This window comes from Burkholderia crassaminum, assembly GCF_964265005.1.
Lineage (GTDB): Bacteria > Pseudomonadota > Gammaproteobacteria > Burkholderiales > Burkholderiaceae > Burkholderia.
The window spans coordinates 1,366,724-1,424,394 of sequence record NZ_OZ183800.1 but is presented as its reverse complement, the minus strand read 5'-3'; the positions used below and the strand labels follow the sequence as shown (position 1 = coordinate 1,424,394).

At 66.6% G+C, this 57,671-nt stretch carries 46 protein-coding genes and 1 pseudogene (2 of these 47 running past the window's edge); 20 read left to right on the top strand and 27 right to left on the bottom strand.

From position 1 onward, the window contains the following. The 6 genes and pseudogenes from ACPTTF_RS23435 to ACPTTF_RS23410 form a co-directional block, all read right to left on the bottom strand. Window positions 1-641, bottom strand: partial view of a hypothetical protein gene (locus ACPTTF_RS23435; protein WP_423368408.1) — the 5' portion only. It extends 628 nt beyond the left edge of the window; only the first 641 of its 1,269 coding nucleotides appear in the window; it begins with the start codon at window positions 639-641; its stop codon lies beyond the left edge, outside the window. Between the two features lie 20 nt (window positions 642-661). Then, window positions 662-3,334, bottom strand: a pseudogene (locus ACPTTF_RS23430) (type VI secretion system Vgr family protein); the annotation flags it as partial. Between the two features lie 126 nt (window positions 3,335-3,460). Continuing rightward, window positions 3,461-5,860 (bottom strand): T6SS phospholipase effector Tle1-like catalytic domain-containing protein, encoded by a 2,400-nt coding sequence (locus ACPTTF_RS23425; RefSeq protein ID WP_423368407.1) that lies wholly within the window; start codon window positions 5,858-5,860, stop codon window positions 3,461-3,463. Continuing rightward, complete coding sequence (locus tag ACPTTF_RS23420) at window positions 5,857-6,468, bottom strand: DUF3304 domain-containing protein (RefSeq protein WP_423368406.1); 612 nt, start codon at window positions 6,466-6,468, stop codon at window positions 5,857-5,859. The genes ACPTTF_RS23425 and ACPTTF_RS23420 overlap by 4 nt, the downstream gene beginning before the upstream one ends. Before the next feature lie 81 nt (window positions 6,469-6,549). Next, on the bottom strand, window positions 6,550-7,377 hold the full coding sequence (locus ACPTTF_RS23415; protein ID WP_243771521.1) for a DUF4123 domain-containing protein: 828 nt from the start codon (window positions 7,375-7,377) through the stop codon (window positions 6,550-6,552). A gap of 8 nt (window positions 7,378-7,385) precedes the next feature. Continuing rightward, on the bottom strand, window positions 7,386-10,190 hold the full coding sequence (locus ACPTTF_RS23410; RefSeq protein WP_423369859.1) for a type VI secretion system Vgr family protein: 2,805 nt from the start codon (window positions 10,188-10,190) through the stop codon (window positions 7,386-7,388). Window positions 10,191-10,576: 386 nt separating this feature from the next. Between ACPTTF_RS23410 and ACPTTF_RS23405 the strand changes: the two genes are divergently transcribed. Further along, window positions 10,577-10,837: a PAAR domain-containing protein gene (locus tag ACPTTF_RS23405; RefSeq protein WP_166951917.1), complete on the top strand. Its 261-nt coding sequence runs from the start codon at window positions 10,577-10,579 to the stop codon at window positions 10,835-10,837. A gap of 2 nt (window positions 10,838-10,839) precedes the next feature. Next, on the top strand, window positions 10,840-12,261 hold the full coding sequence (locus ACPTTF_RS23400) for a hypothetical protein (RefSeq protein WP_423368405.1): 1,422 nt from the start codon (window positions 10,840-10,842) through the stop codon (window positions 12,259-12,261). A gap of 32 nt (window positions 12,262-12,293) precedes the next feature. On the opposite strand, the gene tssF is transcribed toward ACPTTF_RS23400, so the two are convergent. The 3 genes from tssF to ACPTTF_RS23385 form a co-directional block, all read right to left on the bottom strand. Further along, window positions 12,294-14,147 carry a type VI secretion system baseplate subunit TssF gene (gene tssF, locus ACPTTF_RS23395; RefSeq protein WP_423368404.1) on the bottom strand — a complete coding sequence of 618 codons (1,854 nt, stop codon included), beginning with the start codon at window positions 14,145-14,147 and terminating at the stop codon, window positions 12,294-12,296. 415 nt (window positions 14,148-14,562) lie between these two features. Continuing rightward, the gene (locus ACPTTF_RS23390) at window positions 14,563-14,784 is read right to left on the bottom strand and encodes a hypothetical protein (RefSeq protein ID WP_423368403.1); all 222 of its coding nucleotides are present in this window, start codon (window positions 14,782-14,784) and stop codon (window positions 14,563-14,565) included. Window positions 14,785-15,001: 217 nt separating this feature from the next. Next, window positions 15,002-16,474 (bottom strand): PLP-dependent aminotransferase family protein, encoded by a 1,473-nt coding sequence (locus ACPTTF_RS23385; RefSeq protein WP_423368402.1) that lies wholly within the window; start codon window positions 16,472-16,474, stop codon window positions 15,002-15,004. Between the two features lie 230 nt (window positions 16,475-16,704). On the opposite strand from ACPTTF_RS23385, the gene ACPTTF_RS23380 reads away from it, so the two are divergent. Continuing rightward, complete coding sequence (locus ACPTTF_RS23380) at window positions 16,705-17,907, top strand: GNAT family N-acetyltransferase (protein ID WP_423368401.1); 1,203 nt, start codon at window positions 16,705-16,707, stop codon at window positions 17,905-17,907. Between the two features lie 24 nt (window positions 17,908-17,931). On the opposite strand, the gene ACPTTF_RS23375 is transcribed toward ACPTTF_RS23380, so the two are convergent. Together ACPTTF_RS23375 and ACPTTF_RS23370 are read right to left on the bottom strand one after the other, a co-directional pair. Next, window positions 17,932-18,411: a DUF3331 domain-containing protein gene (locus tag ACPTTF_RS23375; RefSeq protein WP_423368400.1), complete on the bottom strand. Its 480-nt coding sequence runs from the start codon at window positions 18,409-18,411 to the stop codon at window positions 17,932-17,934. Window positions 18,412-18,449: 38 nt separating this feature from the next. Continuing rightward, window positions 18,450-19,661: a CynX/NimT family MFS transporter gene (locus ACPTTF_RS23370; RefSeq protein ID WP_423368399.1), complete on the bottom strand. Its 1,212-nt coding sequence runs from the start codon at window positions 19,659-19,661 to the stop codon at window positions 18,450-18,452. A 221-nt stretch (window positions 19,662-19,882) separates the two neighbouring features. Here ACPTTF_RS23370 and ACPTTF_RS23365 point away from each other — a divergent pair, with 221 nt between their 5' ends. From ACPTTF_RS23365 to ACPTTF_RS23340, 6 genes are all read left to right on the top strand, one after another. Further along, on the top strand, window positions 19,883-20,623 hold the full coding sequence (locus ACPTTF_RS23365) for a GNAT family N-acetyltransferase (protein ID WP_423368398.1): 741 nt from the start codon (window positions 19,883-19,885) through the stop codon (window positions 20,621-20,623). A gap of 347 nt (window positions 20,624-20,970) precedes the next feature. Then, window positions 20,971-22,035, top strand: a complete 1,065-nt coding sequence (locus tag ACPTTF_RS23360) for a 2,3-butanediol dehydrogenase (RefSeq protein ID WP_166954070.1) — start codon at window positions 20,971-20,973, stop codon at window positions 22,033-22,035. A 444-nt stretch (window positions 22,036-22,479) separates the two neighbouring features. Continuing rightward, window positions 22,480-24,417 (top strand): ATP-binding protein, encoded by a 1,938-nt coding sequence (locus tag ACPTTF_RS23355; RefSeq protein WP_423368397.1) that lies wholly within the window; start codon window positions 22,480-22,482, stop codon window positions 24,415-24,417. Continuing rightward, window positions 24,414-24,599, top strand: a complete 186-nt coding sequence (locus tag ACPTTF_RS23350) for a hypothetical protein (RefSeq protein ID WP_423391179.1) — start codon at window positions 24,414-24,416, stop codon at window positions 24,597-24,599. The genes ACPTTF_RS23355 and ACPTTF_RS23350 overlap by 4 nt, the downstream gene beginning before the upstream one ends. A 77-nt stretch (window positions 24,600-24,676) precedes the next feature. After that, window positions 24,677-25,333, top strand: a complete 657-nt coding sequence (locus ACPTTF_RS23345; protein WP_423368395.1) for a VC0807 family protein — start codon at window positions 24,677-24,679, stop codon at window positions 25,331-25,333. Between the two features lie 74 nt (window positions 25,334-25,407). Further along, window positions 25,408-26,274: a lysostaphin resistance A-like protein gene (locus ACPTTF_RS23340; RefSeq protein WP_423368394.1), complete on the top strand. Its 867-nt coding sequence runs from the start codon at window positions 25,408-25,410 to the stop codon at window positions 26,272-26,274. A 22-nt stretch (window positions 26,275-26,296) separates the two neighbouring features. Here the strand turns inward: ACPTTF_RS23340 and ACPTTF_RS23335 are convergent, their stop codons facing one another. The 5 genes from ACPTTF_RS23335 to ACPTTF_RS23315 form a co-directional block, all read right to left on the bottom strand. Further along, window positions 26,297-27,277, bottom strand: a complete 981-nt coding sequence (locus ACPTTF_RS23335; RefSeq protein WP_423368393.1) for an aldo/keto reductase — start codon at window positions 27,275-27,277, stop codon at window positions 26,297-26,299. Between the two features lie 196 nt (window positions 27,278-27,473). Then, window positions 27,474-28,145, bottom strand: a complete 672-nt coding sequence (locus ACPTTF_RS23330; RefSeq protein ID WP_166951878.1) for a MarC family protein — start codon at window positions 28,143-28,145, stop codon at window positions 27,474-27,476. A gap of 121 nt (window positions 28,146-28,266) precedes the next feature. Further along, entirely contained in the window at window positions 28,267-29,067 is an 801-nt protein-coding gene (locus ACPTTF_RS23325; protein WP_423368392.1) for an enoyl-CoA hydratase-related protein, read from the bottom strand. Between the two features lie 38 nt (window positions 29,068-29,105). Next, complete coding sequence (gene paaK, locus ACPTTF_RS23320) at window positions 29,106-30,428, bottom strand: phenylacetate--CoA ligase PaaK (RefSeq protein WP_166951871.1); 1,323 nt, start codon at window positions 30,426-30,428, stop codon at window positions 29,106-29,108. Between the two features lie 58 nt (window positions 30,429-30,486). Beyond that, window positions 30,487-32,043: a 3-hydroxyacyl-CoA dehydrogenase gene (locus ACPTTF_RS23315; RefSeq protein WP_423368391.1), complete on the bottom strand. Its 1,557-nt coding sequence runs from the start codon at window positions 32,041-32,043 to the stop codon at window positions 30,487-30,489. 550 nt (window positions 32,044-32,593) lie between these two features. On the opposite strand from ACPTTF_RS23315, the gene ACPTTF_RS23310 reads away from it, so the two are divergent. Continuing rightward, window positions 32,594-33,682, top strand: a complete 1,089-nt coding sequence (locus ACPTTF_RS23310) for a calcium:proton antiporter (RefSeq protein WP_423368390.1) — start codon at window positions 32,594-32,596, stop codon at window positions 33,680-33,682. A gap of 90 nt (window positions 33,683-33,772) precedes the next feature. Here the strand turns inward: ACPTTF_RS23310 and ACPTTF_RS23305 are convergent, their stop codons facing one another. The 3 genes from ACPTTF_RS23305 to ACPTTF_RS23295 all read right to left on the bottom strand — a co-directional run bounded on the left by ACPTTF_RS23305 (window position 33,773) and on the right by ACPTTF_RS23295 (window position 37,276). Then, window positions 33,773-34,906 carry a transporter substrate-binding and LysM peptidoglycan-binding domain-containing protein gene (locus ACPTTF_RS23305; RefSeq protein WP_423368389.1) on the bottom strand — a complete coding sequence of 378 codons (1,134 nt, stop codon included), beginning with the start codon at window positions 34,904-34,906 and terminating at the stop codon, window positions 33,773-33,775. A gap of 20 nt (window positions 34,907-34,926) precedes the next feature. After that, entirely contained in the window at window positions 34,927-35,700 is a 774-nt protein-coding gene (locus ACPTTF_RS23300; RefSeq protein ID WP_166951859.1) for a hypothetical protein, read from the bottom strand. A gap of 667 nt (window positions 35,701-36,367) precedes the next feature. Then, window positions 36,368-37,276, bottom strand: coding sequence for a LysR substrate-binding domain-containing protein (locus tag ACPTTF_RS23295; protein ID WP_423368388.1), 909 nt, complete (start codon window positions 37,274-37,276; stop codon window positions 36,368-36,370). A gap of 113 nt (window positions 37,277-37,389) precedes the next feature. Here ACPTTF_RS23295 and ACPTTF_RS23290 point away from each other — a divergent pair, with 113 nt between their 5' ends. Both ACPTTF_RS23290 and ACPTTF_RS23285 read left to right on the top strand, forming a co-directional pair. Beyond that, window positions 37,390-38,328: a 2-hydroxyacid dehydrogenase gene (locus ACPTTF_RS23290; protein WP_423368387.1), complete on the top strand. Its 939-nt coding sequence runs from the start codon at window positions 37,390-37,392 to the stop codon at window positions 38,326-38,328. A gap of 74 nt (window positions 38,329-38,402) precedes the next feature. Further along, window positions 38,403-39,767, top strand: a complete 1,365-nt coding sequence (locus ACPTTF_RS23285) for an MFS transporter (protein ID WP_423368386.1) — start codon at window positions 38,403-38,405, stop codon at window positions 39,765-39,767. A gap of 49 nt (window positions 39,768-39,816) precedes the next feature. Here the strand turns inward: ACPTTF_RS23285 and ACPTTF_RS23280 are convergent, their stop codons facing one another. Next, window positions 39,817-40,791, bottom strand: coding sequence for a LysR family transcriptional regulator (locus ACPTTF_RS23280; RefSeq protein WP_423368385.1), 975 nt, complete (start codon window positions 40,789-40,791; stop codon window positions 39,817-39,819). 364 nt (window positions 40,792-41,155) lie between these two features. On the opposite strand from ACPTTF_RS23280, the gene ACPTTF_RS23275 reads away from it, so the two are divergent. The 4 genes from ACPTTF_RS23275 to ACPTTF_RS23260 all read left to right on the top strand — a co-directional run bounded on the left by ACPTTF_RS23275 (window position 41,156) and on the right by ACPTTF_RS23260 (window position 45,501). Next, complete coding sequence (locus ACPTTF_RS23275; protein WP_423368384.1) at window positions 41,156-42,331, top strand: HPP family protein; 1,176 nt, start codon at window positions 41,156-41,158, stop codon at window positions 42,329-42,331. 132 nt (window positions 42,332-42,463) lie between these two features. Then, entirely contained in the window at window positions 42,464-42,877 is a 414-nt protein-coding gene (locus ACPTTF_RS23270) for a MarR family winged helix-turn-helix transcriptional regulator (RefSeq protein WP_085037382.1), read from the top strand. Between the two features lie 20 nt (window positions 42,878-42,897). Beyond that, entirely contained in the window at window positions 42,898-44,685 is a 1,788-nt protein-coding gene (locus ACPTTF_RS23265; protein WP_423368383.1) for a chloride channel protein, read from the top strand. A gap of 480 nt (window positions 44,686-45,165) precedes the next feature. Beyond that, window positions 45,166-45,501: a hypothetical protein gene (locus ACPTTF_RS23260; RefSeq protein WP_081436670.1), complete on the top strand. Its 336-nt coding sequence runs from the start codon at window positions 45,166-45,168 to the stop codon at window positions 45,499-45,501. A gap of 90 nt (window positions 45,502-45,591) precedes the next feature. Here ACPTTF_RS23260 and ACPTTF_RS23255 read toward each other — a convergent pair whose 3' ends face one another. Both ACPTTF_RS23255 and ACPTTF_RS23250 read right to left on the bottom strand, forming a co-directional pair. After that, window positions 45,592-45,912 (bottom strand): pyrimidine/purine nucleoside phosphorylase, encoded by a 321-nt coding sequence (locus ACPTTF_RS23255; protein WP_006478890.1) that lies wholly within the window; start codon window positions 45,910-45,912, stop codon window positions 45,592-45,594. A 209-nt stretch (window positions 45,913-46,121) separates the two neighbouring features. Next, entirely contained in the window at window positions 46,122-47,024 is a 903-nt protein-coding gene (locus tag ACPTTF_RS23250) for a LysR substrate-binding domain-containing protein (RefSeq protein ID WP_423368382.1), read from the bottom strand. 182 nt (window positions 47,025-47,206) lie between these two features. Between ACPTTF_RS23250 and ACPTTF_RS23245 the strand changes: the two genes are divergently transcribed. From ACPTTF_RS23245 to ACPTTF_RS23235, 3 genes are all read left to right on the top strand, one after another. Continuing rightward, window positions 47,207-48,391, top strand: a complete 1,185-nt coding sequence (locus tag ACPTTF_RS23245; protein WP_423368381.1) for a M20 aminoacylase family protein — start codon at window positions 47,207-47,209, stop codon at window positions 48,389-48,391. 44 nt (window positions 48,392-48,435) lie between these two features. Beyond that, window positions 48,436-49,755 (top strand): MFS transporter, encoded by a 1,320-nt coding sequence (locus ACPTTF_RS23240; protein WP_423368380.1) that lies wholly within the window; start codon window positions 48,436-48,438, stop codon window positions 49,753-49,755. Window positions 49,756-49,984: 229 nt separating this feature from the next. Further along, complete coding sequence (locus ACPTTF_RS23235; protein ID WP_423368379.1) at window positions 49,985-50,527, top strand: cysteine hydrolase family protein; 543 nt, start codon at window positions 49,985-49,987, stop codon at window positions 50,525-50,527. Between the two features lie 88 nt (window positions 50,528-50,615). Here the strand turns inward: ACPTTF_RS23235 and ACPTTF_RS23230 are convergent, their stop codons facing one another. From ACPTTF_RS23230 to ACPTTF_RS23210, 5 genes are all read right to left on the bottom strand, one after another. After that, entirely contained in the window at window positions 50,616-51,722 is a 1,107-nt protein-coding gene (locus ACPTTF_RS23230) for a porin (RefSeq protein WP_423368378.1), read from the bottom strand. Window positions 51,723-51,785: 63 nt separating this feature from the next. Further along, entirely contained in the window at window positions 51,786-52,205 is a 420-nt protein-coding gene (locus tag ACPTTF_RS23225; protein WP_166951836.1) for a DoxX family protein, read from the bottom strand. Between the two features lie 185 nt (window positions 52,206-52,390). Beyond that, entirely contained in the window at window positions 52,391-53,668 is a 1,278-nt protein-coding gene (locus ACPTTF_RS23220) for a c-type cytochrome (RefSeq protein WP_166951833.1), read from the bottom strand. Between the two features lie 2 nt (window positions 53,669-53,670). Beyond that, window positions 53,671-55,290: a GMC family oxidoreductase gene (locus ACPTTF_RS23215; RefSeq protein WP_166951831.1), complete on the bottom strand. Its 1,620-nt coding sequence runs from the start codon at window positions 55,288-55,290 to the stop codon at window positions 53,671-53,673. Further along, window positions 55,290-55,796 carry a sugar dehydrogenase complex small subunit gene (locus tag ACPTTF_RS23210; protein WP_166951829.1) on the bottom strand — a complete coding sequence of 169 codons (507 nt, stop codon included), beginning with the start codon at window positions 55,794-55,796 and terminating at the stop codon, window positions 55,290-55,292. Before ACPTTF_RS23210 ends, ACPTTF_RS23215 begins: the two co-directional genes overlap by 1 nt. 304 nt (window positions 55,797-56,100) lie before the next feature. On the opposite strand from ACPTTF_RS23210, the gene ACPTTF_RS23205 reads away from it, so the two are divergent. After that, on the top strand, window positions 56,101-57,671 hold the 5' portion of the coding sequence (locus ACPTTF_RS23205; RefSeq protein ID WP_423368377.1) for an alpha-2-macroglobulin family protein. The gene runs 4,477 nt beyond the window's last position; only the first 1,571 of its 6,048 coding nucleotides appear in the window; its start codon is at window positions 56,101-56,103; its stop codon lies off the right edge, out of view.

The following is a 57,671-nucleotide window of genomic DNA, read 5'->3' as shown; positions in this document are numbered from 1 at the left end:
TTGGCGGTCGCCGCTCCGGCAACCGATGCGCGCTTGAAGAGAAACCGCAGCGCTTCGGCCCACACGCCGGCGCCGAATGGCGTGCCCGGCCGATCGAGCAACACGAACACTTCGAGTCGGGTCGCCGGCGTCACGGCGGCACTGAGGCCGGTCGCGGCATCGTTCAGTTTCCACGACGCATCGCCGTAATAGTAGGCAAGCGTGTCCGGCAAGTTCGTGACGGTCGCGGTGACCTGATGTTCGCCGAGCGCAGTCGGACAATCTCCCTCGATCGTCAGCCCGTGCAACGTCCCTGTCAGCTTCATCGTGGCAGGCGCATTCGGTTTCGTCTTGGTGACGCGCAACTTGATGCCGACCTTGTTGTTCGCGCCCGCCTTGGACTTGACGAGATAAGCGCCCGGACGCTGCGAGCCGCTTGCATGGCAAAACTCGTCGGGCTGCTCGATCTCGACGACGTTCGCATCACTCGTCCAGTGAGGCGCCGCGACCGCGGACTGCTTGCGCGTGACGGTTACGCCGCCCTGCCAGCTGATCTCCAGCAACTGCGCCTCGACTACACGCCCGGAAACCAGCACCGTCTTGCGCTGCGTGCGCGAGACCGGACTCGTGGCGGACGACGATTTAACGGGAATATCCGGCATGCGTCCTCTCAGCGATCGATCTCGATGGACAGCGGCTCGGCGTCGGCCGAGGTCACCAGATGCGTGTGTCCGGTCGCATCGGTTACACCGTGTTCGACTGCACCGTTCGCACGGATGATGCGGTAAGCGCGCCCCGCAATCGGCTCGCCCGTCTGCTCGTCCTTGAGCACGAATGCCTCGTCGAACATCGGCGTACGGGAATCCGGCAACCCGGGTAGTGCCGGCGCGGCAGCCAGCGGCCCCGGAAAGGGATGCGATCCGGCCTTGACGGTGAACTGGCCCGGTGTCTCGATCGTGATGTCACCGCCCTTCAGCGTGATACGGCTCGGCCCTTGCTGGAGGACGATCGCATCCTTCGCCAGTACATCGACACGACTGTCCGTCGACGTGATCCGTACCGACTGGTCCGCCAGTATCTCCATCGCGCCCGTATGCGCCTCGACGCTCACCGGCCCGTGATTCGCGATGATCTTCACCCCGCCCTGCACACCGTACAGGCTCAGCGACTCGCCCGACACGCCGGCGATCGTGGCACGCGCCGCGAAATGGGCGTCGCCCTGCGCCGTCAGATGTACATGCTCGGCCGCGTATGAGATCGCGGTCTTCGGTGTCACCAGCGCCACGTTTTCAGGAGACTCCATCACGATCGCCGGCACCGCGAAGCGCTCGACCGGGTCACCGCCCTCACGCTGCGTTCCGCTCGCCTTGGTCGACGCTTGGCCGTTGACCGCACCCGTGTACTTGCCGTCCTGCTGCGGGTCGATCGCCTTGAGGAAATCCGCCTGCGCGGCGTTTGCGCCGAGGCCTTCGGCCTTTGCATCGACGGCCGTCCCGTGGAGACTCCGGGCAGTCAGGACGGCCTGCTTCAGTTGTCCCACGCTTTCGGCCACGTCCATTTGCGTCGACGTCGCCTCGGAGCGAGCCGTGCTCGACAGCAGCACGCCTTCGCCCGCGCGCACGACATTCCAGCCAGCCGTCGTCAGCTCGAAGCCTTCGCCGCGATACATGCCGCGCGAGGCTCCGTCCTGCGCAATCAGATAGCCTTGCGCCAGCGCACTGTTCGCGACGGCATTGCCGACCTCGTGGCGAAGCTGCCCGGTTGCATCGTCCATCACCCAGCGCGTGCCGGGCTGCCCGTCCAGCGTGCGGGTCTGCACACCGGACAGCGTGCCGGCATGATTTGCATTGCTGCCCTCGCCGGCCGCGAATGGCGGCTGTACGCGCCCGCCGTAGACTTGCCCCAGGACCACCGGCATGTCGATATTTCCGGAATCGAAGCCGATCACGACTTCGGCGCCCACGCGCGGCGTGAAGCTGTGCCCGAAATTCGGTCCCGCCGTCTGCTCGGCGATGCGCGCCAGTACACCGGACCGATGATCGCCCGGCGCATGTCCGGCGGGATTCGAACGGCTCGCGGTATCCGTCAATCCGCCTGGAAGCGGCGCCGTCCCTCGCATCCAGGGAAATTGCACGCGAACCTGATGATCGCGCGTGCTGCTCACCGAACTGTCGGGCTCTCCGACCACGATCGCCGTTTGCACGCCATGCACGACCGGCCTGGCCCGATGGGCCGGCACGATCGGGGTATCGGGCGGGACGGCGACGAAGCGGTTGCGATACAGCCCGTTTTCCAGTTGCCCCTGGCCGAGCAATTGCGCGATCGCCGCACCGAGATTGTTGACGGCCTCGTGGTCGATGCAGAGCGGAACGAACCGGACCGTTTCGTCGAGGTAACCGTCAAGGGTGTACACGCTGCCGGCTTCGAGCGTTCGAATCGAACCGGCACCGCGATGAAGCACCTTGGGTAGCCGAAGGGCGTCGAGACGCTGGGCCGCGTACTGGTCGGCCTGGTCCGAACTGTCGAACCGCCCTGCGCGCTGGCCGTCATAGATCTCGCGGGCCGGCAGGACCGGTGTGTCCGCATCTGCCTGGCTTTGTGCACGGCCGGAAACGGCCACGAGTTGATCCGCCTTCCAGCTCGACACCACCACCCGGTCCGGAACCATCTGATGGCGCTCGGTGAAATAAGTCATCACGCCGTCTGGATCGCCGACGTCCTGAAGATTGTACGGAACGGTGCCCCCCGAGCGCGGCGCGGCATGCGAATCAAAGACGACGAGCGTGTGGTCGCCGGTGGGCGCTTTCCCCGCATCCTGCGCGTGCTCGAACCGGAACGACAGACCGGCCTCCGACAATAGCCGCAACGCGAATTCGTGATCGGTCTCCCGATACTGCCCACGCAGCTTGAACGTCCGCAGTTTCTCCGTCACGTCATAACGACGACGCGCTTCGACATAGTCGCCGAACACGCGCTCGCAAATGCCTTCCGTATCGAGATCCGCGAAGTACAGGCAATTTCGGCGCAAACGCAGGAATGCCAGCCACGACTCCAGCGTCAGCCGGTAGCGTGTCATGCCGCCGTCGCTGTCTGCGTACGCCGCATGCGTCACGTAGCCGTTCCAGCACCGCTCGCCACTGCCCGTCGCCAGACGCAGGCGAGCAGCGCTGCCGATCAGCGGCGCCAGGTCGAGAAACGGTTCGCTCGACAGCAGGTCGATCTCGAACCGGAACGATTCGTTGACGCCCTCCCGACCATGAAAGCGTTCGACCGCGAACTTGCCCGGCATCGCGGTATCGATCTGGATGTGACGGGTCGTCTGGTCGTATCCCGTCAATGCGGCGGTTAGATTCATGACAATGTCCGGTTCTGCTTGCGTCTCATTGGCGCCTTGCTCCACGACACGGCCGCGAACATCGATTCGGCCCATGACCGCCGGGCGAGCGGCAGCGTTCTGCTGTTCAATCGCGTCGTGCCCCGATCATCCGGGCCACGCGAACTTGGACGCGCGGAATTCGTTCAGCTTCAGTTCGCCTTCCCATTGCTCCTGCGGGGTCTCGACGTGCGGCGGCTCCCAGCGCTTGCCGTCCACATAGACCGTTCGCCAGCGCAGATAGCCCCATATGCAATAGGGTTCGCGACCGCCGGCCTGCTGCTGCAGCCCGTTGGTCACCTTCGGATCGGTCAGCACGGCGCTATCGGAAGGCGCCGTGGCGCTCTTGTCCGCACGCGCCTGCTGCGCCGCCTGCATCGCGGCGTCGTAGCGCTTGAGCACATCGCTCTCCTGCGCGGTGAGCGGTGACTGCGGCTCCGGCCCGGGGCTCATGCCGATTCCCGGCCCCAGCGCCAGCGTGTTCGGGTTCATCGTCCGCAAGCCCGGCAATGCACCGGGCAAGCCGGATTCCATCTGCGTTTTCCATACATCATGTGCGCGCGCGTAACCGGCCTGCTTGGCTTTCAGCGCCTGAATCTGCCGGTAGTTCCAGACGTCGTCGTCGTCACCCATCGGCTTGAACCACGCGCGCGAATCATGCATGTAGTTGTCGTATAGCGCGCTGATCGCGTCGGCGAGCGGCACGGTCGAGTTCCAGTCGTCGCGCACCTGCCGCCACTGGTCCCACTTGTCCTGCAGTTGCGCCTGCGCGACCTTCATCGCCCGCTTGCTGACTTCAGCCGTCAGCGGCACCCCGCCCGGTATGACGCCCAGGATCATGATGATTGGCGCGAGCGCCGCGGACGCGACAGCCGCGCCCTTCGGATTGTCGTGCAGCCAGTTCTCGCCATATTTGCCGAAGTAGTAGCGAAGGCTCGGCCCGCCATCCTTCTCGTTCTGCAGCAGATCGTCCCACTCCATCTGCAGTTCCTGATTCGCGCTGTCGAGGTCCGTCGCGTCCTGCGGATAGCCGGCCTGGGCCGCCTTGAAGCCTGGTTGAGCCCGCATGCTCTTGAGCCGCAGCTTCCGCCATCGCAAGTAGTACCCGTAGTGGGCACGCATCAGGCCAGGCGTACCGTGAGACGGATCGTGGTAGCAGCCGGCAGTCGCGTTCACATATGCCGCAAACGCCTGCTTCAGACCGGCGGATATCTTGAACGCATTCGCCGCTTCCGCGGAAACACCCGGCCCCTTGACGTCGAGCGGTACACCGGCTTTGCGTGCTTCGCGGTACATGTCGAGCAACGGAACCTGGGAAAGCTTGTCGGAATCGTCGCGCCCGCGCCCCTGTTCCGCGGGCGCATAGCCACCGCCGACATCGGAGTGCACGCCCGGATACACGATTTCGACGCGACCGTCAGCAGAACGATCGATCAGGTCCAACGGAAACGAACCGCGCGGCTCGTGCGCAGCCACCATGTGAACGCAGCGGCGTACATACGGCGGCACCGCCATCAACTGCCCGCGCCCCCAGCCGCCATGTCCGTCGAACAGCGTGGGCGCCGCGCCCTGCGCGATGCCCACGGACGCCACGGTATCGAAAATGCCGAGAAATTCGTATGAAACCGGCACGCCGCAGAGGTTGAAATTATCGAGCGCGTCCGGCAGCCAGTTGGAAAACGTACGTGCTTCCGCAGAGCCCCGGGAGAATCCGAATACGTACAGCCGGATAGTCCGCAGTGCCGGCTTGCCCTTCACGAGCTTGTCGCCAACGCGGTCCTTGAGTTGCGCCAGCCGCTCGTTCAACACCTTGCGGCGCATCGTGTCCCAGGCTTGCATCGCGGCGGTCCACTTCGACGAATCGACTTCGCTCTTGAGCTGGGCCCAGATCGAGTCGTGCTCCCACGTCAGCTCGTTGATACCGTTTTGCTCGGCGGCCATCAGCTTGAGCGCACCGGCACCCGTGCTGGAGCGGGCCTTGATATCGCCGAGACTGCCCGGCCCGGGTATCGCGCCGCCGGAATCGATGCCCTTGAAATTCATGTCGACACTCATGGACTTCACGAGGTCCTTGTCCTTCACGCCGAGCGCCTCGCTCAGGCCGACCTTGAACGCACATTCGTGCACGACGTTTTGGACCTGCAGCAACGCCCAGTTGATGCGGCCTTCCCCCGCCCATCCTGCGGCGGCGCCTGCCGCCGCCTGCAGCCCTACGCCATGGTCGCCGACCTCGACGACGAAAGGCGTGCCGACGCCCGCGACATAGATCGCCTTGTGATATTTATCCTGCGGGAATGCATCCCAGAGCCGCGCGACGTTGCTGTGCTTGTGCCCCGAACGATCCCGCTCGGCATTGTTGCGCGTGCCATCGAAGAAAATGCCGACGTGCAGCGTCTTGCAGCAGCTCATGCCATCGTCGTCATGAAGCCTGCGGAGAATCGCATCCTGCTCCTCGGGCGTCACGACACTGATATCGGGCCGCTCGGCGGCCGCAAAACGAACACTCATGGCGCAGTCCCCGCAATTCTCTTATCCGGCGCCGGGCAATCACGGCTGCTGTTCAACACCGTAAAGTGCCCCGGACAAGCGTCGCTCGGGGCCTGCAATCCATCCGGAAACGCCGGAGCACCCGGCAACCAGGGAGACGCATATGCCTTGATCCTGTCTCCCGGGAAAAACACGATCCACAGATAGCCGTCCGAGAAGGAACCATACTGCTCGATCGGCACGATCCGGCTTGCCACTGCATTCGGGTCGCGCTTGTACATCTCGTCGTTGCGCCATTCGACCTTGACCGTCAATCCCGGGTGCCACTTCTGCGGAACGGTCACGCAGCACGTGATGTGGCCGCCGGCGCTGCCGATACGGGCGGCCACGTTCCCGCCCCAGGCTCCGTCGACATAGAAGGTACCGATCGGCACGTCCGTGTAGTTCAGCGCATTCAGCTTCAGCCCGAGCCCGGTATCCTCGTCGCCGGGCTGCGCGGCCTCCGCCGCCGTACCGGCCTGCGCCACCGCGTGATCCGTCGCACGAGAACACCCTGCTCCCGTCACGAAGACGGCCAGAAAAACTGCCAGACGAACCACGGCCCTCACCGATCCAGCTCGCAAATTCATCACTCGATTCTCTTGTCAGGATCCCACCCAGCCATGCACGGCATCACGTCGTGCTCCTTTCCGGACCGATTCGCGTCGCGTTCACGCAGATATCGTTGCCGGTACCAGCCACCCGGCCGCCTTGAGTGCGTCCAGTGCCACGCGCGGCGTTTGTGCCGCCAAATCCTTCTTCTCCCACGCATCACGCACGCATGCGTATGCCTGGGACGGTGTCGCTTGCAGTTGCCCGAAAGTATCCGGACGCTGCCGGACATGGAAGAGCAACGTATCGATCTTCGCCGCTTGCCTGAGCGCCGCGACCTGATCCGTGTCGAGGCGGTACGGCGCGGGATCCGTGTCGACGGAATCGCCCCCGGCCATCCCGACGGTTTCGACGTCCAGCGCCATCAACGATCCGGCGCGATCGAATATCCACCACGCATCGATCCCGGCCAGGAAGCGTCGGCGCTGCGGCAACGTCAACACCTTGACCCAGGTCGGCAGGCAACGCGTATCGGCAAGTCTCACGAGGAAGGCCTCACCGTCATCGGCATTTGCTTCCATTTGCCTTCGCAGATGCGACGCGAGTGCATCGGTATCGATCGTCGTGCGCAGCAGGCTCAACATCGGATGCCCGGCGGTATGCCGCAGCAGGTCGGCGCATACGGCCGCCCGCGTTTCCGCGCCATCGGGCAACGACATCAGGCACGGCGAAATCGCCATCAACCCTTCGCCGTCATACACACCCTCGTACAGTGTGACGATCGAACACCCGGAGGACGGTGTGGACAAGCGATCGCGCAACGACGGCACGAAACTCGTGTCCAGCAACGCATGCCAGCGCGTCGACGCCGCAGACGCGTCGAGTACCTGCCGCATCTGCGACAGCGTATCCGTCGGATACGAATCGATCCAGTCACCGATATCCATCGATTTGCTCAGATCGCCTTGCCGGCAAGTGCGCTGCCCGATTGCATCGCGTGCAGCAAGCATTCGACGCAGACCTTCTCGGGAAACTGCGGCAGTTGCGTATCCAGTTGGTCGGGACCGACAAATCCATGCGTCGCAGCGTGCACGGTAAGCGATCCCGGACAACCGAACACGATGTTGCCTCCCTCGATCGTCAGATGTGCACCGCCGCTCACCGCGAGATGCACGGTCTTGCTGGCGGCCAGTTCGACGTTCGCGTTGGCCGACACGACCTTCAGATCCTTCTGCGCATGCAGCGTCATCTGATCGTGCTGCGCCTGAAGATCGAGACCGGACGCGCCGGAGATCACGCTCAGTCCCGCCCCCGATGCTTCGCGTGCGGCCGCGAGCCAGCCGATCCCCTGCCCGCTGTGCATTCGCACGACCTGATTCACCGCCATGTTGATGTCCTGTCCGCTACCGACGGCCAGCGTCTCCCCCGCGGCCCAGTGCAGCGCCTGCCCGGCGAAGATCCCGTGACCACCCTGAGCCGCCATCCCGATGACCGCATCGCCCGTGTGCGGCAACGACTGGCCTGAAGCGCGCTGCCGGGCATCGCTGGCCGCCTGGTCGAAGCCTTTGGCGCCGACGGTCGTCGAAAATGTCTTCGTGAGGGCGTCGACCGGTGCCGATCGATCGTCGAGCATCGATTGCCCCGTCTTTTGCACGCCACGCTGAACGGCAAACGGCACGGTACGATGCGTTTCCGCCGCCTGATCGAACAGGCGGGCGAGCGTTGCTTGCTGCGCGAGCAGCGATTGCAACGCCGACACGTCGCCCGCTGGTTGATCGGGCGTCGTCGCATAACTCGATACGAGCACCCCGCGTGTCCCGCGCACCGCGCCATAGGCATCCGTGCGCAACTCGACGCCTTGTCCGCGGAAACTGCCGAGATAGTTGTCAGCCTGATGACGCAGATGTCCGAGGTTCAATTCGGTCGCCGCATGCGTCGTCGCCATCTGCAGGCGGCCCATCGCATCGCTGTCGTCTGCAACGAGCTGGTTGCCTCCCTGCCCATCGAACCCCTGCGACTTGAAACCGGACAATGCGCCGGCATGATTGTGACCATCGGCGCCGCCGCCAGCGCCGTGCCAGCTCGGGCTGTGGCCGCCGGCAAGATTGCCTTGCGCGCTCGCGGTACGATCGGACGCCTGTCGATACACGGCGGGATTCGGCGGCTGCGCCGGTTCGCCGCCCGGTGTCGGTGCTTCGCCCCCCTCGCCACGGCCGTTGAACAAGCCGCCCAGCACGATCGGACGATGCACGAGCCCGTGCTGAAACTGCACGAGGACTTCCTGGCCGATTCGCTGTGTCTGCTGCAAACCATGCCCGTCGCTCGCGAGCCGCTGCATGCCGCGAGTCGGATAGGTGCCCTGGTCACCCTCGGCCTGCCAGTGGAAGCGAACCCGAATCCGCCCCTGGACGTCGGTATGGAGCGGCCCGGAAGCCCCGGGCTCGCGCTCGCCTTGCGGGCCGACCACCAGCGCGGTCTGCGCGCCCAACGCGGTCGGTACCGGATTGAGTCGCTGCCCGCTCCCGTCCTCGAGCGTCGGTCGCCACGCCTGCCGACGCGGCACGGCTTCAAAACGATTCGCATAACCGCCGGCAGCAGCCTGTGCGGAAATCCGCGCATCGGAACTCGCGGGCGGCGGCATGCCAAGGCCACGCTCGACAAGCGCCATCGCGTTTTTCGGCAGATTGTTCACGCCGGCATGCTCGATTGCCACCAGCAGAAACTCATCGGGTGCCGATCCGTTGTCGCGCCGTGGCCGCCAAGATGGATTCGCGATCCTGAACACGTTGCCGCAGCGTGCCGTTCGCAGCGTGCTGCAGCCCATCCAGAAGCGCGCCCGTGAAACGATCGCCTCGGCCTGCCGACGCGCCACGTCTTCCGCCTGCTGCACGCTCTCGAATGCCTCCGGCCCGACGTCGTCGTAGAGTTCCCGCGCACCGCCCGGATTACCCAGGTTCGCGGACGCGGTCGTCGCCTGATTGCTGCGGTAGTCGCTACTGATCAGCGTAAGCCGGTCGGCCATCAGCGACAACGACTGGCCGATGCCGAGAATCTGGTCGGCGGCTGCGGCCTCGCCGTCGCTCAAACGCTGCGAAATTCCGCCGAGGCGCGCAGATGTTTCGTCATCGGGGAGTTGCGTGCTGTCATCGAAAATCACGAGTGTGTGGCCCGCCGGCGCATCGTCGTCCTCGACAAAACAAAAGCCCAACCCGGCGTCTGCCAACAGTTGCCGAACGAAGCCGAGGTGCGTCTGCGTCCGGTACTGGATCTTGTAATCGAGCAGCCCAAGTGCCTCGATGCGCTTGTCCGCGTCGGCCGTAAAACGCCAGTGGGCAATTTGCTCGTATTCGCCGAATATCGTTCCGAGAATATCGGCGAGCCCCTGCTTCACGAACGTGCGCTGTGTCCGGCCGTGATCCAGTACCGCGAGCCACGGCGCGAGTTGCAGCGCGTAACGCGCCAGCATCCCGTCGAAACCGAGACATCGGGCTTCGACAACCAGTCCGCTGCGCACGGCGAACGATCCGTTCGTCAGCGCACAACGGATCGTCACACGCTGGCCCAGCATTTCCTCGAGATTCAAGCCGGGATCGCGGGACAATCCGTAGACGTCCCAACGGTAGTTTTCCGACAGGCGTTCCTGTCCCGACCAGCACTCGACCTGAAGCCCCGATAGCGGCCCTTGACCTTCGAGGGAATAGAGACGATTAGCGGCGGTGAATAAGTCCGCCACTGAAGACAATTGTGAAGAGACGTCCATGCAATCCCCGCTCTCTCGGGCATCAAGCCTTATCTGCTTTCGAATTGTGATAGCCGAGGATGCAAAAGACGCGCCCCTGTAGCTATAGGTCACCGAATCATCCCGGATACCCAGCATTGGAGTCTGATAATCGTCATCGCTGCATCTGCGCAACGATAAGTCCCCATTTACTGAATATTATTTCGTAGCTTACCATGCGAAAAGTGCGTGCCGAACTCTCCCGTCGGCTTCCAAATGCGAATTAAACAAAATCGACAATCCACCAGCTCGCCTGATTTAAACGGAATGACTGGTTCCGGTAAATTTGAGGCGAAGTCGAGCCAATCCATCCACAAAAACAGGTAATAATTTCCTAAATCGTGGCTTAGCCATATCAGGAGGGATTCATGACACGCCCGTTTATTGTTCTCGGCGACAAACACAGTCATGGCGGCACCGTGACCAGCGCCTCCACCGTTGCCAATATCAAGGGCAAAGGCATTGCCCGGAGAAACGACAAGGTCACCTGCCCGATTCACGGCCCGAACTTCATCGTGGAAGGAGACGACACCGCGATCATCGATGGAAGCGGTGCCGCGCGCGACGGGTATAAAACCGCATGCGGCGCCATTCTGATTGCGGGCCAGTCAACCACGGGCGGCGAGTAAACATGGCAGCCACGCCGCAGAAAGCACTTCCGGTCGCGCGGATTGCAATTGGCGTCGTCGCAACATTCGCCGTGGTCTGGCTGGTTGTCGCCGCCTGCTGGCGGGCGACCTACCACGTCCCGACCGGGACCGATCTTGTGCTGTATGGCCTGGCGCTGCCCGTTGCACTGATCGGAGGAACCGCCTGGTTTCTCGGCAAGATCCGCCTGCTGCGCCAGCCGAAACCCCAGCCTGTTGCGTCCGCCGCATCGGCATCGTCGACGAACCCGGACATGCAGCCCGATTCCGCGATCGCCTTACTGGACACCAGCGTCCGTTTGCCGGCGGGCGACGATACGGACGCGGTGCTCGACACGGCCCTCGCAGAAGCGACAACCCGATTGCACGCCGACCTGAAGCGTGCCGATGGCTCCGGGGTGTTTGCCGGCGTCGTTGCTTCGATCTCGGCGCAAGGCTTCGACGACAGTCTGCTGCCACCAGCGGCCACCGCCGACTGGAGCGATGAACAACGCCGCGCGCTGCTGCTCGCAGCGGATGCAATGGACGACCTGATGCAGCGGCATGCGGCCGCCACGCTGGCGAACGACAATCGCGCATCCAGCCTGCCGCCCTTCAAGCTGCACTTGCTCCTTCCCGCGCGGTGGCAGGCCGTCGCACCGCACCTCGGCGCATGGCTCGATGCCCATGTTGCCCGCAACCGCTGGCGCCCCGGCGTCGAACCTGCACGTATCGTCCCCGTTGCGAGCGCGGTTGATGCCCTGACGGCAATCGATGCGCTGAATCAGGAGATCAACCGGCATCCTTCCGCGCTTCGGCATATTGTCCTGGCTTGCGAATCGCAACTGGATCCGCGCACGATACGTATGCTCGACAGCACCGACAGGCTCTATGGGCAGAAGCACCTCGATGGTTGCATACCGGGTGAAGGCGCATGCGCATTGCTGCTCGCTCATCCGACCGAAGCTTATGCGCAGCCCGCTCCCCATCTCTATCGCGTCGCGGTGGCAGACCGCAACGCCCCCGTCGATCGTTCCGACGCTCAGGAAGACGACGTGCTGCATCGATTGATCGAACAGGCACTCGCCCGGCCCCGGTCTTCCCACCAGGAAACGCCAATCTGTCAGATCGTCTGCGATACCGATCAGCGCAGCAGTTGGCGCACGGAACTCATCGGCGTACTCGAAAAATGGCGCGCGGCCTCACCGTCGGAAGCACCCGCCACTGCACCGTCCATGCTCGGGCTCGCCAACGGGGAGAGCGGCGCGACACTGGTGCTCGGTGCGATCGCCGTCGCCGGCGCTCATCACCTCCGGGAACAGCATCCCGCGCTCGTCATCTCCAGCAGCGATCCGATCGCCCGCGGCGTCGCGCTCGTCGGACCGGCGCCGGTAGACGAACACCACGCCCAGGCCGCCGGCGTCTGACGCGGCGCCCGTATCTCCGACGTCACGCGTCGTCAGAGCAGGAAATCGGTGCCTGGCCGTCGCGGACATCTCAGGAGTTCGCGCCCCCCTTCGCTCGACAACAGCACGAGTTGCGTAAAACCATTCGTGCTGACGTGCAAGCTCAGGAAATCGTCGAGCATCCGCGCAAACGCATAGATGCCCGTGCCGGCGAAATGTGTTTCTTCGATCGTCAGGCGCAACTCGATGCCGCGCACGACACCGGCGCACGGCCCGATGGGCAGCCATGCGGTCGCCGCTTGTTGATGCAGATCGACCACGCCGTCGATCTGATGCACCGCGGCGGCCACCTTCATCGGATTATGGAGGGACAGCAAATCGCGTATGGGCTGGGCGCCGGCCATCAACGCGACGGGGCTGAAGGCCAGTTGCGAAATGAGGCGCCACAACGCCCCATCATCGCGCCTGATGCTTTGAGGCTTCGTCGGCGCATGCAACAGCATGATGCGCCGCGCGAGCGTTCCGCCCTCCATCATCAGGTCGCCGGTCGCTGCGCCATGCTCCAGATGTTCCGCCAGGTCGCGATTGCTGCATGTCAGCTTGAAATCGAGCCCGGGCGGAGGCGGCACGGGTTCGAGCGCACCATTGACGAAGCGCATCACAAGCTCTTGTCCCATGCCACCATGCGCAGCCAGCGTATCGCGACCGGCACACCAGTACGTTGCATGCCGCGTCTCCGGCCGAGCCGCGTGATTCAATGCATGAAGCGACTCGAACCTCGTGACCGCCGCGCCTTGCGGCGTTTCCCGTGTCTGCTCGACCGCATCGACCGAGTACACCTGATAACCATGGATATTCTGCTCGTCCACCACGAGCGGGCATGCATCCGTGGCGGACGCCCCATCGAAGGCGCCAGAGAGCTTGCCCGCCGTATTGAACAAATTGACGACCGGGGTACATCCGAGCAGGATGTTTTCCGCGCCGAGATTCTCGAGCGCGCGAGCCGCCGGTGAATCGGCCATCACGTCCTTGAGCAGGATGTGCAGGGTGAAGTGTCGGCCGCCGATCCGCCCGATTTGCCGCAAATCGCAATCGAAGAAGCCGAACTTCTCCGGATACGCAAAATACTCCGTGAGAAACAGATAAGCCGGATTCGATTTCTCCGGAAACGGAATCAAACCATCCTCGCGCCGCAATCCGGCAAGCGTGAACGGCACCTGTTCGAGCGTCACCCACTTTCCGCTGCGATCCGGCTCCACGTATGCCCGTAATGCATGCATCGACAAGGCATCCCGCAACGCTGCGCACAGCAAGGGGGTGCCCTGCGTATACAGGCGAATCGAATCGAGATTCAACGCTTCGAGCGACGCATGCGCCGATTGAATCGAGAACGTCAACGAGATCTGTGACGCAGTCTGCGGCGGCACACGAAGCGCCCGCGGAGCCTGTGCAACCGCTTCGAAGCGCGCGTCGACCAGCTGCAACGGTGACAACGCGACATCGTATGCTGTCCGAAACATGATCTTCGTACCGCGCACCGGCCGGCTGTACAACTGCGTCCCCCGGCGAACGACGGTCGCTGACGACATCCGCGACGCTCGACCGGCATCGACGTCGAAGCGCACGATGGAGCATGACGGAAACGGCCGCAAGTAATGCGGATACATCGTCTCGATCAGCCCCTCGGCAAATTCGGGGTAGTTGTCGTCGATACGTCGGGTGGCGCGAGCCGCAATGAACGCGAACGCCTCGAACATGCGCTCGACGGAATGGTCGCCGCCGTCTTTATCCGTGCCTCCGGCCAGCAGCAGGCGACTCGCCACCTTCGGATAATCGGCGGCAAATTTACGCGCCCTCTGGCGCAACAGCGTGAGCTCTCTTTCGTAGAAAGGCAGCAGGTCTTCCATGCGCTATGACCCAAGAATCCGATTCTTGTCTCAATCAGCGGTATCTCAACCAACCGAAGCCGCTTCGTTTGTTGAACCCGAGTTTACTGCACACTGACGTCGCACCAGCACACCGCAGCGCATCTTCACCGCCGCTCGTACTCCGTACTTTCCCTCATCCTCCCCATCCAGATAGGCGCATGGACACGTCACGGTACGGACCGTGCCGGGGCAAAGCGGCAACACGACATCACGCGAATCTCGGCGCCCCCCTCCGGGCGAACTCCCGGAAGCCCGCAGGATCGGCGGCAATCCGGCTCGGCGCATCCGGTCGATTGCCGGCCGAGGCCACGCAAGCCGATTGGCGGCGCGGCACTTACCTCACGCACCAATAGCGCGACGCAAAAAGCCTGGTGGATCGGCACAATGCCCTCCCCTAAGCGTTGCGCGGCGGCGCTCCTTCGGTGCAGGCGACGCTGTCCGACACCACGTACTCGACATTGCCTCGCTTGAACATCCAGTCGGTGCCGACGCACGGGTCGGTACCCGCCGTTTCCTCCGTGCCGCCGTGCACCTCGACGTCCGGTGTGCGATCGACCGCACGCGGTTCGTTCCAGGCCCGTTCGTTCAGCGTTCCGTTCGCGGCATGACCGATCACGCGGTGATGCTTGCCGGTATCGCAGATGAATCCGTCATGAGCGGCTTGCGCACGGGCGGCGGCGCTCGCCGGCAACGCACATGCGATGCCGGCGAGCGCAACGAATCGGTAAGACGTACACCTGTTCGGTCGGGAAGAGAAATGAAATCGGATGCAATACGGTAGCGGAAATCACCGGCGACGGGTGACGCAACCCGCGCGCCCTGCCGCCCGCACGTCAGTCCCCGCCCACCCGCTCCGCAATCGCCGACAGCATCCGCAACATCGGCTCGAACGTGTCGGCCGACGTATTGCCGAAACCGAGCACGAGCCCGTTACCCGCCGATGCCGCATCGATCGAAAAGCCGGACAGCGGAAACGGCCCGATGCCATGCGCACGCGCCGCGTCGACGATCGCACGATCGCGATAGCGCGCCGGCATCCGCAACGTGAGATGCAGCCCGCACGGCCCGCCCTCGATCTGGTGCGGCACGCTCAGGCTGTCGTCAAGCGCGGCGAGCAGCAACCGCCGCCGGTCGCGGTACAGCCGGCGCATGCGGCCGAGATGGCGGCCGTACTCGCCCGTCTCGATGAAATCCGCCAGCGCGAGCTGCACATGGCGCGTTCCGCCGCGCAGCATCTCCGGCAGCACCGGTCGCACTGCGGCCAGCAGCGCGTCGGGCAGTACGATAAAACCGATGCGCAGCGCCGGGAACATCGTCTTGCTGAACGAGCCGAGATAGACGACGGGCGAATCGGGTGCGAGCCCGTGCATCGCGCCGATCGGCTCGCCGGTGTGACGGAATTCGCTGTCGTAGTCGTCCTCGATGATCCACGCGCGATGGCGGCGCGCGGCATCGATCAGCGCGAGCCGGCGCGAGATCGACAGCACGGCGCCGGTCGGGAACTGGTTCGACGGCGTCGTATAGACGAGGCGCGGCGTCCGCTCACGCCAGTCGTCTGCTTCCACGCGCAGCCCTTCCGCGTCGACCGGCATCGGCACGACGTCGAGGTCGGCCGCCTGCATCGCGGTGCGCGCGCCGCGATAGCCGGGCTCCTCGACCCACACCGTATCGCCCGGATTCGTCAGCAACTGCGCGCACAGCGCGATCGCACCCTGTGCGCCTTCCGTGATCACGATCTGCTCAGGGTCGCAGCGCACGCCGCGCGTCACGGCGAGGTGGCGCGCGATCGATTCGCGCAGCGTGCGCTCGCCGAGCGGGTCGCCATAGCCGAGCAGGTCGCGGCCACTGCGGCGCAGCGCGCGGTCGATCGCGTGGCGCCACGCGTCCACCGGAAAATGCGTGAGCGCGGGCACGCCCGGCCGGAAGCCCTCCGATTCGCCGGTGCCGATGCGGCTCGGGCGAATCCGGTCGAGCCGCTGCGCGACGGCGGGCGGCGTGGCACGCCGGCGCGGCGGCGCCGGCCGCGACAACCCGACGACACGCGTGCCGCGGCGGTCGGATTGCAGGAAACCTTCGGCAACGAGCTGCTCGTAGACGGCGGCCGTCGTGTTGCGCGACACGCCGAGCGTCTCGGCCAGCGCGCGCGTGCCGGGCAGCCGCGTGCCGGCCGGCATCGCGCCGCCGAGAATTGCGTCGCGCACGCGGCGCAGCAACTGGCGCTGCAGCGAAGGCGCGCCCGGCGTGCGCGCCAGCGGCGCGTCGAGCGGTAGCAACGGCGCGTCGCCGGAAGGAAGGACAGTCGTCATCGGAGCATCGCAGCGTAAAAATGTCGGAACGTGGCGGACGGCCAGTTGTGGACGGCCGGTTGCGGACGGCTAGTTGTGCACGGCTGGTGAAGAACGGCTCGTGGTTCCGCCCCCTAAGTTCATGGCACCATAAATTTCCCGATCTGTGGCGCTTCTCATGGTACCTCGCCACGACTACGATCGTCTGCATCCCGGCATGTCGCCGGCCGCCAACCGAAGCGAGATCGACCTTGTCCACGCTCACCAACGCTTTCCAGCAATCCATTGGCCACCCCGTTCCCGACTGGTCCGCGCGCCCGCGCCCGGAGCGCATCGTGCTCGAAGGCCGCTACTGCCGGCTCGAACCGCTCGACGCCGAGCGCCACGCGGCCGACCTGTACGCCGCCTACGCACAGGCACCGGACGGCAGCGACTGGACCTATCTCGCACACGGCCCGTACGCAGACGAATCGAGCTACCGCGACTACGCGCGTACCGCGCAGGCGAGCGCGGATCCGTTGCACTACACGGTGATCGACCTCGCCACGGGCCGCGCGGTCGGCACGCTCGCGCTGATGCGCATCGATCCGGCCAACGGCGTGATCGAGGTCGGCTCCGTCACGTTCTCGCCGCTGCTCAAGCGCACGCCCATCTCGACCGAAGCGCAGTTCCTGCTGATGAAGTACGCGTTCGACACGCTCGGCTACCGGCGCTACGAATGGAAGTGCGACGACCTGAACGTGCCGTCGCGCAAGGCCGCCGCACGGCTCGGCTTCCGCTACGAAGGCACCTTCCGGCAGGCGATCATCTACCGCGGCCGCAATCGCGACACCGCGTGGTTCTCGATCATCGACGGCGAATGGCCGGATGTCCGCGCCGCGTTCGACGCGTGGCTCGCACCGGAAAACTTCGACGCGCAAGGCGGGCAGCGCCAGTCGCTCACCGCGATCCGCCATGCGCAGGCGAGCGCGCGCGATGCGGCGAGCCGCGCGCACGACGCGACGCGCGTCACGGTGCGCCCGCTCGTCGCCGCCGACGAAGCCGCGTGGCGCCCGCTGTGGCAGGGTTATCAGAAGTTCTACGAGACCGCGCTGAGCGACGCGGTGTTCGCGACGACGTGGGCCCGCCTGATGGATCCTGCCGAGCCGATGTTCGTGCTCGGCGCATTCGACGCCTCGGGTGCGCTGGTCGGGATCGTGCATTCGATCTACCACCGCTCGTGCTGGACCGAAGGGCCGTATTGCTACCTGCAGGACCTGTACACCTCGCCCGACGCCCGCGGGCAAGGCGCAGGCGGTGCGCTGATCGAGGCCGTGTACGAACATGCCCGCGACGCCGGCGCGAGCCGCGTGTACTGGCTCACGCACGAAACCAACACGACCGCGCGCGCGCTGTACGACAAGCTCGCGAACAACGCCGGGTTTATCCAGTACCGGCACGACGTGAAGAAATAACGTTGCACCGCGGCCGGCCGGCGTTCAGCCGTGAACGTCGGCCGGAGCGTGTGCGTCGTCGTCCTCAGCCGTGGCACCACACGCCACGCCGGTTGCACCCGGCACCGACGCCGGGCAGATCATCTCGTCGCCATTGGCCGGCACGGGCCGCCGCACCGGCCGGAACACCGGCTCGCCCGGCTCGATCGGCTGCCCCGAGATCGCGCAACGGCCCGGCTGCAACGCGACGCGCAAGCGCCAGCGCTGTTCGCCGTAATGGCAGCGGCCGCTCTCGACCCAGCGAATCAGCAATGCATTGTCGCCGGCCTCCAGCACCGTGACGAACAGTTGCGGGCGCAACGGTGAGACGGCCGCCGCGGCGTGCTCGGGCACCGGCGCTCCGCCGAGCGTCACGAGCGGATACGCGACGCCGCCACACGGCGGTATCGCATCGTGTTCGACCCATGCCGGCGCATCGCTCGGCGCGTCTTCTTCGCAAATCAGGCTTTCCATGGTGTTGAGCATGCTTGACGGATTTCCGTGCAGGTTGAACGGCGCCGCGCTTAGCGCCGGCCCATCGGTTCGCGCAGCAGCGACAGGCCGATCGCCGCGCCGGTGACGGCGGCCGCGAGCATCAGTCCGATGCCGCCCGACCAGCCGAACGCACCGACGATCGCGCCGATCGCCAGCGGCCCGATCACCTGTCCGAGATAGTTGCCCTGCACGACCCAGCCGATGCTGAGCGGCGCCAGCGACGGCGTCGGCGCCGAGCCCGGCGCACACGCGAGGATCGTCGCCGGCAGCATCCCCGCGATCGCCGAGAACGCAAAACCCAGCGCGACCGCGAGCGGTGCAGGCGTGGCCGCGCTGAAGAGCCCTGCGCCGGCCGCGCCGATCGCGACCGACGTCGCAGCCATCACGATCCCCGGACGTGCGCCGCGCGACAGCAACCAGCCGGCCGTCAGGTTGCCGATCACGCACGCGGCGACGATCGCCGCGCTGATCACCCCCGCCGCGCCGACCGCGACGCCGAGGCGCTGCATCAGGAAAACCGGCAGGAACGTCATCACCGCGAAGAACTGCACGTTGTAGGTGGCGAAACCCAGCGCGAGCAGCGTGGTCGACCGCGACGCGAGCACGTCGCGCAGCGCGGGGCCGATACGCGGCGCGTCCGCCTGCCGCGACGGCGCCTCGGCGGATGTCGTGACGGGCACCGCAGCCGCCGCAACGAGCGTCAGCACCGCGGCCGCGAGCCAGCCGTTGCGCCAGCCGCCGAGCAGCGGCCCGACCAGCATCGACAGCGCCATGCCCGCGGGCATGAACGTGCTCCACAGCCCGAACGCGAAATTGCGCCGCTCGGGCGGCGTCACCCGATTCAGCACGGCCGGCGCGGCGACCACCACGATCACGAAACCGAGCCCCTCGACGAAGCGCGTGGCCAGCAACAGCGCGAAACTGCCGGCCCAGGCGCCGGCGACACTCGACAAACCGAGGATGACGAGGCCCGCGATCAGCAGCAGCCGGTCGCCCCAGCGCCGCACCAGCAGGCCGGCCGCGATGCCGCCGAACACGCCGACGAACGGAAACACCGACATGATCCCGCCCAGCGAAGCCAGCGAGCCGCCGAACTCGTGCTGCAGCGACGGCAAGCCGATCGTCGCCTTGCCGACGTGCAACGCCGACACGATGCTCGCCAGCACGACGTTCGCGACGGCGGCCCGGTAGCTGCGCGACGGCAGCGTGGCGGCATCGGCCGCGACAGGCGATTCGATCATCTCCACTCCCGTTGAAGCGGCCGCGTGCAACGGGATGCATCACGCGTCCGCGATCGGACTGGCGCACATGATACAAATTGAAGTTAACTTCAAGTAAAGGGGTAAGTGCGCAACGATCCGTTTCGCCGATCGCGGCAATGGGCCCAATCGGCCCGCATGGCGGCGTGCGGCCGCCTGATCTAAGCTGTCGGCTTCGCCCCGACGACGTTGCGCCCGCCCGCATGCCGACCGCCTCTCCCGCCCCCGACGCCCCGCTTCCGCTCGACGCAGCCTGGTCGACCTTCCGCCGCCGCAAGGCCGCCGTGCGCACCTTCATCGCCGGATACTGCGCCGCACGCGACCGGCGCGATGCGCCGCTGCACGACAGCCCGGACGGCCACGTCGTGCGGTTCGACACTGGCATGGGGCGGCCCTTCGAGCACTTCGTGATCGACGGTGCGCCCGCGTACGGCGACGGCCCGTTCACCGTCGGCGCGTGGATCACGCGCTACGGCGCCGCGCCGCTACCGCCCGCACTGGAAGGCAGGACACGCCGGTTGTCGGACGAGCATTTCATGGCCGCCGACATCGGCATGCTGTCCGGCGACGATGCCCTCGCGCAGGCGCTCGCCTGCCACCTGCCGGGCGACGTTGATACGTTCAATGCGATCGCCCCGTTCCCGCCGTTCCAGCCGAATCCGGCCGCATTCCTGTTCGCGCACCGCCTGGACGGGCAGGTCGCCGCCACCGCGCGCTACGGCTTTGCGTCGGCGCACGATATCGTCGTCGACCGCGTCGGCACGGCAGACGCGTACCGCCGCCGGGGCCTCGCGATGCAGTTGCTTGCCGCGATCGTCGCGCACGCACGGCAACGCGGCGCACAGCGCGTGTGGCTCGTGTCGACCGAGGCCGGTCTGCCGCTGTACCGCGCCGCCGGATTCACGCGGCTCGCACCGGTCGCGGTCGACGAAATCGTCGCCTGAACGCGCGTCGAGACGCGCCGTGCATCGCCGCGTGTCTCGCGATTCGTCTCATTACGGTGAGACGAACGTCCCAGCGTCTCATCGGTGTGCCGTACAGCGGTCGCAGCAAACTTCGCACCACTCCCGCATCGAATCGTTCCCTGTCAACGAACAGGCGAATGATGCGTCGCATCACGCACGCTCCGTTGAATCGCCCCCCGGCGCACCCGCTCGAGCTGGCCCCGTTCCTGCATACCGGTCGATCGCGCAATCGCGCGACGGGCGCATCGGCAACCCTGCCGCGTGCCCGACGACAACCTGACGGAGACAGCAACGTGAGTACACCGGCATCGACCACCGCCCCCAGCATGAAAGCCGCCGTCTGGCACGGCCGCCACGACATCCGCGTCGAACAGGTTCCCGTTCCGGAGCGCCCGCCGGCGGGCTGGGTCACGATTCGCGTGCACTGGTGCGGGATCTGCGGCTCCGACCTGCACGAATACGTCGCGGGGCCCGTCTTCATCCCGGTCGACGCGCCGCATCCGCTGACGGGCCTGAAGGGCCAGTGCATCCTCGGCCACGAGTTCAGCGGCGAGATCGCCGAACTCGGCGCGGGCGTGACGGGCTTCGCGCTCGGCGACCGCGTGACTGCCGACGCCTGCCAGCATTGCGGCACCTGCTGGTATTGCAGGCACGGGCTGTACAACATCTGCGAGAACCTCGCGTTCACCGGGCTGATGAACAACGGCGCGTTCGCCGAATTCGTCAACGTGCCGGCCGAGTTGCTGTACAAGCTGCCCGACGGTTTCCCGACCGAGGCCGGCGCATTGATCGAGCCGCTCGCGGTCGGGCTGCATGCGGTCAAGAAGGCCGGCAACATCGTCGGGCAGACCGTCGTCGTGGTCGGCGCGGGCACGATCGGCCTGTGCACGATCATGTGCGCGAAGGCTGCGGGCGCCGGGCGCGTGATCGCGCTGGAAATGTCCGCCGCGCGCAAGCAGAAGGCACTGGAAGTCGGCGCGAGCGTCGTCATCGATCCGAAGACGTCGGACGCGATCGCGGAAGTCAAGGCGCTGACCGGAGGCTACGGCGCCGATGTGTCGTTCGAGTGCATCGGGCACACAGCCACCGCGAAGCTCGCGATCGACGTGATCCGTAAGGCCGGCAAGTCCGTGATGGTCGGCATCTTCGAGGAGCCGGCACCGTTCAACTTCTTCGACATCGTGTCGACCGAGAAGGAAGTGATCGGCTCGCTCGCGTACAACGGCGAATTCGCGGACGTGATCCGCTTCATCGCCGACGGCCGCATCGACGTGCAGCCGCTCATCACCGGGCGCATCGCGCTCGGCGACATCGTCTCGCACGGCTTCGAGGAGCTGGTCAACCACAAGGACCGGAACGTGAAGATCATCGTTCAGCCCGCCGTCGCCTGACCGCTCGCGCGGCCGCGGCACCGATTCGCGCCGCGGCACGCTTGCTGCGATGTCCCCCTGAAGCGTCGCCCCTGCACGGGCGGCGCGCCTGCCTGCCGTTCCCGCCCAGCGCCCCCTTCTTGCTGCCGTGCCGCCATCGTCCGAAGCGGACTCGATGCCGCGTCTCGCGGCAGACACGACGATCAAAAACATTCGCAATCCAAACCATCTGTGCTAATGCGCCACTAGCTCAATGCTTGATCAGGGTTTCTCCGGATCGAGCGCGATTCGTCCGGTGTCGACAGGACACTGACGCAAGGCGATCCTGTGCCAGGCGCGATCCGGCCTCCCGGCCGGGATCGTTGCCGCCCCGCGAAGGCGGCCCCCACACAACCTTACGGCGTCACAACGCCGACAGGCCGAGAATACAGGCCCACCCGGGATAGCTTGCAAACATGGTGTGTCATGAATCGTTCATTCTCGTTTAGCCGGGAACGCGCATATAACATTCGATCGCTGACGATCCAGCAGAAGACGCATATCGGCTTCGCACTCGTCACCACGCTGCTGGCCTTGCTCTGCGGCACGATCATCTGGGGGAGTGTCCGGCAATACCGGCAGGAGAACGCCGACCTGCAGAGCTTCGACTTCGTCCGCGGTGCCATGAGCGCCGCCAACGTGATCTCGGCCGAACGCGGCCCGACGAACGACCTGCTGGTTCGCCTGCAGGACGACGGCGCCACCGAGGTCCGCAACCTGCTCGCCGCGCGCGCGCGTTCCGACCAGGCGCTCGAACAGTTTCGCGCCGGCATCGCGCAAGCGGCCGTGCTCAACGACCGCGAGCGCAGCAACCTGCTGCATGCACTCGACTCGGTCCGGATGACGCTCGCCGATGCGCGTGCCGAAGTCGATGCGCTCGACGCGCGGCCGCTCGCGTCGCTCACCGTTCACGATATCCAGCACGCGCAGGCGCGCCTGTTCCGGATCGTCGACACGCTGTCGCTGCTGATCGACGGCGCGATGACCGACACGGCGATGCGCGACCCGCACACGTCGGGTGCGATCCTGCTCGCGCGGCTCCTCGGCGCTCTCAGGGAATACGCAGGCCGCACGGGCTCGCTGCTCATCGCGCCGATGTTCGCGCGGCAGGCGCTCGATCGCACGCAGTTCGCGGACATCATGCGAATGCGCGGCCGCATCGAGCAATTGCGTGCGCTGATCGACGGCGCGATCGGCACGCAGCTCGACGACCCGGACGTGGCACGCGAATATGCGCAGCTCAACGCGGCCTTCGACGCGCACATCCTGCCACTCGTCGACGCGACCGTCGCCAGCGGCCGGAACGGTGCCTATGCGATGGGCGCGGCCGATTTTTCCCGCGCGATCGTGCCGCATTTCCGGCCGAGCGAGCTGCTGCGCGACCGCGTGATCGACCTGGCCCGGCGTCGCGCAATCGGCGACCGGAACGCCGCACGGATCAGGGTCGGCGTGTCGGCGTTCGCCACGACACTGTGCATCGCGATCCTGGTCTCGCTCGCGCGCGGCATGCAGCGGCTGCTGTCGAAGCCGCTCGATATGCTCGGCCGCCGGATCGTCGCGCTCAGCAACGGCGATACGTCGCACGTCGCGATGCCGCGCGGCATCGGGCCCGAGATCGCGCGGATCCATGACGCGCTGGAAACGTTGCGCAACGCGACCGTCCGCCGCGACATGCTCGAGCGCCAGCGCAACGACATGTTGACGCTGTTTTCGCACGACATGCGCGCCCCGCTGACATCGCTGATCATCCTGATCGACACGCAGGCGCGGCGGGCGGGCGATGCGCAGATGAAGCAGCAGTTCGCGAGAATCGGCAAGCTTGCGCGGCACACGCTGGCGATGGCCGACGGTTTCGCCCAGCTCTCGCGTGCGGAGGCCAGCGAATACGAGCGTGTGCCGGTCAACCTCGCCGACCTGATGAACGAGGCACGCGACGCGGTGTGGCCGCTCGCGCACCGGAAATCCATGTCGATCGACGACGTACCGCGCCGCGACGACACGATCGTGCAGGGCGACCCGGCGCTGCTGTCGCGCGCGCTGATCAACCTGCTGGACAACGCCATCAAGTACAGCGCGCCACTGACGAGCGTCGAATGCAAGGTCGAGCCGGGCGCCGACGGCAAGACCGTGCGCTGCACGATCCGCGACAGCGGGTGCGGGATCGGCAGCGCGGACCAGACGCGGCTGTTCGAGCGCTACCGGCGCTTTCGCACCGCCGGCCAGCCGGAAACCAGCGGCGTCGGGCTCGGCATGGCGTTCGTCAAGGCAGTCGTCGAACGGCACGAAGGCAACATCCACGTGCACAGCGTCGTGCAGCAGGGCACCACGGTCACGATCACGCTGCCGGCCGCGGCGGCTCCGTGACGACGATGCTGGCGGTGCCGGCGGTGTTGGCGGTGTTGGCGGTGTTGGCGGTGTTGGCGGTGTTGGCGGTGTTGGCGGTGTTGGCGGTGTTGGCGGTGTTGGCGGTGTTGGCGGTGCTAGCGATGCCGGCTGCAAACGGCCGACGCCGTGCCGCAGCCCCGTACCATTCTTCTATATACTGAACCGAACCCTTTTCGGGGCAGCCGGGGGCCACCACGCCCTTTGCGCGTTCGCCCCAACCTGCGTGGAATTGCTCACCGTGAAACCGCGAGCCGGACTGATTCTCGAACTCTTCGTCAACCTGGTGCTGCCCTGGGTTGCCTACCGGGCCGCGCAGCCGTATTTCGGCGAAACCGGCGCACTGTACGCGTCGGCGGTCCCGCCGATCATCTGGTCGATCGTCGAATTCATCCGCTCGCGCCGCGTCGATGCGGTGGCGGCCATCGTGCTGCTCGGCATCGCGCTGTCGATCATCGGGATGGCGCTCGGCGGCAGCCCGCGCACGCTGCTGATGCGCGAATCGCTTGCGTCGGGCACGATCGGCATCGTGTTCCTGCTGTCGCTGTTCCGCGAACGCCCGCTGATCTTCTATCTCGCCCGCGCCACCGTGGCCCGCGAGATGGATGGCGGCGCCGCACATTTCGAAGCGGTCTGGGACGCGCAGCCGGGGCTGCGGCAGATGCTCCGGCGGATGACCTTCATCTGGGGCGCGTTCATGACGCTGGAAATGCTGCTGCGCCTCTGGATGGTCGTGAGCTGGCCGGTCGAACGCGTACTGGTCGTGTCGCCGATCATCGGCTACACCGTGTTCGGCTGTCTGCTGACGTGGACATTCTGGTACCGGCGGCGGATGCGTGTGCGCAACAGCGTTCACATCCCGGGGCGCGACGGCGTCACCGAAACCGCCGGCCGCTGACGGCGCCCGGCCGGCACGACCGGACGGCTGCTGTATGATGCGCGGCGTCTCGTCCGACGAATGCCGCTCCTGTCATGTCCCTTTCGCTCCTTCCGTCCGCCACGATCTGGCTCGCCCTGTTCGCGGCCGCCGCGTTCGCGTGGCATCGCCCGCAGCACGGCCTGAGCGTCGGCCTCGCCGCGCTCGGCTATGCATGCGCGCTGGCGTTCGGCAAGCTCGCGCCCCTCACGCTGGCACCGCTCGCGTTGCTGGCCGCGGCCGCCTGGGGCGTGATGCCCGAGCGAGCGCGCGCGGTGCGCATCGCCGCGCACGTCGTCTTTGCCGCACTCGCGATCGCGCTCAGCCTGCACCTGATTCCCGGCTTCCACAATCCACGCGTGATCGCGCCGACGCGCTTCACGCCGGATGCCGTGCCGTTCACGATGTACCTGAACCTGGACAAGCCGCTCGTCGGCCTGTGGCTGGTGTGGGTGCTGCCGTGGGTCGCCCCCGACCACCCGCTGTCGCGCGCGCTGCGCACCGGCGCGGTGGCCGCCGTCGCAACGGCGGCCGCGTGCCTGGCCGGCGCGCTCGCGTTCGGCATGGTCGGCTGGGCGCCCAAGTGGCCACCGTCGGGGTGGCTGTGGCTCGTGAACAACCTGCTGCTGGTGACGCTCGTCGAGGAAGCGCTGTTCCGCGGCTACGTGCAGGGCGGGCTGACGCGCGCGTTCCACGCATTCGCATGGGGGCCATGGGCCGCGCTGGCGATCGGCGCGGTGCTGTTCGGCGCCGCGCATGCGGCCGGCGGCTGGCAATGGATCGTGCTCGGCACGGTGGCCGGCGTCGGCTACGGCCTCGCCTGGCGGCGCGGCGGACTGCTCGCGTCCGCGCTCGCGCATGCGGGGCTCAACGTCGTCCACTTCGGCCTGTTCACCTACCCGATGCTCGACGCCGCACGTTGACCGCCGCGCGGCGCCCTGCCGCTCAGTTGATTCCGGCGACCGCGTGCGGCACGTACGGACGTTCGAGCGCGGCGATCTCGTCGTCGGTCAGTTTCAGTTCGAGCGCGGCCAGTGCGTCGTCCAGTTGCTGCGGCTTCGAAATGCCGACGATCGGCGCGGTGACCCCGGCCTTCTGCGCGACCCATGCGAGTGCAACCTGCGCCCGCGGCACGTTGCGTGCCGCCGCGATCGTTGCAACGGCGTCGATGACTGCCTTGTCCGACTCCGCCGTCGCGTCGTAAAGCCGCTGGCCGACCGCATCGCTCTGCTGCCGCTCGGTCGACTCGTCCCAGTTGCGCGTCAGGCGGCCGCGCGCGAGCGGGCTCCACGGAATCACCGCGATCCCTTCGTCTTTGCACAGCGGCAGCATTTCCCGCTCCTCTTCCCGATACAGCAGGTTCAGGTGGTTCTGCATGCTGACGAAGCGGGTCCAGCCGTGCTGCTTCGACGTGTGCAGCGCCTTCGCGAACTGCCACGCGAACATCGACGACGCGCCGATATAACGCGCCTTGCCGGCCTTCACGACGTCGTGCAGCGCCTCGAGCATCTCCTCGAGCGGCGTGCCGTAGTCCCAGCGGTGGATCTGGTAGAGATCGACGTAATCGGTGCCGAGCCGCTTCAGGCTCTGGTCGATGTCGGTCATGATCGCCTTGCGCGACAGGCCGGCGCCGTTCGGCCCCGGCCGCATCCGGTAGAACACCTTGGTCGCGATCACGATCTCGTCGCGTTTCGCGAAATCGCGCAGCGCGCGGCCGACGATCTCCTCCGACGTGCCGTCCGAATACATGTTCGCGGTATCGAAGAAGTTGATGCCGGCTTCGACCGCCCGCTGGATGATCGGGCGGCTCTCCGCTTCCGGCAGCGTCCACGGGTGCGAGCCGCGTGACGGTTCGCCGAACGTCATGCAACCCAGCACCAGGTTGGACACTTCCAGCCCTGTCGATCCGAATTTCACGTATTCCATTGCACGCCTCGCCATTGAAGTTGAGCTGACGGCCGGATGCGCGCCGCGCATCCGCCGGACCGTCGCATGGTATCCCGGGCAGCGAAAAGACGTGCGGCGCCGCCGCATCGTACGAAGGGGGCGTTCGCCGGCGCGAGGGCGCGCGGGGTCGCGCGAGGTGCAGGCTGCGCGGGACGCGCGCAGCGGCGCCGGCCGCTTACTTGGCCTGGTCGGCGATCGGCTGCAGGAACGCCGAAAAGCCGGTCAGCATGATCTGCACGCCGATGCACAGCAGCAGGAACGCCGACACGCGCTTCGCGACCTTGGTGCCTTCGCTGCCGAGGTAGCGCGACAGCAGCGCGGAACGGCTGTAGACCTGCCAGATCACGAGCGCGACCAGCACGGACACGGCGATCGACACGATGCTCGACAGCATGAACTCCGACAGCTTGTGCGTGCGGTTCGCGTTCAGCGCGATCGCGGTGGCGATCGAGCCGGGGCCGACCGTGAGCGGCATCGTCAACGGGAAGAACGCGCGCGTCATGATCGCGTTCGCGTCGATTGGCTTGACCGGCGTGTCGCCGCCGCCCGGCCCGTCGGGTTCGTTGAGCATCTGCCAGCCCGCGACGGCAACCGCGAAGCCGCCGCCGATCCGCAGCGCTTCCATCGAAATCCCGAAGAAATGCAGCACCGGCGTGCCGGCGAAGAACGCGACCATCAGCACGATGAACGCGTTGAACGCGACCTTCCTCGCGAGCAGATCGCGTTCATGCTCGGTGAGTGCCTCGGTCCGCTCCAGAAACAGGAACGCGATGCCGATCGGATTGATGATGCCGATCAGGCCGGTGAAGCCGAACAGGATCTCGGAGATAAGGCGGTTGACGATCATCGGGCGAAGAATCGGTCGGGACTGGGCCGGCGGTGCGCCGGAGGTCACGCATTGTAGAGCAAGCGCCCGCGACGCAAAATGCGGGTGCGCCCGCTGCACCGTCGATCGTCGTCGCTTGCGCTTACTCGGCGCCCGCCTCCCATGCCGGCGGCCGCTTCGCGAAGAACGCGGCAAAGCCTTCCTTCGCTTCCGGCGTCGCCCGCACGCGGGAGATCGTCTGCGCGGTGAACGCCGCGCGCTCGTCCGACGGCGGATACTCGCCGATCGCGTCGAAGAAGCGCTTGATCTCCATCAGCGCGTTCGGGCCGTTGCGGCCGAGTTCCGCGAGCGTCCGGTCGAGTGCTTCGTCGAGCGAATCGAGCGGCACGGCCTGGTGAATCAGGCCGATCGCGACGGCCTCGCCGGCGGCGAGCTGGGTTGCGGTGAGCGCGAGCCGGCGCGCCTGGCGCTGGCCGACCGCCTCGACCAGATACGGGCCGATCACGGCCGGCAGGATCCCGAAGCGCGCCTCGCTGACCGAGAACCGCGCGTGATCGCTCGCGATCACGATGTCGCACGCTGCGCACAGGCCGACGCCGCCGCCGAACGCATGGCCCTGCACGCGCGCCACCGTGGGCTTCGAGCACTGCCGGATCGCGCGCATCATCGCGGCGAACCGCTCCGCGTCGCGCAGGTTCGCGGCCGCGTCGTTCTCGCTCGCGCGCTGCATCCACTGCAGGTCGGCGCCCGCGCAGAACGCGCGGCCGTCCGAACGCAGCACGATCGCGCGCACCTCGTCGCGCCGGCCGAGCGTGGTGAACGCGTCGGTCAGCTCGGCGATCATCGTCTCGTCGAACGCGTTGAGCACGTCGCCGCGCTGCAACGCGACGGTTGCGATGCCGCGCGCATCGACCGTGACGGCCAGGGTCTTCAATCCATCCATCGAACAGGTTTCCTCGGGTAGAACGGCAAACATCGGAATTACGCGGCCTGGCGGCGGTCGATCACGCGCCGGGCCTTGCCGGTCGCGGTCGCGGGAATGCCGCCCGCCGCCAGCACCGTCACGCCGGACGACACACCGACCATCGTCTTGATTCGGTGCTGCAGCTCGCGCGCGAGCGCCGCGCGATCGCTGTCGGTGACGGACGCGGCCGCTTCGGAGCGCAGTTCGACCGCGAGGTCGAGACGATCCATGTGACCGTCACGCGACAGCGTGATCTGGAACTGGCCCGACAACTGCGGCAGCGCGACGACAATTTCCTCGATCTGGCTCGGGAACACGTTCACGCCGCGCACGATCAGCATGTCGTCGGAGCGGCCCGTGATCTTCGCGAGACGGCGCATCGCGCGCGCCGTCGGCGGCAGCAGCGCGGTGAGGTCGCGCGTGCGGTAGCGGATCACCGGCATCGCTTCCTTCGTCAGCGACGTGAACACGAGCTCGCCCTGGCTGCCGTCGGGCAACACTTCGCCGGTGACGGGATCGATGATCTCCGGATAGAAATGGTCTTCCCAGATCACCGGGCCGTCCTTCGTCTCGACGCATTCGCACGCGACGCCCGGGCCCATCACTTCCGACAGCCCGTAGATGTCGAGCGCGTCGATACCCACGCGCGTCTCGACTTCCTCACGCAGCGCCTGCGTCCATGGCTCGGCGCCGAAGATGCCGATCTTCAGCGACGATTCGGCCGGATCCATCCCCTGCCGCACCATCTCGTCGATCAGGTTCAGCATGTACGACGGCGTGACGAGGATGATCTTCGGCTCGAAATCGCGGATCAGTTGCACCTGCTTCTCGGTCTGCCCGCCCGACATCGGCACGACCATGCAGCCGAGCCGTTCCGCGCCGTAGTGAATCCCGAGACCGCCCGTGAAGAGGCCATAACCGAACGCGTTGTGCAGCGTGTCGCCCGGGCGGCCGCCGGCCGCGCGGATCGAGCGCGCGGTCACGTTCGCCCAGGTGTCGATGTCGCGCGCGGTGTAGCCGACCACCGTCGGCTTGCCCGTCGTGCCGCTCGACGCGTGCACGCGCACGACCTGCTCACGCGGCACCGCGAACAGCCCGAACGGATAGTTGTCGCGCAAATCATTCTTGGTCGAGAACGGGAATTTCGCGAGATCGGCGAGCGACTTCAGGTCGTCCGGATGCACGCCCGCCGCATCGAACGTGCGGCGATAGTGCGGGACGTTGTCGTACGCGTGGCGCAGCGACCACTTCATGCGCTCGAGCTGCAGCGCCTGCAGTTCATCGCGGCTGGCGGTCTCGATCGGCTCGAGGGCGGCGGCGGGATGCGTCGGGTGAGTCATCGGGGTGCTCCTCCAATGGAGTGATGTCGTTATCGTGATCGAGGTAACGCAGCCGGCGTTACGACCGGAACGTGCGGCCGGCCGCATGCAGTGCGGCGATGCGCGGCGACACGCGATAGCGGTCCTCGCCGTAGCTCGCCGCCAGGTTCGACAGCACGCGATGCACGCGGGCGATGCCGATCGCATCGGCCCACGCGAGCGGGCCGCACGGGTAGTTCACGCCCTTCTCCATCGCGAGGTCGAGATCGGCGGGCGAGCACACGCCCTGGTTCACCGTGTCGGCCGCCTCGTTCGCGAGCATCGCGACGGTGCGCATCGCGACCATGCCCGGCACGTCCGCGACGCCGACGACGAGAAAACCCGCCTGCTGGAACAGGCCGACCGCGTCCGCATAGGCTGCGTCGCTGCACTGGAGCGCGCGCGTCAGCGCGACCAGCCCGGCCTGCGCGTAATCGCGCGCCAGGTCGACCAGCACGAGATCGGCCACGCCCGTCTGCGCGGCGCGCGCGGTCGCGGTGCGGCCGTCGGTCAGCGCGATCGATGCGCGGCCGGCCGTCGCGAGCAGGTCGTCGGCATGTGCGCCGGCCTGCCGGGCACCCGCGATGCGCTCGGTGAAGCGCGTATGCAGCGCGGCGGCCGGGCCGTCCTGCGCAAACAGTGCAACGTCGGCCGGCGCGTTGCGCGGGGCTTCGAGATCGGGCGCCGGCGGCGTTGCACCATCCGCATACGAATAGAAACCGCGACCCGACTTGCGCCCGAGGAAGCCCGCGTTCACGAGCTCCTGCTGGATCAGCGACGGCGTGTAGCGCGGATCGTTGAAGTACGCGCGGAACACCGATTCGGTCACCGCGAAGTTCACGTCGTGGCCGATCAGGTCCATCAGCTCGAACGGCCCCATCCGGAAGCCGCCGGCCTCGCGCATCACCGCGTCGATCGAGGCCGGTGCGCCGCCCTGCTCGTTCAGCACGCGCAGCGCCTCCGCGTAATACGGCCGCGCGACGCGGTTCACGATGAAGCCCGGCGTCGATTTCGCCATCACGGGCTGCTTGCCCCACGCGGCGGCGGTTGCAACCAGCACCTGCGCGACGTCCGGCGCGGTCGCGAGCCCGCTGACCACCTCGACAAGCGCCATCAGCGGCGCCGGGTTGAAGAAATGCAGACCGGCGACGCGCTGCGGCACGCGCAGCCCGGCCGCGATCGACGTGATCGAGATCGACGACGTGTTGGTCGCCAGCAGGCACGCGTCGTCGACATGGCGCTCGAGCGTCGCGAAGATCTCGCGCTTCACGTCGAGCCGCTCGGCCGCCGCCTCGACGATCAGCGCGGCACCCGCGAAATCGGCCAGCGCCCGCACCGCACGGAGCCGGCTGCCGGCCGCATCGGCCTGTGCCGGTTCGAGCCGGCCCTTCTCCGCGAGCCGCGCGAACTGCGCGCGGATGCCGGCCAGCGCCTTGTCGCAGGCCGCTTCGTTCAGGTCGTACAGCAGCACCGTATGGCCGGCCGCCGCCGCGACCTGCGCAATGCCCGCGCCCATCGCGCCGGCACCGATCACGCCGACGACCGCCGACGGCGCCAGCGCGCCCGAGTTCACCGAATGTGCAGAAGAAACAGCCATCGCTTGCGATCCGTCATGAAGTGGAAGTGCGAGCGATTATAAACCGACCGGTCGGTAGATTTATGTCAGGGCGAGCCCGAATTTGTCGTGCAAGAGACCGTTACGGAAACTGCAAAGACAAAAATTTGAAAGATCGGGGCACTTTTTGTAAACCGAAAGGTCAATGAAAGCGTTCGAATATGAGATAGTGCCCCCCGAACGCCTGATAAAATTCGACAAACCACCGGATTTCAGGGGGAAACCGCGTGTCACGCCGCCACCGCCGTCCATCGCCCGCCGCCCTTCCGGGGTCGGAACCGAGCCTCCGGCCCGCGCGTCGTCTCGCGTGCTCGCCTCACCGTTTGCGGCCAGCCGTATCGAATCGTTTCATCCAGCGACGGGCTCCGGCCCGCCCGCGCCCCTCGCCGCCTCGCGGTGGCGAACCCAGGGCAGCACCGTTGCGTGCTGCCGCCCTTCGGTTTCATCATCCTCGTTCGGCGGATAGTACGGCCGGGCTTCGTCAACCCGTGACGGCGCGTCGCGCGCCGCCACTCGCATAGGGAAACCCTCCATGCCGCTCTCGTCCAACCAGCTCCCGCGCTGGACCCTCGTGGCCCCGCTTGCCGCATGGCTGGTCCTCGCGCTGTCGCGCGTCGTGCCGGCCGAAGGCCTCGTCATCGTGGTGTTCGCCGCCGCGCTCGCCGGCGCCGTGTTCGCCGCCGTCCACCATGCCGAAGTTGTCGCACACCGCGTCGGCGAGCCGTTCGGCACGCTCGTGCTCGCGGTCGCCGTAACCGTCATCGAAGTCGCGCTGATCGTGTCGGTGATGCTCGGCGCCGGCCCCGAGAAATCGGGCCTCGCACGCGACACCGTGTTCGCCGCCGTGATGATCATCTGCAACGGCATCGTCGGCATCTGCCTGCTGGTCGGCGCGTGGAAGCACGGCGAGCAGGACTTCCAGGGGCGCGGTGCAAGCAAGGCGCTCGCGGTGCTGGCTTCCCTGTCGGTGCTGTCGCTCGTGATGCCGAACTATCTGAGCGCCGCGCCGGGGCCGTTCTTTTCGAAATCGCAGCTCGCGTTTGCCGGCGTATCGTCGCTCGTGCTGTACGGAGCATTCGTGTTCGTGCAGACCGTGCGCCACCGCGACTACTTCCTCGCCGCGCACGACAGCGCAAACGAGTCGGTGCACGCTGCGGCGCCGAGCACGCGTACCGCCATCATCAGCATGGTCCTGCTGTTCGTGAGCCTCGTCGCGGTCGTGCTGCTCGCGAAGCTGCTGTCGCCGGCCGTCGAGCATGCCGTGCTGAAGCTTGGCGCGCCCGAAGCCGCGGTCGGTATCGTGATCGCCGCGCTCGTGCTGCTGCCGGAAGGGCTCGCGGCCGTCACCGCCGCGCGCGCGAACCGCCTGCAGACCAGCATGAACCTCGCGCTCGGGTCCGCGCTCGCGAGTATCGGGCTCACGATCCCGACCGTCGCGGCCGTGTTCATCTGGGTTGGCCAGCCGCTTACGCTCGGCATCGGCCCGATGGAAACCGTGCTGCTGGCGCTCACCCTGCTGGTCAGCACGCTGACGCTCAGCCAGGGACGCACGACGGTACTGCACGGCGTCGTGCACCTGTCGCTGTTCGCCGCGTACCTGTTCCTGTCGATCACCCACTGACGCCCACATGCACGCGGCCCGGCGGATCACCTCCGCCGGGCCGCGCGCCGTCCTTCACATCCCTTCCCCTTCGTTCACTTCACGCCGCCGTTACCGCACCGGAATCACCAGATGCTGGCCCGCCAGGATCAGGTTCGGGTTGGCGAGGTTGTTGCGGCGTTGAATCTCGCGATAACGCTGGCCGCTGCCGAGCTTGCTCGCCGCGATCATGTTCAGCGTGTCGCCCGCCTTCACCACATAGGTCAGCTCGCCCGACGCGGCCGCGGTCGTCACCGCCTGGTCGCTGACGAAGTACTTGCGCAGCAGGTCGAGATACTGCGGCGACTGCTTGAGCTTCGCGATCGCGGCGTTCAGGTAGATCAGCAGATCCTGGTCGTCGGCGCGCACACCGATCTTGTACGCGATGTTCGAGCCGTCGAGCTTGGTCACCGCGAACTTCAGGTCGGTGTCCTTGATCGAGCTGACCGCGAACGGATAGTCGTAGATGAACGCATCGACCGTATGGCCGTCGATGCTCTTCGCGATGAATGCCGGATCGGAATCGTCGACTTCGACGAACTTCACGTTCGGATACTGGCGCGTGACGAACGCGCGCACGTCCGGGTCGCCCTTCAGGATGCCGACCGTCTTGCCCGCGAGATCGTCGGTCGAGCGGATCGCGGAGCCTTGCCGCACGATCAGCGAATAGCCGAAATCGTCGACGTACGGCACCGAATAGACAACGCCCGCCGGCGTGTTGTCCGGGAACGTCAGCCCGTCCATCGCCACGTCGACCACGTGGTTCCCCTTCGCGTCCGTGTCGAGCAGTTGCTTCGGCACACCAGGGTACGTGTCGACCTCGTGACGTGTATCGACGACGACCGGCTTGCCGCCGTGCGAGAACGACGGATCCGCGAACAGCAGCCGCGCGAACTCGACGTTGAAGCCGTGCGGCGCGCCCTTGTCCTCACCGAAAAACGGTTCGCTCGGGTTCTGCACCGAGATCCGCACGATGCCGTTTTCGGCAATCGATTTCAGCGCGCTGGCCTGCGGCGTGAAGCCGGCCGGCAGCACGTTGGACGACGGCGACGTCTGCGCGGACTGGCCGCTGTCGCCGTTTTGCGAGGATGTCGAGGCCGGGGCCGCGTCATGCGCGGGAATCAGCGTCGACAGGCCGCCCTGATGCACGATCCATACGCCGACGAGCACGACCAGAAACGCGATGGCGCCAAGAAGTTTTTTCATGGTTGCGAGCCTGCAGGAAGTTATTGTTGTTTCGACGGCAGTTGCGCGGGGGTCGTCGCATCGAGCCCGGGCGCATGCGGGGCGTTCATCACCGCCTGCTGCTGCGCCTGCTTGACCTCGGGGTTATCCATCAGCGACGTCTCCATTTCGGAGAACGCCTTGTTGACCGAGCGCATCACCGAATCGACGGCCACGTCGGTCTTGATCTGCTCGAACGTGTCGGACGCCTGCCGGCCCGCGAGCTTGTTCATCTGCTGCGCCGCCTGCGACATGTCCCACATCGCCTTCGCGCGATCGATCGCCGACGCGAAGTTCTTCAGCTCGGCCTGCACCTGCTTGTAGCGGCCTTCGCGGAACGAGAGCAGTTGCTTCATCGTGTCGAGCTGCTGCCGGAAGCGCGGCGCGTCGTCCGGATACTGCTTCTCGAACAGCTCCGTCTTGCTCTCGAAGTTCTTCACCTCGGTGCGGAACGCGGTGATGCTGTCCGCGAATTTCTGTGCCGCCTGGCGCTTTTCCGCGAGCTGGTTGATCAGCGTCTCGATCGGATTGGCCTGCGCCTCCTCGACGATCATCTTCACCTTCTGGTTCGCGAACTTCATCGCGACGACCGGCGCGAAATAGATCGCGCCGAGGCCGATCACGCCCGCCGCGACCAGCGCGATCACCCCCTTCAGGATGAACAGCGCCGCCGGTGCCGCGATCGCGACGCCGGCGATGATGATCGCCCACTTGATCAGCTTGACCTTGCCACTCCCCGAACTGCCGTTTGCTTCTTCATTCGAAAGCTGCGACATGAGTTTTTCTCCTTGAACCTCGAACCGAACTGCTTGCGTTTGTTTTTTCAAGCTCAATCGAAATGCTTCGGACTTCGGTGCCGCCGGGCAGCCAGGCAAGCCGGCGGCGCAATACAAGGACGGGCGCGACGGGCGTCACGAGACGCCGGTGTACGCGCCGTTCAGGATGCGGTGATGAGGAGTGGCAGACGGCGCTGCGATGCGGCGGGCCGGACGGGCGCCGTTCATCGTCGCGGCGCTCGCGCGAACGGGGAAGTGTACCGATACACGGTACGAAACGGGATGACGGATGCGTGACGCGACGGGCGTCGGGAGAAGCGTTGTTCCGGCGGGCCGACAAACGCGGGGCCGGTATTCCGGTACGAGTACGTAAAGGCTCATCGTTGTTCTTTTGCGTATCGCGGGTGCAGGAACCGCGCGGCCGGCGCGTCCCGCTCCAAATGCACGGACGTATCGTGCGCCGACCGGCATGCAGCGTCAAGCAGTTGTCGCAGTGCAGCGAACCGCTGCGTTCCTCCGTTGGAACACTGGCAGCGAAACAGCTTTCAGGACGGTAAGGATTCGCAGGACTGCGACCTGTCGCGCTCGATCAGGATTGCTTGTCATCGCATGCGCACGCTTGCGGACTGAAAGCTTGTCACATCGCCCGGCCGGATTCCCGGGCGCATCACGTCACCGTGCCGCCCTGCTCCTGCGCGAGAAACCGCTCGACCATCGCGTTGAACACCGGCAGCACCGGATTGTCGTTGTCCGCTCGCCACGCGAGATACAGCTCGGCCGCCACGTCGGCGCCGGCCAGCGGCCGGAACACCACGCCGTCGACATGCAGTTCGCGCGCCGACGCCGGTACGAGGGCGGCGCCCAGCCCCGCGCGCACGAGGCCCAGGATCGTATGCGTCTGCCCGACGTAATGCAGGTAGTTCGGCAGCCGCCCCGCGTTCGCGAACAGGCCCGAGATCAGGTCGTGGAAGTATTTCCCCTCGTTCGGCGAATACGCGATGAACGGCTGCCGGTCGAGATCGTCGGGGCCGATGCGCTCGCACGCGGCGAGCGGCGCGCCCTCCGCGACCGCGACCAGCATCGGCTCGCGCTGCACGAGCCGGTATTCGAGCGGCTGCCGCGCCGCCCGCTGGCGCACGAAGCCCGCGTCGAGCATCCGCGACGCCAGCGCGTCGATCTGCACGGTCGACACCATCTCGCGCAATTCCACGTCGACGTCCGGCAGCGCGTGCGCGGCGTGCGCCAGCAGCATCGGGATCATCCGGTACGCGCTGACCGCCGTGAAGCCGAGCGTGATGCGGCCGGCGCCGCCATGCGCGACGCGCTGCGCGGCCTGCTCGGCCCGTGCGGAGAATTCGAGGATGTGCCGCGCGTCGCGCAGGAACCGCTCGCCGGCCGCGGTCAGGCTGACCTGCCGGCTGCTGCGTTCGAGCAGCGCGATGCCGAGCGCATGCTCGAGCAGCTGGATCTGCCGGCTGAGCGGCGGCTGGGTCATGAAGAGCCGCCGGGCCGCGCGACCGAAATGCAGTTCCTCGGCGACCGCGACGAAGCAGCGAAGCTGGTGCAGTTCAATCATCCAATTCTTGAATCGATCAATAGTCTTTTGATGTTAGACGCATATCGATACGATTTCTATACTCGGTTGCACCTGATGCGCGGCCCGCGCCGCGCACGACGACCGAGACCTTCATGACCATCGACATCCTGCTCACCCAGCCGCTCCCCGCCCCCATCGACGCCGAACTGTCCGCTCGTTACACAGTGCACCGGCTGTATGCGGCCGAGCAGCCGGACGCGCTGCTCGATCGCGTTGCCGCGCGTATTCGCGGTGTCGTGACCGGCGGCGCGAACGGCCTGTCCGCCGCATTGATGGACCGGCTGAGCGCGCTCGAGATCGTCGCGATCAGCGGCATCGGCACCGACGCCGTCGATCTCGACCGCGCCCGGGCGCGCGGCATCCACGTGACGACGACACCCGACGTGCTGACCGACGACGTCGCCGACATGGCGATGGGGTTGATCCTGATGACGCTGCGCGACCTCGGCGCCGGCGAGCGGATCGTACGCGCCGGCCGCTGGGGCAAGACCGCCCAGCCGCTCGCGACGCAGGTGACCGGCAAGCGGCTCGGCATCGTCGGGCTCGGCCGCGTCGGACGCGCAATCGCGCAGCGTGCGCGGGCGTTCCGGATGCCTGTCAGCTACTTCGGCCCGCGCGAGCATCGCGACAGCGGCTATCGCTTCGTGTCCGACCTCGCCGCGCTCGCGCGCGACAGCGACGTGCTCGTGATCGCGGCATCGGCCGACCATGGCAACGTACTCGTGACGGCCGACGTGCTCGCCGCGCTCGGCCCGACAGGATTCCTGATCAATGTCGCGCGCGGCAAGCTGGTCGACGAAGCCGCGCTGATTCGCGCACTCGCCGACGGCACGATCGCCGGCGCCGGCCTCGACGTGTTCGCGGACGAACCGCACGTGCCGGCGGCGCTGCTCGAACTCGAGCGCGTCGTCGTGCAGCCGCACCGTGCGAGCGCGACCCGCGAAACGCGCGAAGAGATGGGCCGGATCGTGCTCGCCAACCTCGCCGCGTGCTTCGCGGGCCAGCGCCCGCCGACCAGCGTCACGGGCTGATCGCCGCACACCGCACCGCTGCCCCGCCGTTACGACACCAGATGCCTCCGCGCGACGGAGGCCAGGAGACACGCATGCCCAATCGATCCAGCGACGCCGCCCTCGCCACGTCGCCGGCCGCCTCGCGCACGATCGGCCGCGTCCGCTATGCGGTCCTCGCGCTGATTTTCGCGGTCACCGTCATCAACTATGCGGATCGCGCGACGATGTCGATCGCCGGCACCGGCGTCGCGCACGATCTCGGGCTGACGCCCGTGCAGCTCGGCATCGTCTTTTCCGCGTTCGCGTGGGCCTATGCGATCGGCCAGATCCCGGGCGGCTGGCTGCTCGACCGTTTCGGCGCACGACGCGTGTACGGCCTGAGCCTGCTGCTGTGGTCGGTCTTCACGATGCTGCAGGGCACGGTCGGCGGGCTCGCCGTGCAGGGCGCGGCCGCCACGCTCGCGCTGTTCGTCATGCGCTTCATGCTCGGCCTCGTCGAATCGCCGGCGTTCCCGGCCAACTCGAGAATCGTCGCATGCTGGTTCCCGACCGCCGAACGCGGCACGGCGTCGGCGCTGTTCAATTCCGCGCAGTACATGGCGGTCGTGCTGTTCACGCCCGCGATGGCATGGCTCACGCACACGCTCGGCTGGGAGCACGTGTTCCTGTGGATGGGGATGCTCGGCATCGCGCTCGCCGCGCTGTGGTTCGCGTGGTATCGCGAGCCGCACGGCCACCCGCGTGTCAGCGACGCGGAGCGCGACTACCTGCGCGCGCACGGCGCGCTCGTCGATCTCGAAGCGAACCGCGTACGCCATCGGCCTCGCGTGTCGTGGCACGACGTGTCGCAACTGTTTCGTCACCGGAACCTGTGGGCAATCTACATCGGCCAGTACTGCATCACGGCGCTCACCTACTTCTTCATCACGTGGTTCCCGATCTACCTGATCAAGGGGCGCGGGATGACGATCATGGAGGCCGGCTGGGTCGCCGCGCTGCCGGCGATCTGCGGCTTCACCGGCGGCGTGCTCGGCGGCGTGCTGTCGGACTGGCTGATCCGGCGCGGCATGCATCCGTCGAAGGCGCGCAAGACGCCGTTCGTCGTGGGGATGGCGATGGCGACGCTGCTCGTGCTCGCCAACGGTGCATCGTCGAACGCGGTCGTGATCGCACTGATGACGATCGCGTTCTTCGGCAAGGGGCTCGCGGCAGTCGGCTGGGCCGTGCTCGCCGACACGGCGCCGGAAGGGATGGTCGGCCTGAGCGGCGGCGTATTCAACGGTCTCGGCAACATCGCCGGGATCGTCACGCCGCTCGTGATCGGCTATTTCGTCGCCAGCACGGGCTCGTTCGCCGGCGCATTGTGGTTCGTCGCCGCGCACGGGCTGCTCGGCATCGCCGCCTATGCGTGGCTCGCGGGACGCTTCGAGCGGATTCGCATCGCGCCGCGCGCGTGAACATCGCCGCGGCATGTGCGGATCGCGCGGCACGTGGCCGCGCGGATCGTCAGGCGCGCTTGCGGCCGCCCGGCGTCTGCGTCTGTTCGGTCGTCAGCCGGTCGAGTTCGCGCAGGTCGTTTTCCAGCGCGGGCGTGAGCGTCGTGCGCAGGTGATCTAGGAACGTGCGGATCTTCGCATCGAGATAGCGGCGCGTCGCGTAGACGGCATACACGCTCACCGTCTGCAGCCGATACTCGGGCAACACGCGGATCAGCCGCCCTTCGCGGATGTCGTCGAGCACCGTATACAGCGCGACGCATGCGATTCCGCGCCCGGCGCGCACCGCGACACACAGCGCGTCCGGCACGTTGACCTGGAACGGCGCGGGCTGCAGCGCGTAGACGGCCTCCTCGCCATCGTTGCGCTCGAGCCGCCATTCGCCGGCCGGCGAGGCGGGCGTGTCCAGCCGCAGACACACATGGTTCGGCAATTCGTCGGGCGACTGCGGCGTGCCGTGGCGCGCCAGGTATTCGCGCGACGCGACGAGCACGCTGCAGCTCGTACCGCAGGTCTGCGCGACATAGCCCGAATCGGGCAGTTGCGACGCCGTCACGATCGATACGTCATAGCCCTCCTCGACGAGATTCGGCATCCGCTGCGCGAGCGTCAGCTCGACCGACACGTCGGGGTTGTCCTCCTGGTAGCGGACGATCGACGACACGACATGACTCTGCCCGAGCCCCGTCATCGCATGGATGCGCATCTTGCCGCTCGGCCGCAGCAGTGCGTTGCGCGCCTCCGCGTTCGCATAGTCGATTTCCGCGAGGATCGATTTCGCGCGCTCGAAATAGCGTTCGCCGCTTTCGGTGAGGCCGAGGTGGCGCGTCGTGCGATGCAGCAGGCGCGTCTGTACGTGCGCTTCGAGGTTCGATACCGCGCGCGACACCTGCGCGGTGGTCGCGTCGATTTCCTTCGCGACCGCAGTAAAACTGCCGGCTTCGACAACGCGCACGAACAGGCGCATGTTTTCGAGCATGTCCATTGAATTGGCTTGGGGAGAGTCAGTGGGGAGGCGTCGGCAGCGCTCGCGTCAGGTGGGGAACGGAACGCAGCCGCGAACCACGTCGAGTCGATCACCGTGCCGGGGGAAAGGCGGGAGAGCGGGCATCGCGTACGGGGTTCTGGCATGACGGGGGATTCAGTGGCCCGAATTGTACGCCGCTGCAGACAAATTTGCGCGATTGCCCGGCCCGCAACCTTTCATCGGATGAAAGGTTTTTGCAAGACATGTGCGTCGCGCACGTGCAACGGCTTGATGCAGCGCGACAATTTGTATCACAACGCGATATAATTCGCGGCTTGTCGCTGCGCGCGTCCCGCGCTGTCACTTTTACCGCTTACCGTCCATGTCGTCAGGTTCCCCTTCGTCGCGCCGCACGTTGCGGCAATGGCTGCACAGCTTCATTCCTCATCCGATGTCGCTGGGCTGGCGCGAGCGCCTGCGTTCGTGCGCGGGCGCGCTCGTCGGCATCGCGACGGTCGGCGCGACGATGCGACTGCTGCCTGGCGTGCCGGGCCTCGTGCCGCTGCTCGTCGCGCCGATGGGTGCGTCGGCCGTGCTGCTGTTCGCGGTGCCCGCGAGTCCGCTCGCGCAGCCGTGGTCGATCATCGGCGGCAATCTCGTCGCGGCGACGGTCGGTGTCGCTTGCGCACAATGGATCGCCGATCCGATCACGGCCGCCGCGGTCGCGATCGCGTGCGCGATCGGCGGCATGTTCGCGCTGCGCTGCGTGCACCCGCCGTCGGGCGCCGTCGCGCTCACGGCCGTGGTCGGCGGCCCCGCGATCCATGCGCTCGGGTTCAGCTTCGTGCTGGAGCCGATCGCACTGCAATCGGCCATCCTCCTGTCGGCCGCACTCGCCTATCACGCGCTGACCGGGCACCGCTACCCGCACGGCGGCGTGCGTCCCGAAGCGAAACCGCAGGCAGGCGGCGCCGCACCGGCGCGCGGCGGCTTCACACGCGGCGACCTCGACGCGGTGCTGAAGCGCCGCGGCGAATGGCTCGACGTCGATCCGGACGATCTGGAGGCGCTGCTGCGCGAAACCGAGATGCAGGCCTATTCGCGCACGTTCGGCCAGCTCTCGTGCGCCGACCTGATGACGAAGAATGCCATCGAAGTCGCGCCGTCGACGTCGGTGATGGCCGCGCTCACGCTGCTCGACCGCCACCGCGTGAAGGCGCTGCCCGTCATAGACGGCGAAGGCCGCCTGACCGGCATCGTCACGCGTGCCGACCTCACACGCCAGCTGCGCCGGCCGACCCCGCTGTGGCAGCGCCTGTCCGCGCGGCTGCCGCAATCGTTCGGCGGCCAGCCGGCGAGCGTCGCATCCGTGATGACGCGCAACGTCGTGTGCGTGCCGGAAGCGATGCCGATCACCGCGCTCGTCCCGCTGTTTACGCATTCGGGCCACCACCACATTCCGGTCGTCGATGGATCGCACCGGCTCGTCGGGATCATTACCCAGACGGATCTCGTCACGGGCCTTTATCGGCAGACGCAAATGCTCGAGGCCGCGTAACGCGTGCAGCGTACGTAACGCCATGTAACGGCCGGCGCAACGCGGAATGCATTCCACTCGCCACAATTCGGCCATTTATATCATGTTGTGATATATTTGCCGCTACCGAAACTGACTGACCGACCGCACCCGATGAACGATACCCGACGCGCGCTGGCGAAAAGCGATTTCCAGCAACTGTCCGAGTTCCGCTACCAGATGCGCCGCTTCGAGCGCTTCTCCGAGCGCGCCGCGCAAAGCGAAGGCGTGACGCCGCTGCAATACCTGCTGTTGCTGCACATCAAGGGCTACCCGCATCGCGAATGGGCGACCATCGGCGAACTCGCGGAACGCCTGCAGGCGCAGCATCACGGTGTCGTCGCACTGGTCACGCGCTGCGAAGCGCTCGGCCTCGTGAAGCGCAAGACGAGTGAAGCGGATCGCCGGCAGGTCGAGGTCCACCTCGAACCGGCCGGCGAGACGCTGCTCGCCCGCCTCGCGGCCATGCATCGCGCCGAGCTGAAGTCGCTCAAGGACGCGTTCCAGGTTCCGCAGATCGATTACTGACCCTTGCTTTTTCCACTCCGATGAACGCACCACACAAACGCGATTTCTCGACCAACGAACGCCTGCCCAGGATCGCGTTGCTTGCCGCCGGGATCGGCCTGCTCAGCACGCTTGCCGCGTTCGTGCTGTTGAGCCTGATCCATCTGTTCACGAACCTGTTTTTCTTCCAGCAGTTCTCGTTCGTCGACCGCTCGCCCGCGAACAACACGCTGGGCGCATGGGTGATCGTGATCCCGGTAATCGGCGGGCTGATCGTCGGGATGATGGCGCGCTTCGGTTCGGAAAAGATCCGCGGCCACGGCATTCCCGAAGCGATCGAGGCGATCCTGTTCGGCAAGAGCCGCATGTCGCCGAAGGTCGCGATCCTCAAGCCGCTGTCGTCCGGCGTCGTGATCGGCAGCGGCGGCCCGTTCGGCGCGGAAGGCCCGATCATCATGACGGGCGGCGCGCTCGGCTCGCTGATCGCGCAGTGCGTGCACGTGACCGCCGCCGAGCGCAAGACGCTGCTCGTCGCCGGTGCGGCCGCCGGCATGACAGCCGTGTTCGGCACGCCGGTCGCCGCCGTGCTGCTCGCGGTCGAATTGCTGCTGTTCGAATGGCGTCCGCGCAGTTTCCTGCCGGTCGCGCTGGCGTGCGCCGTGGCCGGGTTCGCCCGCGCGGTGTTCTTCGGCGTCGATCCGCTGTTTCCGCTGACGACGGCCGCGCCGACACCTGTCGCGCTGCTGTCGTGCATCGTCGCGGGCCTGCTGTCGGGCATGCTCGCGTGCGGCCTGTCGGCGGCACTCTACCGCGTCGAGGACACCTTCGCGAAGCTGCCCGTGCACTGGATGTGGTGGCCCGCGCTCGGCGCGATCGTGATCGGCATCGGCGGCTGGCTCGAGCCGCGCGCGCTCGGCGTCGGCTACGACGTGATCGGCGACCTGCTGCACCAGCACATCGCCTTGAAGATCGCGCTCGCGCTGCTGATCGTGAAGGCGGTGATGTGGGTGATCGCGCTCGGCTCGGGCACGTCGGGCGGTGTGCTCGCCCCGTTGTTGATGCTCGGCGCCGGCCTCGGCACCGTGCTGTCGCCGATGCTGCCGGGCGGCGATCCGGCGCTGTGGCCGCTCGTGTGCATGGCCGCGACGCTCGGCGCCACGCTCGGCGCCCCGCTGACCGCGATCGTGTTCGCGTTCGGCCTCACGCACGACGCGAACGCGCTGCTGCCGCTGCTCGCGGCGACGCTCGTCGCGCACGGTTTCTCGACCATCGTGATGAAGCGCTCGATCATGACGGAAAAGATCGCGCGCCGCGGTTATCACATCTATCGCGAATACGGCGTCGATCCGCTCGAGCGGCACGACATCGGCGAAGTAATGACGTCCGCCGAGCGGCTCGTCGCGATCGACGGCGCAGCGACGCTCGATACCGTCGAGTCGCAGTACTTCGGCGCGAAGCAGACGCACCGTGCGTACCCGGTCGTGCAGAACGGCCGCCTGCTCGGTCTCGTCGATCGCGCGACACTCGATGCGCAGCGCGCACAGGCCGCGGCCGACACGCCGATCTCGGGCGCGTTCGCCAACCGTGCGCCGGCGGTCGCCCAGGCGCACGAAACGTGCCGTGTCGTCGCGTCGCGACTCGCGATGCTCGGGCTCGAGCGCCTGCCCGTCGTCGCCGACGAGCAATCGCTGCGCATCACCGGCATCGTGTCGCGCAGCGACCTGATCAAGCCCGCGCTCCAACACTTCGACGACGAACAGAAGCGCGAGCGTTTCCGCCCGATCGTCCCGGCCAACCTGCGCGACATCGGCGCGCGCAAGGCCGGCTGACCCACTGCGCTGCGCGGCACCCTCGCCGCGCACGACCCGCTCGCGTCAACGCTCCGCACGATGCGACACGCCCCTCGCGTGCCGCATCGCATTCCGTCGCTTTCCGTGTTTAAAGTTGGTTAACAATTCGACCGACGAAAGTTTGTCATCATGGTGCTCATGCGACGGGGCCAACAATCAGCCATTCCACTGCGCAATCAAATAAAGAGTTGCGGCACGGCATGCAGACGCATGCCGCTCGCCGCGACCGTCACGTCACCACACGACCGGGCAGCGCGCCGACCACGCAGCGCATGACGTCGTGCCGCACACGATGCATGCCGTGCCGCAGCAAAGTGCACAGCATCGGAGCCGCCATTTGGCAAGCGCGTTAACAACTTGTTTCGGAATAGCCGGAACCGTGCTTGTCCGATGCAATCTCACTGTTACGCAGTCCTGCTGCGCATCCCACTCAATCAATCACGACTCGAGGGAGATAACGTGAACGCAAAATACTTACCGCTCATCGCATTGACCGTGGCATTTTCTGCTCATGCAGCTGATTCTGCCCTCCAAAACGTGGGACAAAGCCAGAAACCCGCCGACCAGGTCGCGCAGTGCATCGCCAAGACCTGGGCCGACAAGTCGCAGCAACAAGTGACGTCGCAGTATGAACTCGCAAACGGCCTCGCGATGGCCGTGTATGCACCGGGCCAGCAGCCGCCGAATGGCGCCGCGGCCATCGTGCGCCCGGCCAACGCCGCCAACGCAAAGACCTGGGTTGGTTTCCGCGGTGGCGATGCATCGTCGGCCGGCGACATCAACGCCTGCCTGTAACGAGAACAGGCGCTTCGGATGGCCTTGGCGCTATCCGCTTGTGACAAGCCCCGCTTCGGCGGGGCTTTTCTTTTGCTGCGCGTGTGCGTTTTACAGGTAACTGCAGACGTAATCGAGCGTCTCGAGCACTTCGATGTCGAAGCGGCTCTTGCCCGGCACCGAGAACGATTCGCCGGCGCCGTAGGTTTGCCATTCGCTGCTGCCGTCGAGCTTCACGCGGCACTTGCCGGCCTGCACTTCCATCAATTCGGGCGCATCGGTGCCGAAGTTGAGCGCGCACGGCAGGATCACGCCGAGCGTCTTGCGCGTGCCGTCCGGGAAGAGCACGGTATGCGACACGCACTTGCCGTCGAAATAGACGTTCGCGCGCTTGACGACCGATACGTTGTCGAATTGGGTTGCACTGGTCATGAAATGCCTCTGATTACTGGATGCCGGATGGCGATGTTGTTGGAGGCCGGCCGGAGCGGCGGGCCGGCCGCTATGATACCGGCTCGCGCGGCCTGAGCCGGAATGACGTGCCCACTGCACAAGCCACATGCCTGCCGGAAGACGGCAACGCAACACACCTGATCGTCAGGATCCCGATTCAATGACACCCGCTGACCGCGTGTACGGGTTCACAGCAGCCCCTTGCGCCTCGCGGAATCGCGCAGGCAATCGAGCAGCATCGCCGCGGCCGGCGTCAGCGGGCTGTCGCGACGCGTGATGACCTGCACCGATACGGCCGGCAACCGCTCGCGGATCGGCAGGATCGCGAACTGGTCGCGCGCCCACTCGCCCTGCAGCAGCTGCTCGGGCATCGATGCAATCAGGTCGCAGCCCATCATCAGGCTGCGCGCGAGCCCGAAGCTCGGGCATTCGACGACGCGCGCCGGCACCGGCAACCCGTAGGCGACGAACGAATTGAACAGCACCTGCGTCGAGCTTTCGGGTGACGGATTCATCAGCCAGTCGGCTTCGACGAGATCGGCGAGCGACGTGGCCGATGCGAGCGGATGCCCCTTGCGCGCGACGATCAGCGAACGGCTCGAATACAGTTCGGCATGATCGAACTCCGCGGCCAGCAGTTCGGGCACGACGACGGCCACCGCGAAATCGAGCGAGCCGTCGTGCAGCCGCGGCAGCGCGACGCCCGGAAACCCTTCGACGATACTGACGCGCGCCACCGGATAACGCCGCCGGAACGCGCGAAACGCATCGGGCAGGATCGTCACCGCGGCGGCCGGCGTGACCGCTGCCGCGACGGAGCCCGTCATCGCGCCCTGCGCTTGCTCGATGTCATCGCGGGCGCGCTGCATTTCGGCGACGATCAGCCGCGCGCGCACCTGCAATTGCTGGCCGAACGCGGTGAGCTGTACGCCGCGCGCGGTGCGCACGACAAGCGACACGCCGAGCGCGATCTCCAGTTCCTTGACCGCCTTCGTCAGTGCCGCCGGGGACACGTTCAGGCGCCGCGCGGCCGCGCGAATGCTCCCCTCTTCCGCGACGGTGACGAACGCTTTCAGCTGATGGTATTTCATGGCGGCGACGCGTGATCCGTGGAAACCCTGTGCTGCACGGCACACACCGGCTCAGGGTATTCCCGAGCGGCAACCGGTGGTGAGCACCAAAGCAATTTATCAGCTTCTGGTACGCAAAAGAAATTTATATGCTTGCTCGTCATATGTGCGCCAAGCACCCCACCTGCCCCCCAGGAGACACCATGCTGCAAGCCGTGAACCCCGTCATCCCCGGTATCGCCGCGATCGCACCCGAGCTGGTCGAGGTGCGCCGCCGCATCCACGCTCACCCCGAACTCGCGTTCGAGGAAACGCTCACGAGCGATCTCGTTGCCGAGCTGCTCACCGGCTGGGGTTATGAAGTGCATCGCGGCATCGGCAAGACGGGCGTGGTCGGCGTGCTGCGCGAAGGGCAAGGCACGCGCACGGTCGGGCTGCGCGCCGACATGGATGCCCTGCCGCTCGCGGAGGCCACGGGCCTGCCGTACGCGAGCCGCCATGCGAACAAGATGCATGCGTGCGGCCACGACGGCCACACCGCGATGCTGCTGTGCGCGGCGCGACACCTCGCGGCAACGCGCCAGTTCTCCGGCACGCTGAACCTGATCTTCCAGCCGGCCGAAGAAAACTTCGGCGGCGCGAAATCGATGATGGACGACGGCCTGTTCGATCGTTTCCCGTGCGACGCGATCTTCGCGATCCACAACATGCCGGGCCGCGCAGCCGGCGACATGGCCTTCCGCACCGGCGCCGCGATGGCGTCGGCCGACCGCGTGACGATCACGCTGCGCGGGGTCGGCGGTCACGGCGCGATGCCGCATTTCGCGCGCGATCCGATGTCGGCCGCGGGCAGCATCATGGTCGCGCTGCAGACGATCGTCGCACGAGAGGTCGATGCGCAACATGCGGCCGTGATCACGGTCGGCAGCGTGCAGGCCGGCGAGACGTTCAACATCATTCCCGAAACCGTCGTGATGAAACTGTCGGTGCGTGCGCTGAACGCCGACGTACGCGCGCTGCTCGCGCGCCGCATCGAGGCGCTCGTGAAAGGCCAGGCGGAAAGCTTCGGCGTCACGGCGGAAGTCGACTACGACTACGGCTACCCGGTGCTCGTCAATCACGCGGAGCCGACTGCGTTCGCGGCCGACATCGCGCGCCGGATGCTCGGCGCCGAGCGCGTCGAAACGGACGCCGCGCCGCTGATGGGCAGCGAGGACTTCGCGTTCATGCTCGAAGCGCGCCCCGGCTGCTATGCATTCATCGGCAACGGGATCGGCAGCAAGGGCGGCTGCATGGTGCACAACCCCGGCTACGACTTCAACGACGACATTCTCGCGATCGGCGCGAGCTACTGGGTTCGCATCGCCGAAGCCTGGCTCGCGGCCTGACGGCCCTTCATCCCATCGTTTCGCGCCAACCGGGGGAGCCCCACATGGAAACGTCCGCCCTTTCGCTCGCCGGCACGCCGGTCGATGCACGCGCCGCCGCGAAGAAACGCCGGCTGATCGCGGCCGCCGCCGTCGGCAACGCGCTCGAGTTCTACGACTTCACGGTCTACAGCTTCTTCGCAATCCTGATCGGCAAGCTGTTCTTTCCCGTGCATTCGCCGTTCGGGCAATTGATGCTCGCGGTCGCGAGCTTCGGCGTCGGCTTCGTCACGCGTCCGCTCGGGGGGCTCGTGATCGGCATGTATGCCGACCGCGCCGGCCGCAAGAAGGCGATGATCCTCACGCTGCTGCTGATGGCGCTCGGCACCGCGACGATCGCCGTCGCGCCGACCTTCGCGCAGGTCGGCCTCGCCGCCCCGCTGCTGCTCGTGCTCGCGCGCCTGCTGCAAGGGTTCGCGTCGGGCGGCGAAGTCGGTGCGTCGACGACGCTGCTGCTCGAACAGGCGCCGCAGCATCGTCGCGGCTTCTACGCATCGTTCCAGTTCTCGAGCCAGGGGCTCGCCGCGCTCGCCGGTGCGCTGACGGGCGTCGCGCTGACGTCGACGCTGAATGCCGCGCAGCTCGAAAGCTGGGGCTGGCGCGTACCGTTCATCATCGGCACGCTGTTCGTGCCGCTCGGCTACTGGCTGCGCCGCACCGTCGAGGAAGTGCCGGCCGCCGTGCCCGCCGCCACGCACGACGAGCCGGTCGCATCGCTGCCGCTCGCCGACGTGCTGCGCCATCACGGCAAGGCCGTGTTCGCGGGCCTCGGCGTGACGATCGGCGGCACGTCGATCCACTACATCATCGTGTTCTACATGGCGATCTACGGCGTGCAGGTGCTGCACCTGCCGACCTGGCTGTCGATGACGGCCGGCTGCGTCGCGGGCGCGATCCTGATGCTCGTGACGCCGATCGGCGGCCACCTGTCCGACGTCTACGGGCGCAACCGGATCGTGTGGTGGACGCGCATCGTGCTGATGGCCTCGATCTATCCGGCGTTCATCGCGCTGAACCGCTGGCCGGGCGCCGCCTCGTTGCTGTCGATCATCGCCGCGCTGTCGATCGTGCACGCGATCAACATCGGCGCGACCGGCGCGATGCTCGGCGAACTGTTCCCGCGTGCGGTGCGCGCGACTGGCGGCGCACTCGTGTACAGCGTGGGCGTCGCGATCTTCGGCGGCTTCGCGCAGTTCTTCGTCACGTGGCTGATCGCGGCGACCGGCAACCCGAATGCGCCTGCGTGGTATGCGATTGGTTGCGGTGTGTTCACGCTGCTTGCCATCCGCTGCATGGACGAAAAAGCCGGGAAGGCGCTCGACTGACCGGCGGCCGATGCCGGATGCGCGATTGACGTGGTGTGCGCGCATCGTGCATGATCGCTCCATGCGCCACACCACGACCACCTTCTCGACCACGACGCGCACGACCGCCTTCGGCGGGCTCGTGCGGCGAGTGCGCGCAAGGTCGTAGCGCAACCCCTCACAGGCCCCGCCGGTTCCGGACGGGGTCTTGTCGTTTCTCCGTCCGTATCGGTCATTCAGGAGAAACGCAATGCCCGAAGTCTCTTCCCCGAAACGCGCGCTGCTCGTCGTCGACATGCAGGTCGGCCTGTTTCACGGCCCCGAGCGTCCGTACGACGGCGAGCGCGTGCTCGCGAACATCAACCGGTTGATCGATCGCGCGCATGAAGCCGGTGCGCCCGTGTTCGCCGTCCGGCACACCGGGCCCGCCGGTTCGCCGATTGCACCCGACTCGCCGCTGACCGCACTGCTGCCGGAACTCGCGATCGATGCTGCCCGCGATACCGTGTTCGCCAAAACGCGGTCGAGCTGCTTCACCGGCACACCGCTCGCCGAGTGGCTGCATGCGGCCGGCATCGGCGAGATCGTGATTGCGGGGATGAAGACGCAGTACTGCGTCGATACCACGTGTCGTGCGGCCGCCGATCTCGGTTTTCGCGCGGTGCTCGTCGCCGACGCGCACACCTGCATGGATACGCCCGAACTGCCGGCCGAGCGGATCGTCGCGCATCACAATGCGACGCTTAATGGTCCGTTCGCGACGCTGACGTCGACCGACGCGTGCGGATTCTGACCGGCGCCTGCCACGCGCCGTAAACGCAACAACGCACGGACGGCAACCGCCCGTGCGTTGTTGTGTACAAGTCGTATACCTTCGCCGCTCAGAACGTATGCATCATCCCCACATACGCGCCAGTCTGCGACTCGCCCGTCATCGGGCTCGTGCCCGACGTCGCGTCGCGCGGCGTCGCGAGCAGCGAGAAGTTCGAGTTGCCGCCGTTGCGCACATACGCAACCGTGCCATACAGGAACGTGCGCTTCGACAGGTTGTACGTGGTGCCGAGCACGTACATCATCGCGTGCCCCGACGGATCGTGCGACGCGTCGCCGCCGCCGTCGCCCACCTTCACGTAGTAACCGCCGCCCGTCACGGCCCATTGCGGCGTCGCCGAATAGGTCGCGCCGAGCCAGTAGTGATCGGCGCGATCGGCCACACCGGCCGGGCTGTCCGGCGCCTGGTAGTGCGTATACGCGCCCTGGATCTTGAACTTCGACACCTTGACGTTCGCGCCGACGAAATACTCGCGCGACGCGGTGAAGATGTTGCTGAACTTGCCGTTGTTGTCGCGCAGTTCATCGTAGATGCCGCGCACGTCGAGCAATGGCGAGTGGTACGAGATCATGATCCCGTCCGAGCGGCCGAAGTCGTCGGCCGCGCCGTAGTTGAAGCCGCGCGACTGGTTGCCGAACGCGTATTGCGCCTGCACGTCGAAGCCGCCGATCACCGGGCTGTGATACTCGATGTTGTTGCTGGTCTGCTGCCAGTTGCGGCCGCGCACGAGCGATGCCGACGAAAACGCCTGCTGCACGAACGGGTCGAATTCCCACACGCCGTCGCTGTCGATGAACAGGTTGCGGCCGGCCTGCAGCTGGCCCCACGTGTTGCTCTTCAGCCCGACATACGCACGCCGCGACCACATGCGCCCGCCGCCCGTCTGGCCGTTCATCACCTGGAACGCGGTTTCCAGGTCGAAGACCGTCGACAGCCCGCCGCCGAGATCCTCGATGCCCTTCAGCCCGAACATGCTGGTGCCCCAGTCGCCGCTTTCGGCGCTCCAGCGGGTCGCGCTGCCGCCGTTCGGCTGCGCGATGTGGTTCAGGTATTCGATGCCGCCGTCGACGCGGCCGTACAGCGTCACGCTCGTCTGTGCAAAAGCGGCCGCCGGTGTGGCGGCCGCGATCAGCCATGCGAAATGTTTGAGTCGCAAAATGATGCCCCCTCGGAGTCTCGACCTTCCGGCGCGCGCCCCATGCGCTCGCCCAGGGTCTGTTTATCCGCGATCGATCGAAAAACGCCCGGGGCCCGCCGCGCAAAGCGAAAGCAGGCCGCCGGAGATCGCGATGTTCTTGTAGAAATGAATCATGTTGTTGATCTGCTCGCCGCCCGTCATCGTCCAGTAGTGATGGCCGATGATGCCGGTGCCGATCGTATAGAGCGCCAGCAGCAGCGCGAGCGGGCGCGTCTGGAAGCCGACCAGGATCGCGATCCCGACGAACAGCTCCATCACGACGGAGATCGCGGCGGAGATGATCGGCGCGGGCGCGCCCTCCGAACCCATGAACGCGATGGTCCCGGGGAAGTCGACGATCTTCTTCCAGCCGAACATCACGAACAGGATCACGAGCAGGATCCGGGCAAGCAGCAGCAGCACATCGCGCTGGGACGCGAGAAACGGTTGATTCGGTGTCATGGTGTCGATCAACGAAAGCGATGCGCATGGCGCAAACACGCCCGGCGCACCGGATTGCGAATGAACCAGGACGGGTGGCCGCCTGCGCCGCCCGCCCCGCTCTGCAACAACCGGCATCGGGTAACAACCCGATGTGCAGTGCTCCTCCTCTGGTCAGTTATCGCCCTGCTTCGTCGCGTGCCGCATCAGCGCAGCTTCGCGACGTCCTGCTCGGTCACCTTCGCGGCCGGATTGCCGAACTGCCCGGTCAGGTAGTTCGTCAGCGCGGCGATCTGCGCATCCGACAGCTCGTGGCGGAACGCCGGCATCCCGACGTCCTCGCTGCCGGCCTTGCGCTGCACACCGTTCAGGATCACCTGCACGAGGTTGGTCGGATTCGGTGCGCCGACCGTCGAGTTGTGGAACAGCGGCGGGTAATAGCCGTCCGGCGTGCCCTTGCCCTGCATCTGGTGGCAGGTCGCGCAGTTGCCGAGATACAGCCGTGCCGGATCGATGCCCGACGACGCGAGCGCGACGCCGCGCAGCGTCAGGCCGTCCTCGGCCGGCTTGCCCCACGACGAGCGCGACTGCTTCGCGTCGCCGCCGGCGACTGCCGGCACCGTGCGAATGTACGTCGAGATCGCGCCGATGTCGGCTTCGGTCATCTTCGAGAAGCTGTGCTCGACCGCCTCGGCCATCGGGCCGGCCGCCTGCGCGAGACCCGGCACGCTGCCGGTGCGCAGGTACTGGACGAGTTGCTGCTGCGTCCAGCCGCCGATCCCCGCGTTGGCGTCGGACGTGATGTTGTAGCCGTCCCAGCCCGCGAGCACCGAACCCGACAGGAAGCTGCCGCCCGTCTCGTCGAGCGACTTCTCCTGCATCGCGATGCCGCGCGGCGTGTGGCACGTGCTGCAGTGGGCAAGACCCTGGACGAGATACGCGCCGCGGTTCCACTCGGCACTCTGCGCCGGCTTCGGCTCGTACGCGCCGTCCTTCAGGAACAGCCAGTTCCAGATCTTCAGCGGCCAGCGCATGCTCAGCAGCGCGGGGATCTCGTTCTTCGGCGGCGCCTGCTTGACCGGCTCGACGCCGTGCATGAAGTACGCGTACAGCGCCTGCACGTCGTCGTCGTTGATCTTCGCGTACGACACGTACGGCATCGCCGGATACAGGTTGTCGCCGTTCTTCGACACCCCGTGGCGCACCGCGCGCTCGAAGTCCTCGGCCGTCCAGTTGCCGATGCCCGTCTCGGGATCGGGCGTGATGTTGCTCGTATAGATCTTGCCGAGCATCGGGATCGGCATGCCGAGACCGCCCGCGAACGGCTTGCCGCCCTTCGCGGTGTGGCACGCCATGCAGTCGCCCGCGACCGCGAGATATTCGCCGCGCTTGACCAGCGCCGGATCGGCGGCATCGGCCGCGCGTGCGAGGCCCGGCAGCGCGAGACAGCCGGCGAGGAGGAAGGTGAGAGTAGATTTCCGCACGGTCAGACTTCCTTCTTCAGCGTGTCCGACATCCGCAGCGCGAGCGCCGCGATCGTCAGCGTCACGTTCACCGTACCGACGGTCGGCATCGTCGAGCTGCTCGAGATGAACAGGTTCGGATGGTCGAACGTGCGGCAGTCCTTGTCGACGACCGAGTCGCGTGCATCCGCGCCCATGATCGTCGCGCCCGTGATGTGGTTGTTCGGCGCGAACTCGTCGTTGAAGACGACTTCCGTACCGCCCAGCACCTTCGCTGCCGTCGCGTAGACCTCGCGCGTATGCACGGCGCCGCGCTTCACGTAGTCGTCGATCGCATACGTGATCTCCGGGCGCGGGATGCCGATCGCGTCGGTCGCCGTCTTGCTCGGCACGATGCGGTTCTCCGGCTGCGGCAGGATTTCGTGGAAGCAATCGAACTCGACGAAGCGCGCGGAACGGTCGCGGATCTGCGCGTCGAGCTCCTCGGGCTTCATCAGCTTGCCACCCTTGAAGATCTTCTGCGTCTCCTGGTTGATGCGCGACATGTTCGACAGGTGGATCTTCTTCGCGGCTTCGGTCGCACGGAACGGGCCGTCGCGGAAACCGATCAGCGACGTCATCTCCTGCGGGCCGCGGCCCGGCCACAGCTTCTCGTTCGCGTAGAACGTCACGCCGGTGCCCGGATGGTCCATCAGGTTGCGGCCGACCATGTCGGAGCTGTTCGCGACGCCGTTCGGGAAGTCGCGGTTCGCGGACATCAGCAGGATCTTCGGCGTCTCGATGCCGTTCGCGGCGATCACGAAGTACTTGCCCTCGACGCGATGGTCGGCGCCGGTCTTGTCCTTGTAGATCGCGGCGACGATGCGCTTGTCCGGCCCGGTCTCGAGCTTGTAGACGACCGCGCTGTCGATCAGTTTCGCGCCGGCCTGCTCGGCCTTCTCGACGTGCACGATGCCGTTGTACATCGCGCCGATCGGGCAGATCGGCATGCAGTTGTTGTTCCCGCAACAAGTCGGCCGGCCGTCGTACGGGCGGCTGTTGCGGGCGACCGGCTCGGTCACCACGTGGAACTTCGGGTCATAGCCGTTGAGCGCGCTCTTGATCGTCTGCTCGTTGAACGACAACGGCAGCGGCGGCATCGGGTACGGCTCCTTGCGCGGCGAGTACAGGTCTTCCTCGGGGCCCGGGCCCCACACGCCGAGTTCCTCTTCGGCGCGCTGGTAGTAATGCTCGAGGTCGTCGTACTGGATCGGCCAGTCGCGGCCGACGCCGTACACGGTCTTCATCTTGAAGTCGTTCGGGATGAAGCGCCACGCCGACGCGGCCCAGTGCCACGTCGTGCCGCCCACCGCGCGAATGTACTGCGAGTTGAACTTGTGCTCGCCCTTCAGGATCAGGTAGTCGTTCGGCGGGCCGTATTCCGGATGCGGCGCCCATGCGCTCGACGGGTACGGCGCCATGAAATCGGTCTTGTCGACCTGGTTGCGGAAGCGCTCGACGATTTCCCAGCGCGGCATGCGCGGGCCGGCTTCCAGCAGGATCACCGACTTGCCCGCCATTGCGAGCTGGTGTGCAACGATCGCGCCTGCGACACCCGACCCGACGACGACGACGTCGGCCTTTTGCGTATCGGTATCGGCCATCAGGCTTGCCTCTCGATCGGTTTTTCGGCCCAGAAGCCGGGTTTGTTCGGGCAATACGACGGGATCACGAGCGTATCGGATACGACGCTGAACATTAATGCTTCTTCGTAGGTAATCACGACGTTGTCGACGATGCCGAGATACCACGCTTCAAGAATCTTCAGCGCGAGTGTTTCCTGGTCGGGATTCAGCGAACCGGACGCGAGTGCGCCGGCGAGTTGCGGCAGGCTGTCGGCCGTCTTGAACGAGCCCTTCTGCAAGGCCTGCAGGAAGCGCTGGCCGAGCACGCGGCTCAGCCCCTTCTTGCCTGTCAATGCTTCGGAGAGCGTCATGAACGTATCGAGCGGCGCGGTGCCGGGATCGTCGGCCAGGGCCCGCAACGCCAGCGAGCCCGTGAGGCCCGCCGCCGTCAGCGCCAGTGCGCCCTGCAGCCATTGACGCCGCGTGATACCGCTTGCGGTTGCGTCGCTTTCACGACGCGAGTGGGGAGTGTTGTCGTTGTGCATGTTTCCTTCTCTCGAACACCGGATTCGGGAAAACCACGCTTGATATTTCTCAAACATTGGCGCGGACCTGAAATGTACGCGCACAAATCGGAACGAACAATCTTTTTATAGTCCATTAAATGTTCCGCAATCCGAGACAATCGACATTTCGCTGCATTTTTGTATCGTCGGCGCGACAAAGTTGCGGCACGCACGTCAGTGTCGCACGTCGACGGCACACTGTGCGACGCGATGCGCGCACATGTCGGTCGGTTAGAATCGCGTGCAATCAAACAGAAAGCTTCCCTCCGAGGGCAATCGAGCGATGAAGCAGCACGACAAACACAACAAAGCGAAACGACTCCACCACACCACCCGGCTGCTCTGGCGCATCGGCGCCGTCGCGGCGCTCGGCGGCGCCACGGCACTGTCGCTGCATGCTCTCGCGGCGCGCACGGTGAGCGTGTCGCCGCAAGGCACCGTCACCGAAGTCCGGCAGAGCGTCGTCAAGTTCGACGAACCGATGGTCGCGTTCGGCTCGGCCTCCGCGCCGAATCCCGCGCGCGTCACCTGCAACGATTCCACGGCCGCGCGCGGCCAGGGTCACTGGCTCGACGACAAGACCTGGGTTTACGATTTCGAAAACGACCTGCCGCCCGGCGTGCGCTGCTCGGTCGCGCTCAACGACACGCTGCGCTCGGTCGCCGGCAATGCGGCCAGCGGCCCGCGCCGCTTCACGTTCCAGACAGGCGGCCCGTTCCCGGTGAACGTACGGCCCGGCTCGCGCGAGATCGAGGAACGGCAGATATTCGTGCTGAAGCTGAACGGCCCGGCCGAACCGCGCTCGGCGCTCGCGAACATCTGGTGCGAAGCGGCCGGCATCGGCAACCGCATTCCCGTCACGGCCGCCGACGACGATGCGCGCAACGCACTGCTCGATCACTTCGGGCTGAAGAAGGATGCCGCGCGCGTGCTGACGCTTTCGTGCGCGCAGGCGCTGCCGGCGAGCGCAAAGATGCAGCTCGTGTACGGCAAGGGCGTCACGAGCCCGAGCGGGATCCCGAACGAAACGGAGCGGCGCTTCGATTTCACCGTGCGCGCACCGTTCGCCGCGAGCTTCTCGTGCGAACGCGAGAACGCGAAGGCCCCCTGCACGCCGCTGCGCCCGCTCACGCTGTCGTTCAACGCACCGATCTCGCGCAAGAACGCCGAGGCGATCAAGCTGCGCGGCCCTGACGGTTCGCTGTCGCCGACCTTCGCGGCCGACGACAAGAGCGAGGAAGTCACCACCGTCACGTTCAACCCGCCGCTGCCCGAGCAGGCCGGCCTGACGATCGAATTGCCGTCGGGCCTGCGCGACGTGACCGACCGCTCGCTGTCCAACGCCGACCTGTTCCCGCTCGCGACACGCACCGCGCCGATGCCGCCGCTCGCGAAATTCTCGTCGGGCACCTTCGGGATCGTCGAGCGCTTCGCCGAACCCGATACGCCCGCGCTCGTGCCCGTCACGCTGCGCAACGTCGAGGCCGACCTGCATATCGACGGCCTGAACACCCAGGGCGCGCAGTTCTCGAACCTGAAGGTCGACGACGACACCGCGATTCGCCAGTGGATGCGCACCGTCGACCGCTTCGACAACTGGTCGATGACGGCCGGCTCGATCGACAGCCAGATTCCGGGCCTGCTCGAACGCAAGGGCCAGCACCCCGTCTACGTGCCGCGCGAAGCCGGCGAGAAGGCGCCCGCGCCGAAGGATCGCCGCATCGACGTGCGCTCGCTGACGCTGCTCAAGGGCCAGCCGGGCGTGCAGGCGCTGACGCTGCCGAAGGCCGACCCGAAGGCACTGCGCCCGTTCGAAGTCGTCGGCGTGCCGATCGACAAGCCCGGCTTCTACGT

Coding starts and splice junctions, on each gene's coding strand:
- ACPTTF_RS23425 (WP_423368407.1), bottom strand. CDS start 5,860: ATGAGTGTTCGTTTTGCGGCCGCCGAGCGGCCCGATATCAGTGTCGTG.
- ACPTTF_RS23420 (WP_423368406.1), bottom strand. CDS start 6,468: ATGAATTTGCGAGCTGGATCGGTGAGGGCCGTGGTTCGTCTGGCAGTT.
- ACPTTF_RS23415 (WP_243771521.1), bottom strand. CDS start 7,377: ATGGATATCGGTGACTGGATCGATTCGTATCCGACGGATACGCTGTCG.
- ACPTTF_RS23410 (WP_423369859.1), bottom strand. CDS start 10,190: ATGGACGTCTCTTCACAATTGTCTTCAGTGGCGGACTTATTCACCGCC.
- ACPTTF_RS23405 (WP_166951917.1), top strand. CDS start 10,577: ATGACACGCCCGTTTATTGTTCTCGGCGACAAACACAGTCATGGCGGC.
- ACPTTF_RS23400 (WP_423368405.1), top strand. CDS start 10,840: ATGGCAGCCACGCCGCAGAAAGCACTTCCGGTCGCGCGGATTGCAATT.
- tssF (WP_423368404.1), bottom strand. CDS start 14,147: ATGGAAGACCTGCTGCCTTTCTACGAAAGAGAGCTCACGCTGTTGCGC.
- ACPTTF_RS23385 (WP_423368402.1), bottom strand. CDS start 16,474: ATGACGACTGTCCTTCCTTCCGGCGACGCGCCGTTGCTACCGCTCGAC.
- ACPTTF_RS23375 (WP_423368400.1), bottom strand. CDS start 18,411: ATGCTCAACACCATGGAAAGCCTGATTTGCGAAGAAGACGCGCCGAGC.
- ACPTTF_RS23370 (WP_423368399.1), bottom strand. CDS start 19,661: ATGATCGAATCGCCTGTCGCGGCCGATGCCGCCACGCTGCCGTCGCGC.
- ACPTTF_RS23365 (WP_423368398.1), top strand. CDS start 19,883: ATGCCGACCGCCTCTCCCGCCCCCGACGCCCCGCTTCCGCTCGACGCA.
- ACPTTF_RS23360 (WP_166954070.1), top strand. CDS start 20,971: ATGAAAGCCGCCGTCTGGCACGGCCGCCACGACATCCGCGTCGAACAG.
- ACPTTF_RS23355 (WP_423368397.1), top strand. CDS start 22,480: ATGAATCGTTCATTCTCGTTTAGCCGGGAACGCGCATATAACATTCGA.
- ACPTTF_RS23340 (WP_423368394.1), top strand. CDS start 25,408: ATGTCCCTTTCGCTCCTTCCGTCCGCCACGATCTGGCTCGCCCTGTTC.
- ACPTTF_RS23335 (WP_423368393.1), bottom strand. CDS start 27,277: ATGGAATACGTGAAATTCGGATCGACAGGGCTGGAAGTGTCCAACCTG.
- ACPTTF_RS23330 (WP_166951878.1), bottom strand. CDS start 28,145: ATGATCGTCAACCGCCTTATCTCCGAGATCCTGTTCGGCTTCACCGGC.
- ACPTTF_RS23325 (WP_423368392.1), bottom strand. CDS start 29,067: ATGGATGGATTGAAGACCCTGGCCGTCACGGTCGATGCGCGCGGCATC.
- paaK (WP_166951871.1), bottom strand. CDS start 30,428: ATGACTCACCCGACGCATCCCGCCGCCGCCCTCGAGCCGATCGAGACC.
- ACPTTF_RS23315 (WP_423368391.1), bottom strand. CDS start 32,043: ATGGCTGTTTCTTCTGCACATTCGGTGAACTCGGGCGCGCTGGCGCCG.
- ACPTTF_RS23310 (WP_423368390.1), top strand. CDS start 32,594: ATGCCGCTCTCGTCCAACCAGCTCCCGCGCTGGACCCTCGTGGCCCCG.
- ACPTTF_RS23305 (WP_423368389.1), bottom strand. CDS start 34,906: ATGAAAAAACTTCTTGGCGCCATCGCGTTTCTGGTCGTGCTCGTCGGC.
- ACPTTF_RS23300 (WP_166951859.1), bottom strand. CDS start 35,700: ATGTCGCAGCTTTCGAATGAAGAAGCAAACGGCAGTTCGGGGAGTGGC.
- ACPTTF_RS23295 (WP_423368388.1), bottom strand. CDS start 37,276: ATGATTGAACTGCACCAGCTTCGCTGCTTCGTCGCGGTCGCCGAGGAA.
- ACPTTF_RS23290 (WP_423368387.1), top strand. CDS start 37,390: ATGACCATCGACATCCTGCTCACCCAGCCGCTCCCCGCCCCCATCGAC.
- ACPTTF_RS23285 (WP_423368386.1), top strand. CDS start 38,403: ATGCCCAATCGATCCAGCGACGCCGCCCTCGCCACGTCGCCGGCCGCC.
- ACPTTF_RS23280 (WP_423368385.1), bottom strand. CDS start 40,791: ATGGACATGCTCGAAAACATGCGCCTGTTCGTGCGCGTTGTCGAAGCC.
- ACPTTF_RS23275 (WP_423368384.1), top strand. CDS start 41,156: ATGTCGTCAGGTTCCCCTTCGTCGCGCCGCACGTTGCGGCAATGGCTG.
- ACPTTF_RS23270 (WP_085037382.1), top strand. CDS start 42,464: ATGAACGATACCCGACGCGCGCTGGCGAAAAGCGATTTCCAGCAACTG.
- ACPTTF_RS23265 (WP_423368383.1), top strand. CDS start 42,898: ATGAACGCACCACACAAACGCGATTTCTCGACCAACGAACGCCTGCCC.
- ACPTTF_RS23255 (WP_006478890.1), bottom strand. CDS start 45,912: ATGACCAGTGCAACCCAATTCGACAACGTATCGGTCGTCAAGCGCGCG.
- ACPTTF_RS23250 (WP_423368382.1), bottom strand. CDS start 47,024: ATGAAATACCATCAGCTGAAAGCGTTCGTCACCGTCGCGGAAGAGGGG.
- ACPTTF_RS23245 (WP_423368381.1), top strand. CDS start 47,207: ATGCTGCAAGCCGTGAACCCCGTCATCCCCGGTATCGCCGCGATCGCA.
- ACPTTF_RS23240 (WP_423368380.1), top strand. CDS start 48,436: ATGGAAACGTCCGCCCTTTCGCTCGCCGGCACGCCGGTCGATGCACGC.
- ACPTTF_RS23235 (WP_423368379.1), top strand. CDS start 49,985: ATGCCCGAAGTCTCTTCCCCGAAACGCGCGCTGCTCGTCGTCGACATG.
- ACPTTF_RS23225 (WP_166951836.1), bottom strand. CDS start 52,205: ATGACACCGAATCAACCGTTTCTCGCGTCCCAGCGCGATGTGCTGCTG.
- ACPTTF_RS23215 (WP_166951831.1), bottom strand. CDS start 55,290: ATGGCCGATACCGATACGCAAAAGGCCGACGTCGTCGTCGTCGGGTCG.
- ACPTTF_RS23210 (WP_166951829.1), bottom strand. CDS start 55,796: ATGCACAACGACAACACTCCCCACTCGCGTCGTGAAAGCGACGCAACC.